The organism is Rhodococcus sp. K11/5 (genome assembly GCF_055193735.1).
Genome location: NZ_JBUXET010000001.1, coordinates 1 through 56,198, shown reverse-complemented (window position 1 = coordinate 56,198; position 56,198 = coordinate 1). Strand labels below are relative to the sequence as shown.

Below are 56,198 nucleotides of genomic sequence, written 5' to 3'. Positions count from 1 at the left end.
GGCGAATGGGTCGCTGGTGTGGCCGACGGGGGCGACGATCATCGCCGCCGCGGTCGGGATCACCGGTCTGCTGGTGGTCGTTGCCGGCGCGGTGTGGGCGATGACGCGGCGGCGGCGGGTGACCCGCGTCGACGACGCCGGCCGGTTCCTCGGCCGCCCCCGGGAGGTGGCGCGGCTGGGGGAGAAGGCCCTACGGGCGGAGATCGCCCGGCTGGGTGACCCCGTCGCCGCCGATCAGCCCGTGGCGGCCCCGCTGGGTCGGGTGGTGCTGGGTCCGAACAAGTTCGGGATCACCCTGTACGCCGGGCCGGAGGACGTCGCCACCCACATCTGGGGACCGCGGATGGGCAAGACGAGCTGCGTGATCATCCCTCAGCTCCTCGCCGCCCGCGGCGCCGTGCTGACCACCTCCAACAAGCGCGATGTCGTCGACACCACCCGCGCGTACCGGGCCGAGAAGGGCCCGGTGTGGGTGTTCGACCCGCAAGGAGTGGCGCAGGAGCTGCCGCGGTGGTTCTACGACCCGCTGACCTGGGTGCGCTCCGCGCGGCCGTCGACCACGCAGGGCATCACCGACACCGACGAATCCGACAGTCGCCGTGCGGAGCTGGCGGAACTGCTGGGCGAGGATGTGGTCGCCACGATGGGTCGGTCGGCGCAGGAGACGAAAGCGGCGACCCTCGCCGGCATCTTCGCGTCGTCGTTGACGGGGGAGAACACGAAGCGCGAGCCGTTCTTCGACCCCATGGGGCAGCGGCTCGTGACCGGGTTCCTCCTCGCCGCCGCGCTGGAGGGTCTGCCGTTGCCGATCGTCTACACCTGGGCGACGACGCCGGAGAACCAGGAACCGGTGCGTCTGCTCCGGGCTCACGGGTTCTCCCGGTGGGCGGAGTCGATGATCGCCCAGTACAACGCCCCCGACAAGCAACGCGGGGGAGTGTTCGCCACCGCCGCGAACATGCTCGGCGCCCTCGCCTACGCCGAGATCCACCCGTGGATCAGCAGGATGGGGGAGCGCGACACCCGCCCGGAGTTCGACCCCGCGGCGTTCGCCGCCGAGGACGCACCGACCTTGTTCTGCTTGTCGATGGAGGACGCCGCCAACGAGTGCGGCGCCCTGGTCACCGCGCTGACCGTCGCCGTGACCGACGCCCTGGTGGACCGGGCCACCGCCACCCCAGCGGAACGGCACATACCCGCCGGGCGGCTCCGGGTGCCGGCGACCTATGCGCTCGACGAGGCGGCGAACGTGGTGCGGTGGCGGCAGCTGCCGAACCTGTACAGCCACTTCGGCTCCCGCGGCATCACCGTCACCACCATCCTGCAGTCCTGGTCCCAAGGGGAGGAGTGCTTCGGCCAGGGCGGGATGAAGAAACTGTGGGGCGCCTCGACGATCCGCGTGTACGGCGGCGGCGGATCCACCGACGACGGCCGGTTCCTCGAGAACACCTCCGCCGCCCTCGGCGATCACTGGGAGATGAGCCAGACCGTCTCCACCAACTCCTCCGGGCGATCGAGCTCGCAGCAACGGCAGAAGATCCGCACCCTCCCCGCCGACGCCCTCGAAGCGATCCCCGCGGGGCGAGCGATTTTGCGCGCCGCGAAATGCCCACCGGCGCTGATCGAGACGATGCCCTGGTACACCGGGCCGTTCGCCGGCGCCGTCGCCGACGCCCTGGTCCGCGCCGGCCAGGACCCCGCCGTGTATCCCAGCGCCGACGACCCCGATCCGGCGGACGCCACGTCGCTCCTCCCACCGCCGACGAAGCACTCGGTCGCAGTTCCCCGGCCGGGAACGGTGGTCAACTCGTGAGCGACGAGTTCGACCCGGACACCGACACGAACGGCTCCTGGCCGGGTGATGCAGCACCAGCCGACGACGATCGAGACGACCTGCAGGAGAGTCATTCTGGTGACGAGACGGGCACAGCGGGGGAGCAAGCCGACCCCGAGACTCGGGGCCCGTACTACCCGAACGCGTACCGCTTCTTCGCCGACTTCCTCGCCCCCGCGTACCGGCGCAAGACCATCGACCACCCGGCGCTGCGGTGGTGCCCGAGCTGGTTCCTGCACCCCGAAGCCCGCGCCCGCGTCGACGCACTGTGGCGGGCGTGGGAGTACCTGCGGCTGGATCCGGCCACCGGGATGAGTGTGTGGTGGAAGGACCACGCCGATCACCACATGTCGAGGATGCTGTCCCCGGACGGCACCTTCAAGGACTGCACTCCCGAGCATCGGCAGGTGCACCCGCTTCCGAGCATCGCCATTCCTGACGAGCTGCTGGCGCTCCACACTGCCGATTCACCTGTGTCCCCTGCCTGACGGCACCTTCACCTTCCAGAAAAACCCGTAAACCCCCTGAACCGAGGAGCACTCATGGCCGACGACGAACACGAACAGCTCTCCCGCCAGACTGGCATGGTCCTGCGCACCGCGGTCCAGGTCGCAATGCAGGTCGCTGAAGCCCTCGCCCGCCGCCGCGAGCAAACCCTGCGCACCGCGGCCGCCGCGTCGGAAGCACGATCACGAGCCCTGGCCGGGCGGCTGAACGCCGAACAACGCTCGGCAGAAGCGCTCCTGCGCAACACCATTAACCGGCAGTGGTGGGCCACCGCCGCCGATGCGCAGATCGTCGACGCCGTCCGAGTCGCGCACACCTGGAAGGACGCCTCCCCCGTCGCCGAACGGGCCGCTGTCAGCATCGAGGACCGGCTGCGCACCGACAAAGGCGTCGACCTCACCGCGCTACGCGACACCGTGAACACCGCAGTCGTCGCAGCTTGCGTGGAACGTGAGCTCGCGGACCGTGCCGAGCGCGACCACCAGGCCGATGAGAACGCCAACCGATCAATTCTCAATGACCCGGAATCGCGGACAACGCCGCCCGCACAACACCTCTCGTCGACCACACTCGGATGGGACACCACGCAACGCCGCGAACAGCACAGAGCCCAACTGACCATCGCAGGCCTCTACACCGAAGCGATCGATGCGCACATGGTCACTGACACTTCCAATGCCGCTGTGCTCTACAGCACCTCGATGCAAGCGCCCATCAAAGCGCCGTCGGCGACACCTGGAGACCGTAGTCAGAGCTACGACTTCACTACCGATCGCGGTGGACGTTAAGACGGGCCGGAGGTCAACACGTCGATCGTCCCGACCTGAGGAGGTATTCGCGGGTAGATCGAAGAGCGGCTCGCACCGAGCTAAGCCGAACGTGGGGCTTTGCCGTAAACACGAGAATGAATAACAATAACATCGACAGCGCCGTCCAGCACAGGGCGACTTGAACATCGACACCCAGGTGATGATCGTCCCAACGATCTCTGCGCCAGTGCGGCACGCTCTCGTTGCGCGGGCTACCACACCGGGCGCACCCTGCTCCCCGAGTGCCGAGTAGCTCAACGGTGAGAGGCGGCCTGACCGATGTCCGGACATTCGATGCAGCGACGTTGACCGGCTCGAACGGTCGTGCGCCGGTCGACGTCGTTTCGCAGAGGAGTTCGTGGTGGTTCGTAGGGTAGATGTGACAGTGCTCGATGATATCGACGGGAGTGTCGCACACGAGACCATTGTGTTCGGTTATGACGGGACGTGGTTCGAGATCGACCTATCCGAGGACAATGCAGCTCGGGTGCATGGCCTGCTCACCGAGTGGAGTGGGCGCGGACGACCGGCTGCGAAGCAGTCGAGCGGGCGGCGACGCACGGCCGCAGATCGCGCGAACTCGGCAGCGATACGCACCTGGGCACGCGGACAGGGGTTTGAAGTGTCCGACAGGGGGCGTCTAGCCGATCACGTCGTCGCCGCATACCAAACACGGACACATTCGCCGACGCGGGAAGTCTTGCTGACGTCAGACTGATCGTTGCGGGCAAAAAAACCGAACTGATCAACCGCTGGCTCGAAAATCAGCTAAGGTGTCAGGTGATTTGCGCCGCATCCACGATGAGGGCTGTCTCGGCTGTCGGGACGTGGGTAGGGCAGCGCCCGCCGATTCGATTGTGATTACGAGCACGGCATCCGATTAGGCGAAGCATTCGAATTATCGGTATGGTTCACCGCTCTCATCAGACTCCGCGTTCCTGCGATTTTCTCGACCTCGTGCACCCGTACGACGGCGTCGGCTCGGGGTCCGGTTCCGATGTCGGGCCGGGGCCGTTTCTGGTGTGGTTGATCGACGACCGGGACACCGTGATCATTCGATCGGCGGCATCGTTGGCGGCTGCCGTAGAGGTGGCGCGCGCCTACCGTGACGCGTGGGGCGGGCGCGTCCGGTACATCGAGCACCCGGACGGGGGAGTGGTCGCGCCCGACGAATGGGAACCGCTCCTGGCGACGCCGGATCCGCTGCCGTACGTCTATACCGTCGAGCTACGGACTCCGCGGTCCGCCGGGTGCGACGAGTTGGTCTCCGCGTTGTGGACGAGCACCGATCTCGACGAAGCGGTGCGGTGGCGGGCGATGTTGCCGGCAGTTCTTCGTGGACGCACGTTGATCGTCAGCAACGCACCCGACGGGCACTATCCACGCGCGGCGTCCGTCCCCGGTCAGGCGGACGTCCGTTCCTGACGACATCGGTACGGGCTCGAAGATCCGGTCGGCGCCGGGACGTCATCAGCCGGGAGGTTTCTGCGGGCGCGCGACGGACTCGATCAGGTCGTCGGCGAGGTCGCGGACCTTGCGGTTGACCGCTTGTGATCGTTCGACCAGCACCCGGAAGGCTTCGTCGGCGGTGACGCCGTGCACCGCCATCAGGATGCCCTTGGCCTGCTCGATCGGCCCGCGATGCTCGAGTGCGTCCCGCAGACCCTGCACCTCGGTGCGGAGGGTGTCGAACCGGTCGTAGTCACCAAGGACCTCCGCCAGCACCCGGGTCAACCCGACGGCGGTGTCGACGTCGGCGTCGGTGAATGCCGATGATGCTTCGCCGTAGAGATTGAGGGATCCGAACCTGACGCGTTCGGTGGCCAGCGGCACCGCGAGGAACGAGCGGATGTTCTCCTCGCGGGCGACGTCGGCGAATCGTGGCCACCGCTTCTCGGCCTCGCCGCGGTCGACCCGCACGACGTCCCCGGTGCGGGCCGCGTGCAGGCACGGGCCCGACCCGATCTCGTACTGATCGGCATCGACCCGCAGGGTCCGGGCATCACTGTGCACGGCGGTGAACACTCGGTTCGCCACCTGCACGGTGACGCCGCAACTGGCGGCGCCGTCGATGGCCTTCGACGACAACGCCACCAGCGACCGCAGAGCCCGGTCGAGCCCGGCGTCGGTGTCGACAGAGGTGCCGAGTGCGGTGCGCACATCGGCGTCCTGCTCCGGGTGTCCCCACCGAACGGGGGGCGGGTCGTTCGCCCGCACCGAGCCCTTTGTGGCGCGGTGCGCGTTGTGCGCGTCCATGTCCACCAGTATGGGCGACCCTGTCGACCACTTCCGGCCGAATGACACCATCGCGGAGCAGGGAGGTTGATGTCGGTGGGTCGATGCTCCATGACGGTCATGCGTGTCCGCACACTCGCCGGCCCACCGCTTCGAGTGAGGTGCTCAGTAGTGGTAGGGATTTCGGAATTCTCTGGGAGACCGTCCTGTCCACCGCTTGAAGGCGTGCGAGAAATTGGCCGCATCGCTGTACCCAAGTTCCGCAGCGACCTCACTCACGGACATCGTGCGATCGAGTAGGAGAAGTACTGCGCGTTCGTGCAGCATCGACTGCTGCAATCCCCGGTATGTGGTCCCTTCTGCCGCAAGATGCCGCTTGAGAGTGCTGGTGGAGATCGCCATCTGACGTGCTATCCAATGGTGGGATGGCTGGCCGGGGTCTTTCTGCAGAATCTGACGCACTCTCTCCGAGAATGACGCCGTTCCGGTGCGCTCTGCGAAGGTTCGTTGAAGATCGGCGATGGCGAGTCGGTACGAGAGAGGGTCCGAGAATCGGCAAGCCATTGTCAGGGTGTCTTCGGGGACTTCGACGAACGAGACCGGAGCGTCGAAGGACAGTCGTTCCGCTGAGACGGACGGGTGACCAGCCATCACGGTCGGCGCGGGCCAGCTCAAGTGCAGTTTCACCGAGGACATGTCCCCTGCCAACATGTCGAGCAGTCGCAGCAGCGCACACCCGCCGTAGGTCACCACAAGGCAGTCGAGTGCCGGGTCACCGGTGTTCGCGGTGAGCCCGACCGAGAGGCCGTTGCCACTGGAGTTGAACTGCGACCTCAGCGCCGTCGAGATCAACGGCAGATAGGTGAGCAGCTCGACGATCTCGGCCACCGAGCCGGCACTGATCAAGGGAGCGCTCAGCGGACCGAAGGACGTCAGCTGCGCCTCTTCGGCGAACGCGATGCCGAACACGATGGCCTGGTCGATATCGAGCTCGGGGTAGACCTCCCGGAACCAACGTATCGGGACTTGGATGTCGTGCCGGATCAGGGTGGCTTCATCGGTGCCCTCGCGACGCATGATGGCACGCAGGCGTGAGGCGGCATCCGAATCGAGCGCGCGTTGCTCGAGGAGCTGCACGAACGCAAGCGGCGGGATCCCCTCGTCTCCGAGACTCATCTGGACCCCCTGAGCTGAATTCACATGTTTTCGACTCCGCTCAACATAGCCCTATCGCTGATGGGCGACGAAACTTCGGGCAAGGGCTTGCGACCGGGCTCTCACCCGTGCATGTCGCATCCGTACACACGAGGAGTTGTCATGGCAGTTGTCAAATTTGTTTCCCACGACGGCACAGAGCACGAGGCGTCGCTGGTCACAGGGCAATCGTTAATGCAGACCGCGACCGAAAACGCGATCCCCGGAATCGACGGAGACTGTGGTGGGGAGACTGCGTGCGGCACCTGCCACGTCATCGTCGATCCGCGATGGTCTGCGATGGTCGGACTATCCGGCGCGGACGAGGAAGAGATGCTCGCGATGAATCCGGAACGTCAATCGACCTCTCGGCTCTCCTGCCAGATGGTGTGCTCGGAAGAATGGGACGGCCTGGTCGTTCGAACACCCGAGTTTCAGCTGTGACCACGATGAAGGTAGGTAGAACGGCGATGAAGGTTTCCGGGATGATCGGTGACAAGATTCAGTCGGCCATCCCTATGGATCTGCAGATCCGGGGCGCACACGCTTATGACAAGGCGCGGCGCCGGGTGACGGGAACAAACGGTACCAAGTTGTTCGTCGAGAGCCCCCTCCCACCTGTCGAAGAGGTCGAACTAGCCGCTATCGATCTGAGCAACCCCTTCCTGTATCGACAGGGGCGGTGGCAGTCGTATTTCGAGCGCATCCGCAACGAGGCGCCCGTGCATTATCAACCCAACAGCCCATTCGGCCCGTTCTGGTCCGTCACGCGCCACGCCGATATCGTGGCGGTCGACAAGAATCATGCGGCGTTCTCCGCCGAGCCATTCATCGTCATCGGTGTGCCACCGCGCTTTCTGGATATCGAGATGTTTATAGCGATGGACCCACCGCGTCATGACAGGCAGCGGGCGGCGGTTCAGGGTGTGGTCGCCCCGAAGAACCTGCGGGACATGGAGAGTCTGATCCGATCGCGCGTCAGGGAGGTGCTCGACGACCTCCCTCTCTACGAACCGTTCGACTGGGTTCAGAACGTGTCGATCGAGCTGACCGCCCGGATGCTCGCCACCCTGTTGGACTTCCCCTACGAGCAACGCCGCAAGCTCGTCGAATGGTCAGATCTTGCCACCTCGATGGAACAAGCCAACGGCGGCCCCTCGGACCTCGACGAGGTGTTTGACGGCATGCGGGAGATGGCACGCGGTCTCAGCGAGCTCTGGCACGACAAGGCGGCGAGGAGGTCGGAACAGGAGGAACCGGGCTTCGATCTGATCACCATGTTGCAGAGCAACGACGACACCAGAGATCTGATCAAGCGTCCGATGGAATTCATGGGCAACCTCGTGCTGCTGATCGTCGGTGGTAATGACACGACGCGAAACTCGATGAGCGGTGGAGTTCTCGCGCTGAATCAATTCCCGGAACAGTTCGAGAAGTTGAAGGCCAACCCCGATCTGATCCCCAATATGGTGTCCGAAATCATCAGGTGGCAGACACCGTTGGCTTACATGCGCCGAATCGCCAAGGTGGACACCGTGTTGAACGGGCAGTTCATCCGAAAAGGCGACAAGGTGGTGATGTGGTACGCCTCCGGTAACCGGGACGAGCGCGTGTTCGAACGACCCGACGATTTCGTTATCGATCGGCGCAACGCTCGCAACCACATCGCCTTCGGATTCGGGGTACATCGGTGCATGGGCAACCGGCTGGCTGAAATGCAGTTGCGGATTCTCTGGGAAGAGTTGCTTTCGCGATTTGAGAACATCGAGGTTGTCGGCGACCCGGAATACGTACAGTCCAACTTCGTGAGGGGTATCAGCAAGATGACGGTGCGTCTGACACCCAAGCCCGGCGCATGACACAGCGAGCCCTGGTCATCGGCGCCAGCCATGCCGGAGCACAACTCTGCGCGAGTCTGCGCCAAGAAGGCTGGAGCGGAGAGATCGTCCTCATCGGGGACGAAGCAGCGACTCCATATCAACGCCCACCGTTGTCGAAAGCGTACTTGGCCGGCAGATGTGGACTGGGTGAGATTTCGATCCGCAGTGCGGACTTCTACTCCAAGCAGTGTATCGAGCTCGTGAATGCTCGTGTGGAGGCGATCGACCGCCCCGCTGGCCACATCGTTCTCGGTTCCGGGGATGTCATGGCGTACGACAAGCTCGCGTTGTGCACGGGTGCCCGCCCTCGTCGGCTCCACGTCCCGGGTGCCGATCTCGGTGGCGTCCATTACCTACGAACCGCAGCAGACGTCGACAACATCCGCGCGGCCGCCACGCGCGGACGGCGGGTGGTGATCGTCGGCGGCGGGTACATAGGACTGGAGACTGCCGCCTCGCTGCGCGCGCTCGGCCTGCACGTCACCGTCCTCGAGGCGACCACTCGTGTCCTCGAGCGTGTCACTGCACCCGATGTGTCGTCTTTCTTCGAGCGGATCCACCGAGAGAAGGGTGTCGACATCCGGACCAACGCAAGGGTCGAAGGCCTTTCCGGCAACAGGACGGTAAGGGAAGTGACCTTGACCAGCGGTGACACGATCCCCGCTGACCTCGTCATCGTGGGCATCGGTGTCGAACCGAACACCGACCTCGCGGACGGCGCCGGCCTCCTCGTCGACAACGGCATCGTGATAGACGACCATGCACTGACCGACGACCCCGACATCACGGCAGCCGGGGACTGCGCGAGCCACCGCATGGCCCGTTATGGCCGGCGTATACGGATGGAGTCCGTGTCGAGCGCAGGGGAGCAGGCCAAGGTCGCCGCCTCGACCATTTGTGGGAACACCAGGAGTATCGAGGCGCTCCCGTGGTTCTGGTCCGATCAGTACGACGTCAAGCTGCAGATCGCCGGACTCAACACCGGATACGACGAGGTCGTACTCAGTGGCGACCCCACCCGAGACCGCGACTTCAGCTGCTACTACCTCAACTCCGGCGAACTGATCGCGGCCGACTGCATCAGACGCCCTCGCGACTTCATGTTCAGCAAGCGGATCATCGCGAACCACCTTCCCGTTGTGAAGGCCGACCTGGTCGTCGGTGGTTCCGCGCGCAGTTGAGAACACGACAGCGAATCCGGCAGAAGCTACGCATTGTTCGGGAAGGCACCTCAGATGACCACCGTCCAACGCCACCTCTCGGCGGACGTTCGCGAACACGACGGTTCCGCCAGTCCTCGCAACTTGCCCGGCCGGCCTCCCTCGACACGGCGCCGACGAGTACCTGCGACGGGGACCCGTACGTCGACATTCGTGAGCGGCGCCGCGGGGGCCGGGACGGACGAAGCGGGAACGGTCCGGACTCCGACGTCAATATGCTTCCCGCAGCTGTACCAGAGAGACAGGCTCCGTCGAGATATCACCTCGCCGGCACTCTCGTTCAGCAGGTCTGCATGAACGAGGCGTCGACATCGTACTTGGGGGCAACCAAGTTTCTCGACATCGACCACGAGTCCGTCCAGGCGTTCGCCGCCGCCGCAGTTGGGGAGGCGCGCACCGACCGGGACAAAGTGAAGCGGCTCTTCGCGGCCGTCCGCGACCAGATCTGGTACGACCCCTATGCCATCTCGGACGATCCGGCCCACTATCGCGCAAGCTTCGTCCTTGAGACGGGTCGCGCCTACTGCGTTCCGAAAGCAGTACTGCTGACCGCAGTGTGCCGCGCGGTAGGAATTCCGGCGTTGGTGGGCTTCGCCGACGTGCGAAATCATCTGCAGACCGACGCGTTGCGCACTTCAACGGGCACGGACCTGTACGTCTACCACGGTTATAGTCGCCTCTACATAGAGGGCAGGTGGCTCAAGGCCACGCCCGCGTTCAACAGCGAGTTGTGCGATCGATTCGGGGTCCCGGCAATGGAATTCGACGGCAGGCATGATGCCCTGCTGCACCCCTTCACCGCCGACGGTGCTCGACACATGGAGTATGTGCGCGAACGCGGCGTCTTCGATGACCTGCCTTTGAGCGCGGTTCTGACCGTGCTTCGGCACACCTACGGACCGCTGATCTTCACATGCGCTCGCGGCGTCTCTGATTCCGCCGCGGACCCGGGCGGCGGCCCCCAGCCCGACGTCCCGGCACCGTCGGTTACATCGGACGAACCGTGCCGGCGTCCACCATCTGCATCGACCGATGTCGACCCGAAGAGGAACTGACATGTCACACGGACTGATCGAAAACTACCCCCACCAGATCGGTGGACACTGTGGTTCTGGTGCCATGCGCGACCTCTTGCACTGGCACGGCTTGGGGTGGGGCAGACCACCCGCTGAAGGGCTGGTGTTCGCGCTCGGTGGAGATCTGGGATTGTCTTACCTGCGATCGGATGGCCTTGTTCCGCCTGTGTACCTGGTGGGCAGAGGTGCCGATTTCGAGATCGACCTGCCACGCAGGCTGGGAGGACAAGTCGAAGTTCTCACCACGGACGATCCTCGTCAGGGGTGGTCGTGGGTTCGAGACGAGATCGACGCAGGTAGACCCACCTTGGTGTGGGGTGACATCGCGGAACTGCCCTACCTGAAAGTTCAGCTACAGATGAGCCGGCACGACATCGTGGTGATCGGTTATGACGAATCCGAGGGAACGGTGACGGTCGTCGACAACGACCGAGCCGACGTGCAGGAGATCCCGTTCGAAGCCCTGGCGCGAGCACGCTCATCCACGTCTTTTCCACAACCGACTCGTCACTGCACCTTCCGCATCACCTGGCCGGACAGACTGCCTGACATCGCGACCGTTGCGGCCGAGGCTTTCGCTCAGTCCGCTGTCAGTATGCGCCACCCGACGAGACCGGGAATTGCGGATCTGGCAGAGGCCCAGGAGCAAGGATTGGTCGCGGTCGACCGATTGGTACAGGACGTGAGGGGCTGGGTTGATCTCCCGGTGTACGACCTCGAGATCCTGCTGTTCAGCCTCAGTATGTTCATTGAGAAAGCCGGTACCGGGGGCGGTCTGTTTCGCCGGCTACTAGCCGACGGATGCGAGGAGGTAGCACGCCTGACCGGAAACGAGGCGACCGCGAATCTCGCTGCCGCGGCCGGTCGGTGCGCTCAAGTATGGACCGAGACTGCCTGTGCATGCAGGGACCGTGGTGTCGACGCACAGGTCCGCGCTGCGAGGGTGGCCACAACGGTAAGCCAATTGCCCGCACTCGAATCCGCGCTCGTGGACGCCCTGGAGGCTGCCTCACGGTCACTAGTTGCCACGGACCACGCGGGAGGCTCGATGTGGACGGAGCAACACAGCGCGCGACGGACACCGAGCGAATGACAGACCGCTGGCGGGCACCACGATCAGGGGTCTCGTCCACCGAGACCTGTGAACCGATCGTCGCGAAGCTGTCACTTCCGTTAGAGGCCGTTGTCGCGACTGCGTCGCTGCGGGCACCTGTGAGTCGTCGACCGGTTACTGCGTGAAGCGCGGGACGCGCCCCGGCCGAGACGCACGCCTGACTCGACACGCTGTCGGGGCAGACAGTTCGGACACCGCCGGTGCACGTCTTCTCCGACGGCAGGTAGACCGACGACTTGGGCTGCACGACATAGTGTCATCAACAGAGAGGCATGAACATGGACAATCTCGGGGACCCGGTCGCCGGGTCGGCAGGTCCCGACATCGAGAGCTGGGTCAGCGCGTTTCGGGTCCCGAGAGCCGACACGATGGAGTTGCCGCCTCACCACCCCCACTGCCTCGGTTGCGGTCCGGCGAACCCGCACGGACATCAGTTGGCGGTGCAGCGTGAGCAGAACGGCGTCATCGCTCACCACCGTTTCGACGAGCGTCACGTGGGAGCTCCCGGGATAGCTCACGGAGGGGCTGTCGCGACCGTTCTCGACGATCTTTTCGGTTTCCTGCTCTACACCGTTGGTGAACTCGCCGTAACGCGCCGCCTGGAGATCGACTACCGTGCACCAGTACTTCTCGCCAACCCGTACGTCCTGCGCGCAGGGGTAAGAGGCCGAGTCGGCCGCAAGCTGGATCTCACGGCCACGATGAACGATTCCGAGGGTCGCTCTGTGGCCACCGCCACGGCCCTGTTCATCGTGGTCGAACTCGACCACTTTGTGCGGTCGCAGGCCGATCTCAGGGGTGAGCATTGTTCGGACGGACAATGATCCGGCCCGGTTTCGCTTCATCGGAGGCACTCCCGCTCCGTCACACACATGCTCGAGGCCTCGAGTGTTCGGCCCCGGATGACACCTCGGGCATGTGCTGAAATTTCATTCACGATGACCCCGGGGGCGCGGTTTGCATCAATCGCGCGGGCTGCTTCTCAGTCTCGCTGCCTACTCCTGCATGCCAGGCCGCTAAACGGGGCTGCTGGGGCCGGGGGCGAAGAATGCCAGTACGACGGCCGCAGTGGCCGTGATGAGCGCCAGTGCGAGCGTGGCTTGTCCGCTGCCGTGTACGAACGCAGTTCGTGCGAAGTCGACCAGCGGCTCAGCCACCGGCCCTGCACGATCAGCAACCTGCAGGGCCGTGGCAAGGGAATCCTCGACTGGACCGCGAGCAGCTTCAGGCAGCTGGGGCAGAGCCGGCTGGATGCGGTCGCTGTACCCAGCGGCGAGCACGCTGCCGGCTACGGCAATTCCGATAGCAGCACCGATCTCGCGGGCAGCGTCGTTGACGGCGGCCGCGACCCCGTGCTTGGCCTCGGGGGTGTCGGCGACAATAGCGAAAGTCGCCGGGGCAGTGCACAACCCCAGCCCAGCGCTCATGATCAACAGAGGCCACAGCAGATCCATGTACTGCGCCGCGACAGTCAACCGACTCACCATCACCAGTCCCGTGGCGATCGCGCCCAGGCCGACCACAGTCATGATCCGAAGTCCGACGATGCCCGACAGCCATGGCGCGATCACCGAGATCACGATCAGCGGCACCACCATCGGCGTCAGCGCCACGGCGGAAATGAGTGGCCCGTACCCGAGAATCAATTGCAGATACTGCACCAGGAGCAAGAACACCCCGAAAGTCACCAGAAACTGAACCGACACCGATAGAGCGCCGGCACCGAAGCCACGGCGAGCAAACAATCGAACATCGAGTAGCGGTGCTGCCGAACGCAATTCGATCACCACGAATACCACCACCGCGACGGTGCCTAACACGGCACTGACGGCGACAACAGGGTCCAACCAGCCACGAGCCGGCACCTCGATCACGGCGAAGACGATCGCGGCGACCGCAACTGCCACAGTCACCGCACCGATCCAGTCCACCGGAGGATGTTCATCCTGGCGAGACTCGGCGATCGTGCACGCCAATCCAGCCAGCACCACCCCCGCTGCGGTCAGCCCGACAAACACTGAGGTCCACGACCATCGCTCCAGCAGAATCCCGGCGCCGAGGATTCCGAGAACTGCACCGGACCCAGCGACTCCGGCCCACACCCCCACAGCACGGCCACGGTGCGCAAACGGGAACCCCGCAGTCAGTATCGACAAGGTCGAGGGCATGACGAGCGCTGCCCCCGCTCCCGCGAACGCACGAGCAACGATCAGCCACACAGGGTCGTCGAGAAACAGTGGTAGCGCCGACGCTGACGCGAACAGTGCCAGCCCGGCAATCAGGACCCCACGACGGCCGTAGCGGTCACCAATGGCTCCTGCTGGCAGCACCAAACAAGCCAGCACCAACGTGTAGCCATCGACGATCCAGGTCAGTTGGGCTTGTGTCGCTCCTGTCGTGACAGCGATCTCGGGCAGCGCCGAGTACAGGGCCGCCATCGCGGCCACCACCAGGGCCACTGCCATACAGGACACAATCAGCATCCACCACTGAGCTCGAGTCCATCGCGTCGCTCCGATATGAGTCGATCCACATTCGCCCACCGGAGCGCCTCCTGTAATGGAACTAGCAGTATCGGTACAAGACCATTGGTATCACACCGCCGGGGGTGTGACAGGATACGCAGGTCGTCGACGACCGGAACGTGGTGAGAGGAGAATGCCGCACATGGCCGATCCTCTCGATCCCGTCGATCCCCGGCTAGAGCGCTCACGCATGCGGTTGCTCGATGCCGCCAGTCAACTGCTGACCACGGGCGGCGTGGAGGCCGTCACGGTCGAAGCGGTCACCCGGATGTCGAAGGTCGCCCGTGCCACCCTGTACCGCCACTTCGGAAGTACCACACAGTTGCTGGCCGCCACCTTCGAGCGTCTACTTCCTCCCGTGGATTCGCCTACCGAAGACGGATCGGTGCGCGACCGCCTGATATCGCTGCTCACCGCCCAGGCAGACCTCATCGAACAGGCGCCGGTTCAGATGACCACACTGGCGTGGCTGGCCATGGGATCGATCAGGGGCAGCGATGCCAGGCACCATGAACTCGACCCCGGAGCGGTCAAATCACTCCGCGCCCGTGTCATAGAGCAATACCGGCAATCGCTCGATCAAATCCTCACGACCCCCGACGCCCGCGCCGCGCTCGGCGAACTCGACACCACCTTCGCGCTCTTGCAACTACTCGGCCCGATAGTGTTCTCACGCCTCACGGGTCTGCGCCCCATCGATGCCGACGACTGCAGACGCCTCGTCGACAATTTTCTCGCCGCACATGGAACAGGCTGCGAAGGGAGTCGCTGATCATCCGTGCACGCATTGACACCGGGCCTGCATTCAAAGCCTTCCACCGATTCGTGGGGCGGTGTCAGTTTCTACGGGAGAATTCTGCGCAGCGACATGAACTGGGACTGAAAGTGGCACCGTCGACATGTACAGGCACGAGTGTTGCCGATGTCGTGCGCGAGTTGCAGGAACCCGGTGGGGACACCGAACGGCTCCGGAGCCGGTCCCACGCCGAGGTGGCGTACTCGGTGTAGGCGCTGGTACCGGCGGTGCCGGTGAACCAGTACAGCGACACGTGATCGAGCACCCGATCGGCACCCAGCACGTCCTCCGGCAGTGCGCTGATCGGCCACGTCCACGCCGCGAACTTGTCCACCATCCACGCCAGTTGCCCCACCGGGGAGTCGGTCAACCCGTACGCGAGGGTCTGCGGGCGCGTCGACTGCACCGCGATGTAGCCGTACTCGGTGCGCATGAACTTCCCGACTCGGGCCAGCCGGTCCCTCTCGAGATCGGTCAGTGCGCTCAGCGTGGCGTCGTCGACGGACTCCGGCGCCGTGAAGGTCTGCGAGCCAATGATGTGCACGCCCACCACCCGGTCGGGTGCGTGCCGTGCGACCGCGGGGGCGACCGCGGCGCCGATGTCGCCGCCCTGCACCGCGAACTTCTCGTACCCCAGCTCGGTCATCAAGCTCACCCATGCTGCTGCTGCGATGCGGTCGGTGTCCCACGGCTCGGGTGTCGGGCCGGAGAGGGTGAAACCGGGCAGTGAGGGAACGACGACGTCGAAGGCGTCTGCGGGGTCGACCGGGTCGGTGAGCGCGTCGATGATGTCGAGGAACTTGAACACCGACCCGGGCCACCCGTGCGTGAGGATCAGCGGCAGGGCGCCGGGCTGCGGGGATCGGACGTGGATGCGTGTGCCGTCAATGCTGGTGGTGAACTGCGGGAACGCGTTCAGGCGTGCTTCGCGGGCCCGCTAGTCGTAGTCGGTTCGCCACAGTCCGGCGAGATGCCCTAGTGCACCGGCACACCGGTGCCCCAGGAGTCACCGGGAAGCGGCGCCGGCCACCGCGTGTGCTCCAACCGACTGTGGAGGAGGTCGATCTCGTGCTAGGGAACGTGGAGTACGAACGGTTCGATGCTCACACCTGCGAGCCCCTGCGATCGAGGACAGTCGCAGTCCGCAACCGACAGAGCCCTGATCCGGCATCATCTGTTCATCTCCCCGTAGGCCGGGAAGGACCAGCCGACCCGCCTCCGTTGCGGTACCCGCGCAGGTTGGCGATGAATGACCGCTCGTTCGCACCTGACTGAGAGTCAATGATGGCCGTCACGTCGTCGCAGCCATGGCAGTTGCCGAACGAACTGCGTTCCCTGTTCGCCGAATGAGGCATCTTCCACTCGGAAACCTCCCGCGAGTCGACACGTGTCGGATCGTCGGCTGCGCCGCCGCGTCACCGCGGCAACCTAGCGAGGACAGCGCCGCCTACCAAGAGGCCATACGCGATTCGCTCGGCCCGCGCTCGGCCTGCGTCAAGGCGCCGGCCGCGGCAGGGCAGGGTGGACGTCGATGACCGAGATCCGTCCCACCCCGCTGCCACCGGACTGGGTCCACGCCGCTGAAATGTCGACTGGTCGGTACGGTCGGACGATGCGCCGGTGGGGTCGGTCGATCGCGTCGGCCATCGTGATCGTCGGTGTCATGGGCGTGATCGGCTGGCCCGCTCCTCGCCCGCCTGCGGCGCCGCTCTCCGAGCCCACCTGCGTCGGATACCTGCATGGGGTGCCTGCGGGCGCGATCCTCGATCCCCAGCACGACACGGGCAGTCGCCCACCCGGCTTCGACACCGTCGCCGTCGTGCGCTGCGAACCGGCGGAGGCGTTGATCGTCGACCAGGAGGTGACGCGGGTGCGGATGACCACCTTCACCGGCGACGTCGCGGCCGTGCAGGCGGCGTTCGACCGACGGTCCCCCAAGGTCACCTTCGACCGGTTCTTCTTCTGCTCGGGGGACTACCCGGTTCCGGTGGTCGCCGTGTGGTTGGTGAACGACGACGGTCTCGGGTACCGGCCGGCGTTGCCGCGCACCCGCTGCGGCAGAACCGACTTCACCGCCCTCGACACGACCGAGGGACTGACTGTCGTCGACGCTGTCGTCATCACGGCGCAGCCGCACGAATGACTCGACCGCACGGCTCCGGTGGACTGCAGTGCCCGTGAGTGTCGCTACGGTTCATCTCGGCCGGGATTCGGCAGCGTCGACGGTCGCGCAGGGCGCACCAGTGAATCGAAGCGGAGCTACAGGTGGCGGAAGATCCGGACGTGGCGCAGGCACGGGTGTTTCTTCAGGCGTTGATCGAGGAGACGACGGCCGTGGCCGCGCAGCTCGATGATGCGCGCCGGCTCGCCGCCGAAGCTCGGGCCCGGGGCAACACAGCACTCGGTCTGTGGCACGAGCAGCAGCTCAAGGCCCACAAGCGGACGCTGCGGGAGCTGTCCCGCCAGTCGGAGAATCTGCGCGCCAGGTTCTCGCTGGCCGCGGAGTGACCATTACCTGTGCGAACAATATAACCGGAACATTGACTCAGTGGTGACATGGGTCGACTCTGAACAGATGACAACCACCAATAAATCGGAGCATCTCGCGGCGGTGCAGGATCGACTCACCGCCGCCCTGCCCGGGGTGAGTCGACACGACATCGAACAGACCGTGGCCGCGGAGTACGCCCGCTTCGAGGGGCGTGCGGTTCGAGACTTCGTTCCGCTGTTCGTCGAGCGCAATGCTCGTCAGGCGCTTCGCTCCGCTGTGTACTGACGCCGCACCGACACAGAGCAGTGCACGGTCACCCAGGTCAGGGGGACCGTGCACTGTGGTCGTTTCAGGGACCTGATCGTGCCCGATGTCGGGTGGTCAGGTCCGCCGAATCAGCTGAAGAAGCTGAGTCCGTCGAGGAAGTCGCCGGCGCCGCCGAAGATGTCGGACAGGGCGCCGAGGAAGTCGACGAAGCTGGCGAGGTCGGTGATCATGGGAGCTCCCGTGGTGGTCGAGTGGTCGAGGCAGGAATGCCGTTCATTGGTACCGATCGCCGGTGAACGAACAGTGATGAATGGATGACCGCGACGTATTCGCGTCCGTGAACGGTTCGCGTCAGATCGGGTCGATGACCAATAACTGCGCCCAATATGAGGCGGCGTGCTCGCCGAGGTAGGGGAGCAGGGTGTCGAAGAGAATGTAGGACATCGGAGCACTCCTGAGTGGCGGCGGTTCGAGCTGGCCAGCGGGATGCGGCGAATGCAAGAGTCCCCCCCGCGCACGTGACTCAGGTGGCGCCGCGGTGAACGGACGGTGTCGACTCGCGCACTGACCGGCGCCCTCGGTCGCCGGGCGCGATCATGGTCCGGTGGGCAGCAACCAGACCGAGAACCTGCGCGGGATGATCGAGTACGCACGTCGGTGGTTGCCCTACGGCGACGGTCCCGACGACGAGATCCTCGTGACATTCGGGATTGCGGGACACCAATTCTACGAAAGGCTCGGCCGGATCCTCGACAGTGGGGATCCTGTGCACCGCTGCAGCTACCGATCCGGTCGTCACCCGGATCGACGATGTCCAGTACGCGAGCGGGGAGGGCCCGTGCCCGCAAGCGGCGACTACTCGGCACATCGTGCGCGTCACCGGGGCGCAGGCGAGGGCTCTTTACCCGCGGTTCTGGGCCGGTCAGGCCGACTTCGGGATGCGCAGCTTCTTGTCAGCGCCGTTGACGGTGGACGACACCCACGTCGGAGCGCTCAATCTCTACAGCCGGGGCGATCACGGGTTCGACCGCCTCGATGAGGCGGCACTGCGGATCTATGTGATCGCCGCCGAGAGCACGCTGCATGCCGCCACCAGAGTCGCGACCCTGCAGGGCACAGTCGACGGCTACGTCAAGGCGATGCAGACCCGTGCCGCGATCGAGCAGTGCAAGGGCATTCTCCAACTGCTGCTGGGGGTGTCGGAGGAGAAAGCATTCGACCTGCTCACATGGCGCTCACAGAACACCAACGTCCCGGTGAGACAGTTGTGCGAGCAGTTGCTGCACGACATCGCAGAACAAGAATGGACCGACGAGTCGACCAGGACCGATTCGGAAAGGTCTTCATGAGCGTGCACACCCGCACACCACGCTGACCCGTCGATGGCCGTGTTGCCCTGGGCCGTTCTCACGCGCCCGGCAGCGCACGTCAGTTGATAAAGAGACGACCGAAGCACCACATAGGAACATCGGAAGAGCGAGCACAGTGCGCAGGCCGCTGCTTGACCTACGCACCGTGTACAGGTGCAGCGGGGCACCTGGTGGCAGAGGTGCCACAGACTCCGGGGTACGAAACAGCCATGCGCACATCCAACGAATACGTTCAGTTCTGAACAAACAGTTCAGAAGTTCGCCCGCGCAGTCGTCCGAACTCGCGGAACACCTCGGCAGCTCGAAATCACACGAGACGTCGTCGCGATTGGGTCGTAAAACAGGCTCCCGCGCCTTGCTGAAAGTAACGATATTCATTGCCGATAATTTATATTATGACATATTGTAGATTGGTTATCAGCACTTGGCGCGAATATCTCTGCTTCGTGTAACTGCCCCCGTGCTTCGCCGATACTCGCCTGAGCTGCATCGATACCATCGGCATGCACATCCCAGGTCCACATCTAGGCGCCGCTCCGATGAGACAGTGTCACGACAAGCAGCCCGGTCTGAGCAGGCGTTATGGCAGCCATCGTTGCAGTTTGAGCTCTTCAAGTGCAGAATATGCAGACAGACGAAAGGGTGCTGACGTGGACCGACGTGAAGTTGGTGGTCGATTGATCTACCTTCCGGCCGATAGTTCCGCATCCTCCGAAGCCTTCCTCGACGATGTCCTCGTCGGCTGGCGACGCGCGCAGATCACCCAGAATTTCCGTGCGAGTACCGCCGACCGCCGAATCAAACTGATCCATCGCATGGTCGACTTCGTGGGATCCCCACCGTGGCAATGGTCCCCGCACGATGCCGACGAGTTCTTCGCTCATCTGCGTGGGGTACGCAATCTCTCTCACGCCACGATTCGGGCGTATCAGTCCGACGTCCGACTGTTCTTGGAGTACGCGACCAACCCCGTCTACGAGTGGAACGAGAACTGCGGGCGGCTGTTCGGGACCGTGTTCTCGCAGGTGATCACCGAATTCAACCGAGCCACTCATGTGCAGACCAACGACACCCAGGACAAGCGGCGCCCGTTCACCAGGGCGGAGCTACAGCAGTTCTTCGACCTCGCCGATCTCGAGCCGGAACGAATCCTCAACTCGGGACGCAAAGGCGCACTTGCTGCGTGGCGCGATGCGGTGGCGTTCAAGGTCTTGTACGGGTGGGGCCTGCGGGCCGGCGAAGGGCGACAGCTGCAACTGGTCGACTGTTCACGAAACGCCCGTGCCCCTGGTTTCGGTGAATGGGGACTGCTGCGTATCAGGCACGGAAAAGCGATGCGCGGTTCACCCGCCAAACAACGCACAGTCCTGGCCGTATTCGACTGGGCTGCAGAGGCACTCGAGCACTGGGTCAACTACGGCCTACCCCGTTACGGACAGCCGCTCGTCGATCTGTTCCCCACCGACCGCGGAGGTGTTGTCGCCGGCAGAGACCTGTGGAAGCGGATGCGAAACCTGGTGGACGAGCTCGGCTTCCCGCCGGGCTTGGACCTGCACTCGCTCCGACGCGCGTATGCAACTCATCTACAGACCGAGTACGGATACGACTTGAGCTTCGTGCAAATGCAGCTCGGCCACGAACACGCAGCAACGACCTCGATCTATACGATCGCCTCCCCCGACTACCGGGCACGCCATCTGGAACAAGTGTTGTCGAACACGCTGCGTCGCAGCGTCGGTGGACGAGATGGTGCGAGAGGAAAGGCAGACGATGAAACGTGAAATACAGTATCGCTGGCGTGTGCGTGAACACATGGCACGCGTTGGAATGAAGAACAGTCGTGACCTCGTGGAACCGTTGCGGGACAGAGGAATTACCCTGTCCGAATCACAGATCTACAGGATCGTCGGACAGGAACCCGAACGCATCGCGTTCAGTGTTCTCGTTGCCCTCTGCGACATCTTCGGCATCGAAGCCGGCGACCTCGTGACCTACACCGCGACAGACGCGAGTCGTCGACGAGACAAGCGTGCAGTGAACTCACCCAAGGACGTTCCGCTGCTGGACGCTTACCGGCCCGTCAGGGCGCGAATCACCGACGACGATGCCTGACCGTCCCAGAGGCCGACCGCGTACGGTCGGCGGATCGAAGGTGTGCGATCGCTGCACTATCGCTGTTTCCCGGCACCGAGTCCGATGGCCCACCGAATCGCTCTGCGGTGCGTGCTTCACCGCTGCAGTGCGCACCTACGGCCGCTGCGCACTGTGCGGCATCGAACGAATGACACCCGGGCTATCACCCGCCCGGCAGTCGATCTGCCGGGAATGCGCAGGCATCACCACTGCCCTCGACTGCACGAACTGCGGCCGCGAGGCCGAGCGCCTACGTGGTGGACATTGCGCACGATGCGTCGTCACCGCAGACCTCACCGCGGCTCTACGACCGCACGATCCCCCAGACCTCCGACTCAAACGGCTCGTCGCAGAACTGGCGAAGGTGTCACGTCCGGAGAGCATCGTTACCTGGATGCGAGGCAAATCGGCTGCCGAGCTGCTGCAGAAGATCGGTGACCGTGAGCTGATGCTCTCGCACAGTGCCTTCGACGAGCTACCCCCTGGCCGACACGTCGAACACCTTCGAGAAATGCTGGTGGACCTTCACATCCTGCCCGACCGCGGTAATCCTCGACTCGCCCGGTTCCAGACGTGGCTCGAGAACCGGCTCGACACACTCGCAGACCGACCAGATGTTCGCACCGCTCTCGAACAATTTGCCCGATGGCATCACCTTCGCCGCATCCACGGAAACCGAATCCGCAACATGGACAACGCAACTCGAACCGCGAAGCAAGAGATCACCGAAGCCGGGAAGTTCCTGATCTGGCTGAGCGAGAACCATCACGTCACTGTCGACGCACTGACTCAGGCCCACGTCGACGAGTACTTCTCCACTGGGACCACCACCCGAATGGCAGCACGCAACTTTCTCCAATGGCGAGCCAAAACAGGGATCGGCAAGCGCTACCACCTGAAATACCCGCGAGGCTCGGCAAACACCACTCGCCTCATCCCACGAACGCTTTACACTGATTCGAACAGTCCTCGAGTCGGAGGCAGTGGTGCTCAACAACCGGATCGCTGCACTGATGCTTCTTCTGTATGCGCTGCCGGTCCGCCGGATCGCCGAAATGCGCACGGAGCAAGTAGAAGTCACACCAACGGGAATCAGCCTCCACCTCGGTGAACATCCTGCGCCAGTGCCCGAACCGCTACTCCCCCTCTTCCACGAATACTTGACCTCACGCGCCAACCAGCGCACCACCAACAATCAATCCCCGTGGCTGTTCCCAGGAACACGGGCCGGGCATCACATCACCGAGCAGACCCTTCTGAATACACTCAGACAGGTCTTCGGCATCAAAATCCTCGCGATTCGCAACGCAGCGCTGCACGACCTGACCAAAGAACTCGACGCCGCAACGCTCGCCGACCTACTCGGATACAGCAACAAGGTGATGAACATTCACGCCGCTCGCTCGGGCGTCCCGATGGGCAGCTATCCGGCGATTGGATCACGCACGACGTGACTACCCGCCCTTTTTGAGGTCATTCAAGACTTCTATCCACGCAGTCGGCCCCGAAGCCTATCCACGGCATTCGCACTACCTCTGAGATTGCGTACGCCCTATGCAGACTTCATACGATGCATTGGCGGGACTCGGCTGCGAGATCGTCGTCGTGCCGTTGTCAGAGCCATTCCTGCAGCAACCTGGGGTCACAGGAGCGGATCGCGCCGTCAACCGGAATTGACAAGCGGCCGATGTCAATTTACATTGACACCATGACCGAAGCCACAACACTCGCCGCAGCCGCCAGCAGCCCTGATCCTGCCGAAGGGCTTCGCGCAGTGCTAGCACTGCGTCGACTGCTCGAGCGTCTCGAAGCAGTCCAAGTTCGCAATGCCCGCAACCAGGGTTGGCCCTGGCAATTGATTGCGGACTCGCTCGAAGTCAGCAGACAGGCCGTGCACAAGAAGCACGGCGGACAAGGGAGGTAGATGATGTTCGAGAAGTTCACCGCAGCAGCTCGACTCACCGTGATCGGTGCGCAGGATGTCGCCCGCGAACTGCAATCGTCGCGTATCGGCGTCGAGCACCTGATGATTGCTGCGCTCGACGGTGCCGACGAGTCGCTAAGGACTCGAATGACCACGCTTGGAGTCACTTCCGAAGCAGTTCGCTCGGTGGTACAGGTCAGCGCTGGGCTGGGGCCCGCAGATGCTCACGCGCTGAAGTCGATTGGAATCGATCTCGATGCCGTTGTCTCGCAGGTCGACGCCGCATTCGGTGCCGGAGCCCTCGATCGCAAGCGCGAACGGGCACGGCGGCATTTACCCTTCGACAAAGCTGCCAAAAAGGCACTCCGGCAGTCGATGAAAGAAGCAGTTGCACTCCGAGACCGCGATATCGGTGTAGCTCACGTTCTGCTCGGGGTTCTTGCGCAGGATGACTCCACGGTGCGCACTCTCCTGCCGGCCGGCGTGACGGTGGCTCGTGCACGCGGCGCGATCTCACCACTGACTACCTAGCGTTTCTCGTCAACGGAGCCCATGAACACCGCGTTTATCAGTCGTATCCCGCCATCGGCACGGACCTGGCATTGTCGACCTTCCCAATTGGGGATTCGTCTGCTGTTCTTGTCGGCGGGGGCCGTATCCGGTCTGCCGTTCGCCGGGACGATCATCCAGCGCGTCGGGGGCAAGACGCGTGATCGCTCCGGGCGTCGTCGTCTCAGCAGTGGGACTGGGTGCGCTCTCCGTCGGGCCGGAATCAGGTTGGTCGGTCTTCGCGGGTGACGCGCTCTATCTGATCGGAATGGGGATGGGTATCTGGGAAGTGAGCATGGATGTCGTGGGCGCTCGCGTGGCACATCTTCTCGGCAATAACGCCATACTTCCTCGACTTCACGCCACGCTCAGTATCGGAACGGTCGTCGGATTGGAGGGTCAGCGAATACCTCGAGATCAGATAAGAGACTTACCCAGTGGCACGCGAAAGCCCAGCTCAGGCGTCCGCGCGGACGTTCCCGGCTACGCCCTCCCGGTAACGACTTTCATTGCCGATAATTGAGATTATGACATGCATGCAGTTCAGAAGGTTTATAGCCGAGTTTAACTTGGTCCGCGACTCCAAACCCGCGTAGTTCTAGTCGAACAGGTCGAGCAGGTTGCCGGCGTCTGCTGTAGTGGCAGGAGTTAGATAGGAGGTGCGGGTTTCGATCTGGACGGCGAGTTGGATCGGGGTGGTGCCATGGGTGAATTCGGCATCGACAATGCGGTCGATGCCGGCGCCTATGAGCGGGGTTAGGCGCTCGGAAACGGCGTGCAGGGCATGTTCACGTGTCTGTCCGGCGTGAACAATGAGGTTGCGTTTCCGGTACAGGCGCGCGAACTCACGGCGCAGTACGGTGCGAAGCTTGCTGATCTCACCACTGGGGTCGGCAAGCGCCGGCCGCACTCGGTCGAGAGCGAGTCGGTCTCGGTCGTTATCGAACTGCACCGGTGCAGTGGCGTCGACGGCGCGCTGCTGGAACAGTTTCGCCCGCGCAAGGTTCGTCAGCTGTGGTTCTGCGATGTCGGTGGCGAGGGCGTCAGTGTTGTCCCGGGCGTATGCCCATGCGAGGTCTGTAAACTCGGCGCGCAGTGCGCTGGCTGCGATGATGGCGGCGATGCGGCCGGCGGCGACGTTGTCGGTGTCGCCCGGCCCTACGAGCAGCGATTCGATCGCCGACCATCCACTCATCACCGCGATGTGCGGTGGGCTGGTGCGTAGCGGCTGAAGCAGCGCGAGGGCGTTGACGATGCGGTCTGGGGGTGCGGTGAGGTCGCTGATCCTGCCGTGCCGTTCAAATGCCCTGATCTCGATGCTTCGGTCGGTGTCGGAGGTGCCGTATGCCTGCTTCTTCTCCCGCGACCACATCCGCGAACAGATCGTCACCGGTGTCGCGGTGGCGCGAGTGCCCAGAACGAACTTTGTTTGCAGGTCGAATACCGCCGCCCGCGCCCGGTCGACGGCGGTGTTGATCTCCCGCGCGTCCACCGTAAGCAGAAATGATCCCTGATTGCGGATCGTGTCGGCATCAGGGGCGTAGGCGTCTTTCCATGCGGAGGTCTCGGTGGCGTCGAACCACCCCGGCGCGGCGCCGGCGCTGACGTCGAACGGTGGTGTGGTCACTACCGGAACACAGAAGATGAAAGTCTTTTCCGGGCGCGCGAGCCGCTCCTGCCCGTCGCGTAGAAACTCTGCCACCGATGCCGCACGTGGTGACCTCGCGTACTGAGCGAGCCAGGTGTAGATGCTGGACTTGTGATAGCCGTGATCGAGCAGATGCGCCCCGATGCGGCGGGCCGCGTCCTGCGTCCCGATCGGCTTGTCGGACTCGAACACCGTCGCCCACTGTTCGAGGTAGTCGGTGCGCGCGCGGTCGACTTCCGCGCGCAGAGTCAGCCAGGCGTGTCCTGTGTCCGCGCTGCCCGCTTTGACCTTGTCGATCGCTGCGAGCAGTTGTTTGCGGTTGACGATTCCACGATCGTCACGCGTGACGGCGAGCAGATCGGCCTTCATGTCTTTCAGCGCGGGCTCGGGAAACTCGGGGTTGATGCACGAGTCGAGCAGTTCGTCACCCAAGCGTAGGGTTCCGCTCTGCCACAACCGGCGCTGCCAATGGGTGTGGGTCGAGGTCAGCTCGCTCAACCGAGATACGAACCCCGCCTGTCCCGGCTTTTCTTCGATCGGCACGCGTGCTAGTCTGTCAGACGTAAATGGGTCCAGTCGTTCGACTTCGGTCTGCCATTGGCCCATTCCTTCTTAGAAGGCGGCAGGGTCCTGGATTTGTCCAGGACCCTGCTTTGGTATGCGGCCCCTTGGCTGGGCACTGCTCTAGGCCGGGGCTATCGACACGCCGCTCACCGCGTCGTGGCTGTTCACCAGTTACGAGGTGCGTGCCGATCAGGTCTACGACGTCGTCGGTCACGGTGACGCCCCGGTCAGCGACAACGGCGGGTGGATGCTGGAGTCGGTGGTGAACCTGCCGTCCTCCCCCCGACGACGGAAACTAGGACACCTTGCTCGAGGAGTCGGATCGGACCGCTGCTGCTGGTTCACCCCGTTCTCCCCGGACCGAGTACGAGACCCGGCGCGCCCGTTCCGCCGATGACAGTGCGCCGAGCAACACCCACACCAGACAGTGTCAGCGAGGAACGGAGTGAACGTCGTCGGAGGCGCGGAGGCCGACGGACGGTGACCTTTTCGCGGATACCGAGCTTGACCGAAACTATAGGTTTTCCTGGAGCCACTCGTTGACTTCAGAGGAGATCCTGATAGATGCCCACGACGAGTTTGTGACTGTGACGACGACAACGGCGTCGTTGGCGTCGATGTGCTCCATGATTCCTTCGAGGAGCTCCATGGACGTCAGAGTCGTCTTCACGAAGAAACTGCTCTTGAGGGGCTTGGCCCAGCTCTGGTGCGACTTCAGATAGGCAATGAGTTTGGCGTAGTCCTGGCCTGTTTTGTTGAGGTCGTAGTTGACCCAGTGAACTGACACGTCATCTTCTCCTGTACTCGGTTCGGTCATCCTTCGTGCCTGCCGCGGCAACTAAAGGCCGGCGGCACCGGAGCGCCGCCGGCCTCCGGATTACTTCTCGTTGCGTACGCCCTTGTGCTGGTTGGGGCTTCCGTTGAGAATTCGGCCAGTGCTGGTGTCCCGCTTGAACCATGTGGCACCGCGCTTGAACTCGCTGCGGCTCGTCACGGCACCGACGCGGTGTCCCTTTCCGGTGTTCTTGGCCATCTCTCTTCACCTCCATCCCGAGAGCCCAGATCCGTGTCTTCGGGGGCTCTTACTGAGTAGTCGAGATAGGGCTTCGCGGAGTTAGGGTCAAGATCGGCAGTCCGAGCAAATGCCGTCGATGACGAGATGCGGCGGGAGTTGCAGGAAGCAAGCGGTGCAGGTCAGTGCGCGCTTGGAGTCCCGCTGGCAGCGGCAGTCACCGCAACGAGGACAGAACGGCTGTCCACAGTCTGAGCAGGGATATCCTCGTCGCTCGAAGCTGGTCCCGCAGCATGACCCAGTGGCCGTCGGACGCGTGTCGAAATCACGCTGGATGGGCGCATGAAACCGCTCGACCTCCCAGAGGTCTTGGTCGCAAAACACGGCTATGACGCGCCTGTTGTCGCCGACTGCATCGATGTAATAGTCGGTTTGGGCACCCCAGGGCGTTTGCCAGGACAGGCGCCGAGCCGAAGCTGCCCCCCGGGGCCACACCGAGCAAGGGGTGGCCTCGAGTGAGCTTTTGGCCGCGCCAGGGGAATACGGTGGGCCAGCCGTGCGCGGGGTCGGGCTTGACGCTGGCGTGCGCGACGGTGCCGTTGTGGCGATCGATGATGGCGATGGCTCCCAACCCGGGTAGGTGCTTGGCGAGAGCGATCGCACACACCGGCCGGCTGGCCTGAGAGGCGTTGTAGAGGTCGATCAGGTGCTGAGCTCTGACCGGCCTGTCTGCGATAACACCCGTTGCTAAAGACTCGGGCATGAGCAGTCGTTGGGCTATCCGATCGCAAACGGTTTCGAGTAAGCGGCCGGGCTCGTCTTGATCCGCCACCCAGTCGTAGACGTCGGTGGCATTTTCGCACAGCCAATGTCCGAGTTCGTGGGCCAGCGTGAAGTTCTCGCGCCGACTGGCCGGCGTGGGCGCGTACAGGATCACCCCATCCTTGAGGAACGAGACGCCATCACACGCACCCCCGTCGTCACGCGAACTGGCTAGATGTTCGACGGCCGTGACAGTCAAGTGGAGGTTGTCTCGAAGAATGCTCATCGGGCTCCCGGCGAAACGGGCTCGAACGGAATCCGACAGCAAAGACAGCGCTTGCTCGACGCAACCGTCCAGGTTCATACGAGTCCTACTCTCGACCGGCCTGCTCGACAGAGGCGACCAGGGCATCCAGCGAGCGCAACAGTTGCTCCGCGTTGGGATGCTCCCCGCGGTGCACCGTCGCAAGCATCCGGCTTTCGAGGGTTGCAGCTGCCACCGCGGGTGACACCTGTCGGGCGTGCGCCCAGCGCGCGACGAGTTGCTCGAACCGGGGATCCGTACGGACGGCGCCAGCGTCATCGGGTAGCGAAGCGGATCCGGTGGTCGAGATCAGACCATCCACCGGAGCTTGGACGATGTCGGCAATTGCTTGGACTATGGCGGGAGCCACGTCGGCTGCAGTACGAGTCTCCCACCGAAAGACGTCGCTTTTGTCGAACTGCCACCCCCGCTCGTGCAACCGCTCGGCGACATCACTCACACTCAATCGCGCGCGCCTTCGCGCGCGGGATAGCGCTGCGGAATCAAGACGACATTGGCTGTCAGGAAGTAAACCCAGCATTGCAGCCACAGGGTCGTCTGCAAGTTCAGGCGCGCCTTGAGCAGCGAGCCAGAGCGCGTCCGCAGTCTCGATGAGATCGGTGATCTCCGCGCGTTCGCGATCGTTCAGCTCAGAACCGCGCAAGATAAGCGCGCGATCTTGTCGCCGATCCAGCAGTTCTTCGACAAGCTTGTCGCGTTCGTCGTCATTCATGGTCTTCTTCCTCCCTTCTGCACACTTCCTGTCGAAGAAGCTTTAAAGCTCGTGTCGCCATCTGACTGACCCGCGCCGGGCTTACACCCAGTTCGTCAGCCACCTGTGCTCGTGGCCGCTCTAACGCCACGGTTTCCCATACGGCGTACCGGTGGCGGTCGTCCAGGATCGAGAGACAGTCCCACACCTGACCAGCCCTGTTTCTACGATCAAGAGCATCCGAGACATCCTCCGCGAGATCGGCTTCGTCTGCACCATCGTGGTCGGCCTCAACCAACTCGGGCCCGGCGTGCCGTACCTCCGCTGATCGGACCCGATCCAATGCCTTCCGCTTCACGGCGGTCACGAGGAACGCTTCCCAATTCCTGACGTCCTTGGGCGGCGAAGTCATGATGGAGACCATGGCATCCTGCACAACATCAGCCGCTTCAGAAGCACGACCAACCTCGCGCAGCACTGACGCGGCAATTTTGTACATCACGTCCCGATGCTGGAGATAGAGAGCACTGAGGTCGGGCGTGCTGTTCATCGCAGCCACCTTGTCGCCTCGGCCCAACGCCGACACCGGCGAGGCTGGATTGTCATCGACCTCGTCCTCCTCACCATGTAGTCGACACAGCACCTGTCGCGATTAGCCTATTGCAGCTGGTCGCCCGGCAGCCCCACCGACGATTGTCGCCCGATGGTGTTACGACGACCTGCGAATCCTCACTTCCGCGAGGGTTCCGGTGGAAGTCTGGCGTCCTCTGATGATTACCGGGCATCCAGGCAAAGTGCACGTTCGCTGTATCTGAATGACGATGAGGTGGTCGCATGTCGTAGTTGGACCGGTGGACACGATCACTTCTCCGGTTTTATGATTTCGATGTTCGACCGTCGATGAGGGTCACGGTCGAGCGTCCATCACCAGCACGTACGCGGTGTCGGCCCCTGACGGGTGCCGCGCTGTGCGCGTGCGTGCTGATTCGACGCTCCTGAAAGGCCCTTGTTTCATGTTCTCTTTCCTGCATTCTCCGGCGCTGTCTGCCGAAACTCAGGTCAGCCCCAGTGCCTCGATGCGTGGAGCGCGGTCGTGACCGGGCGGGTGTCGTTCGTCGACGACGCTGTCCTGGACCATGCGTTACCGCCGGGTCTGGCCGATCAGGTCCGTGCGGCCGTGCAACCGCACGGTGACTGCGCGATCTGCGGTACGGCGCTGGGACCGGTGCCGGTGCGATTCGGCGTGCACCCGATGCCCGGGGCGACCCATGTCGATGTCCGTCACGCCACGTGCGGCCCGTCCGACCCGGAATCGTCGATCCACGTGATGAGGTCGACGACCTACCGCCTCGCACCGATGCGGGTGCCGCTGACCATCGGCGGCGAACCCCGGACCGTGTCGGCAGTGCTGGTCAATCCGTCGGTCGACGGGTGGGTGATCGCCGACACCGCAGCCTCGCTGCTGGACGGCTTCCTCCGCCGCGGGTTCGCCTCGATCGACCAAGCCGTGCCGTCGGTGTCCGCCGACGAGGTCCCGTGCCGCGTCGACGAGGCCGGCACCGTCGTCGTCGACGACCGGATGGGCAGCGGATACCAGCTCACCGACCCGCCGAGTTCCTTCGTCGAGCGCATCACGAGCAAGGGTGGGTTGCTGCTGGTGGTCTCGCATGTGGTCGCTGTGGACCGGACAGGCGACGACGGCCCGATACGGCTCGGTGACCTGCTGTCGAACCCGGACAGCGTGGTGCAGGCATGGGTACCCGCCCCACCCACGGGTGGCGACCACGACGAAGTCGTAGCCAGCTCGGAGAAGGCCAGGGTCGGCAAGACCGTGCCGCCCGGCGACCCGTCCACCGGGAAGGAGACGCTGCTCGGTCGCGCGAACTGGACCGCGGTCGTGGCCTGCCTGATGCTGATCGGCGCAGTGGCGTCGGCGGTGGCCGTCGACTTCGGGGCCTGGTGGGTCGGCGACGTACCGCCGGAGCGCGCCGCTGCGGTCGACGCGATCTTGACCGCCGGGAAAATCACGGTGATCGTTCTGGTGTCGTACGTCGCCGCCGCAGCGGTGGTGACCGTCGCATGGGATCGGTGGCGCCACGGCCACCTCAACGCGAACCTGTTCAGATCGCAAGCATCGTCGGTGCTGTTCACGCTGCTGATCGGGTGGATCATGTGGGCAGTCTGCGCGGCCGCCGCGTCTTTCGGGGGTCTGTGATGGCTGTCCGCACGACGAGAACGAACAACTCCCAGATCGGCGAGAACATTGTTCTCGCCGTAGTCGGCCTCGCCGCGTTGTGCGCGGTGATCGCGGCGGTGTCCTGGTGGGTGGGGTCCTGGGCCGCCGGCCTCGACACATCGGTCGATCCGTTCACCGGACTGTTCGACGCGCTGCGCGGCCGCAGGCCGTGGCCCGTTCAGGCCACGGTCCTCACGGCGATGGGCGCGGCGGCGGCGCTCGCGGTGACCGGGGTCGGTGTGTGGCGGTGGGCGCGAGGCCGCACCGCCGTCGACAGTGCGGCCAAGACGATGGTGCATCCACGCAAGCTGTCGGGGATCTCCCGGTCGGCGTCGCAGGATCTGGTGCCGCAGTTCGACAAGAAGGACCCCCGCTCGTGGGGATTCCTCATCGGCTACACCGTCCGCGGAAACGTGCCCGTGCACTTGTCGTGGGAGACCGTCATGGTGGCCATCGCCGGCATGCGCATGGGTAAGACCGCTGCGCTGGCCATCCGCGCCGTTCTCGCAGCTCCAGGTCCGGTCATCGTCAACACCATCAAACCCGACCTGCACGCCGCCACCAGGCTGAGCCGCGAACGGTGCGGACGGGTGGACATGCTCGACTTGCAAGAGGTCAGCGGCGCCCGCGTGGTGACCTTCTGGTGGAACCCGCTCAAGCGCGTCCGCGAGATGAGCGATGCACGGCGGGTGGCATCGTTCTTCGTCTCCGGCTCCTCCATCAAGGGAGCAACGACCAGCAGCTACTTCGACGGTGGATCCGCCGATCTGTTGGCGTTCTACCTCCTCGCCGCCGCCGCCGCCGGGGGCGGGGACATGCTGCACGCGATGCACTGGCTCAATCGCGATCAGGACTCGACCCCCGCGCTCGTCCTCGATGCGACCGGTCACCCCGAAGCCGCGAACGCCATCCGAACCGCGCTCCGCATCAACCCTCGTCAGCGAGACGGCCTGTACGACATGGCCCGCAGATGCCTGAGCGTGTTCATCGACAAGGACTACGCCGACGTGATCACACCGCCTCGCCGCGTGATCATCGAAGCTCGGACGAACCCCGACACGGGAGTTGCGGAGATCCGTAGGCTCCCCGGATCGGTGCATCACGACCGACCAGAGTTCGACCCCCACGAGTTCGTCACCAGCACCGACACGATCTACACCCACTCACGGAAGGGTCCGGGACCGGCACGATCGCTGATCACCGCGTTGATCGGCCAGATCTTCGACGCCGGAATCGACGTCGCTGTACGGAACCCTTCTCGTCGCTACCCGAAGCAGATGCCGTCCTGGTGGCCCCAGTCGTGGTGGCGTCCGTCGACCCGCTCGCGTGAGGGTCGACTCGAGGTGCCGCTCGTGGCGGTTCTCGACGAGGTGACCAACACCGTCCTGCTCGACGATCTCCCCGACCAGTACTCCTACTTCGGCTCGCACGGCATCATTCCGATCTCCATCCTTCAGAACCCCCAACAGGGCCACAAAGCGTGGGGCACGGACGAGTTCGACGGGATGCTGTCGAACTCGGTGCACTTCTACGGCGGCGGGGTCAACAACAGGGACTACACCGCCGAGCTCTCCGACATCGTCGGCACCCACGAGGTGCTGACCACGACGCGCAGTCGCGGGAAATCCGGGGACAGCAGCAGCCAGAGCTGGCAGGAACGCCCGATCATGCCGCAGCACAAGATCGCTCAGATGCCCAAGAGTCGGGCGTTGCTGGTCATCCCCGGTAGTCCGCCGGTCCTGATCAAGAAAGTGCACTGGTGGGAGACCGACGACAAGGCCATCGTCGAGGAGTCGGTGGACCGCTACGCGGGGACGGAGAAACTCAGGGCGTCGATCCTGGCCGGGATCGAGGACGACGACGAGTACTCCGCCGACGAGGACGACGAGACGCCCTATCCGCCACTGTCGTTCGACAAGGACGGCGATGAGGACGAAGGAGAGCGCTGGTGACCGACGACTACGACCCGGCCGTCGACGGCGACGCGATCGACATCACCGGGCAGTGGGACGACCCGGAGGCAGCGGAGGAAATCGAACCCGAACGGCGGTTCCCCGACCTCGAAACGTTCGTCACCGACTTCTTCGCCCGGGTGGTCAATCGGCATGTGTCGGATCGGCCCGGTGATGGGTTGACCTGGGACTCACGGTGGTGGCGCCACCGAGAAGTGCGGGAGCGGCTGCGAGCTCTGTGGGACGCCTACGAGGGCGCTCTCGCCGCGAGCACCGAGGACCCGTCGGCGATGTCGCGGTGGTGGCTCACCGACCTCGACGGGCACTTGAAAGTGTTGCTCGACGGGCGACACGGGCCGATGAGTCACACCGACCCCGACGGATCCTGGACCGGTCATCCGGCTCTGCGCACCGTGCCGGTGCCGGACGGCGTCGACCTCGACGACGAATAATCGGGGTCACGCTGCCTTGCTGTGAAGCTCGGCCAACGCCAACATCAATCCCGTTGCCACCATGACGGCGATGATGGCGTTGGCCGGCGTGTAGTGATCCCGATGTGCCCCATGGATGGTGACGTGCCTGGACAGTGCTGCCGGCCGGGGCTTGCCGGTCTTGGGATGCCACTCGGTCAGGAGATTCACCACCGGAGCCACGCCCAACTCGATCCGTAGCCAATCGATACGGAATGCCTCGTCGAGATCACCCAGACCACACTTGCTCTTCGCCGTGGGGTACTTCCCCGCGATGTGAGCGGTGATGAGGGTGTCGCACACGTTGACCGCGAGGGCTTGCGCTGCCTCACTGTGGCCGCCGCGCAAGGCCGACACCGCACGTTGCAGGAGTCCCCGCTGCCCTTCGACCTCGCTACGTAGAGCAACGTCCAGTGTGTTGTCACAGTCGTCGAGGATCGTCGGGGTGCGTTCGAGCAGCACCTCCAGACGTGCATCACGGTCAGCCGCGGCCACCAGCTCGACCACCACCTCCGCGCGCGGAACGTAAGCGAGCGGAATGCCGTCGTTCTCGACGATCTGGGCGACCACCTCGAGGTCGGGGCGGTCGTCGGGCCAGTTCGCTGGAAAGCGGCGCGCGATGCCTTCGAGGAACTTCTCGATGCCGGGCACACGGACGGTCGGCGGCAAGGTGAGACGGGGAACGGTCAGCGGAGGATGCAAGGTCTTCCACGCAGTGATGATCGAGGGCGTTGCGGGCGGTGTGATCAACGCGAATCGGCGCGCGGCGTCGACGATCGGCGGCATCGACGCAGCATGGGCACGATTCCTGGCTTGCAGGTCGCGCACGAGCTGTGCGGCTGGGCTGTTCGCCAGAGCCCACCCGGGCGCGATCGGCGGCGTGGGCATCGTTTTCGCGAACGCAGCGGCGGCCGAGACTCCGGCCGCGTCCGCTGCCATTCGCCGGAAAGCTTCGGAGAGTCGTATCGGCGGCGGCGAGGTCACCTCTTCACGGTAGACACTGCTCCCGACAGTCCAGGGGGTCTCGACGGTCGCTACAGGCCCGGTCCGACGTCGCGGCTCCTGTCGGTGTCGAGGCCGGTCGTGCGGTCCCGCAGGTGTTGTTCGGTCTCCTGCTTGCGGGCGGTGACGGTCCGCGCTCGGTCCTCGGCGGCCCGGTCGGCCGGCGACAGGGCGTTGCGGCGGTCGAGCTCGTCCCGGTAGGTCTGCTGGGTGCGTTCACTGCGCGCGGCGGCTGCGCCGCTGACGGGCGTGCGGGCGACGGCGGCGACGCGGAGACGGCGTTGAAGTTCGGCGGTGGGTATCTGTTCGACCGCGGCACCCGTCGTCCGAGCGGTGACGGCCGTGGCCTTGCGGTGCTGGGTTCGCAGTGTGTTCTCGACACTCACCTCGTCGGGTGAGAGTGCGCTGCGGCGCTGCCGTTCCGCAGTGATCGCAGCCGAGCGCGAACGGAGACGGTCTCGTTCTGCGCCGGCCGCGGTGAGGGTGTCGTCGGCGGTGGTGGCGGCACGCTGATCCGCTGCCCGCGCCGCGGTGAGGGTGGCGTCGTGATCTTCCTCGGCGCGGTGAGCATCGGCGACGACCCGGTCCCACGTCTGACGCGGCGGTGCGGCGTCGAGGGCGGCGTCGGCGGCCGCGGCGGCGGACCGGGCACGATCGGACCACAGCGCGGTCTCTGCCGTGGCGGTGGCAAGGCGGTCCTGATCGACGGTGCGTCGACCGAAGCGGCCCACCTGCGGCTCCCGTGCAGCGCGTTCGTTCTCTCGGGCTGCCGCGAGGCGGGTCTGAGCCCGCTCGGCCCTGGCTTGCGCATCGACAGCGGCCTGGACGGCCTTCGCCGCCGCCGTGGTCTGCGCGATGTCGTCGCGTGCGGCTGCGACGGCCTTTCCTCCCAGTGCGGCGGTCTTGGCGGCGGTGGCGAGGCGGACGTCGCGGTCCAGTGCGGCCAGTCGCGTGCGGGTCTGCGCGGCGGCGGCGTCGAGTCGGTCGTCGTCCAGCGCGCGGATCGGGTTGCGTCGCATCTGCTCGGCAACTGCGGCGACGTCGGTGTCTGCGTGCGCGGGTGTGCTCACCAGCTCGGGTCGCTCACCGAGGGTGGACCGCGGCGCCGCGGCGGCCGGATCGGTCGCGGCCCCCTGTTGTTCGCGGCCGTCGGTCAGGCCGAGGTAGGTGCGCAGCTCATCGGTGTAGGCGGTGAGATCCTGGTCGGTTCCGGTGACGGTTTCTGCGACGTCGGTGACGACTGCGCGGATCGCGTCGCGTTCGGCGTCGTCGAAGCGGGTCAGGGGCAGATCGAGGGTGTCGGGGTCGGCGCCCAGTGCGGTGTCGACGACACGGCGGGCGAGGTCGGCCCATTCTCGGTCGGTGAGCGCGGCCGCGACGCGCTCGGGAACGGCGCGGCGCACCGCGGTGAGGGCGTCGGCGTCGACGAGTGCGTGCATCGCGTTCCGGTACGCCTGCTGCTGCGGGTGGGTGTAGTCGAGGTCGGTCACCCACAGGGTGTCCGAGCCGCGGGGGTCGACGATCGCGGCGACGGTGTTCTCGGCGAACGCGCGCAGTTCGGTGTCGGCGCCGGGGTGCTCGGGCGGCAGCACCGGCAGCGTCGACCCGTTCTCGGGTACCTCGACGGTCTTGAGGCGGGCGAGGATCGCGACGGGGACGTTGTGGGCGGTGTGCAGGTCGGGGTCACCGAGCAGGTCGATCACCACGGTGCGGTCGGCGCCGCGCGCGAGGACGTCGCGGACACCGGCCACGGCGGCGTCCCACCCGCGCTGCGCCGTCGCGGTGGTGTGGATCGCGGCCGGGAGCACCGTGTCCAACATGTGGCGGGCGTGGGCGTCGCCGAGTTTCGCGGCGGCGGTGTCGTAGTACTCGCGGAACCGGTGCGGGTCCGATGCGCGGGCCAACCCGGCGCGTAGGTGCTCCACGGCGGCACGTTCTTCGCCGTCGCGCGCGAGGATGCCGGCGAACACCGTCGTCGGTGTCGCTTCCGGCCCCGGGGCGTGGTCGAGGTCGGGCTCGGCGAGGGTGTCGGTGACGAGGTAGGCGTAGTTGCCGGTCTTGCCTCGGGTCATCGCCACGTAGGCGGCCTGCCTGTCCACGGCGTCGGAGAGCAGGGCGCGGCCGACGTCGACGGTGAGTCCTTGGGCGCGGTGGATGGTGTGGGCGTAGCCGAGCTCGGTGTGCCCGGCGACGTACCAGGTGGGCAGGACGGTGTGCGCGCCGTGTCGGTTGCCGGTGACGGCGAGGCTGCCGTCCTCCCCGACGCCGGTGACGGTCCACAGGTCACCGTTCTGCACCGAGAAGCGTGCGCCGTTCACCCCGACTGCGCGCAGCTCCGCGCGGTTGCGGCGGCTGACGATCGTGTCGCCGACGTAGGCGCGAGCGGTGTCCGACAGCGCCGCCGACGGCCCGCGGCCGGTGCCGGTGTCGGCGTGGTGGATCGCTTGGGCGGCGACGTTGAGGTGGTGCACCTGGTCGTTGGTGGGGGCGAGCATCACCGACGACAACCCGCTTCGGGTGTCGGCGAGGTGGTCGTTGAGCAGGCGCACCAGCAGCTCGTCGTCCGTGCCGCCGACCATGCGGCCGCGGGCGCGGTAGAACTCGAGCGCGGCACCTTCACCCGCGCGGACACCGAGCGAGGCGGCGGCCTCTGCCGGGTCGCGGAAGCGCACCACCTCCACCAGCTCCGGTGCGTCGGTCTCGCGGGCGAGCATCCCCAATGCGCCGCCGGCGTCGACGGCGCCGAGCTGTGCGGAGTCGCCGATCATGCGCACCACCGCGCCGTGTTCGGCGGCCAGGGCCACGAGCTGGTCGAGGTCGCGGGTCGAGGCCATGCCCGCTTCGTCGACGAGGATCAGGGTGCCGCGGTCGATACCGGTGTCGGTGCCCACGGCGTGCCGATGCAGCACGGAGGCGATGGTGCGGCCGGGCACCCCGACGTCCTCGCCGAGCACCGTCGCGGCGGCGGCGGACGGTCCCAGCGCGAGGACGGTGCGGCCTTGTTCGTGCCAGGCGTCGACGAGCAGTTTCATCGACGCGGTCTTGCCGGTGCCGGCCGGGCCGATGCCCACCGACACCAGAGTTTCCGCGGTCGCGAGGCGGCGTGCCATCTCGAGCTGTCCGTCGTTGAACACGAACTCGCCGCCCGTGCGGGCGGATTCGAGTGCTTCGCGGCGGGCGCGGGCACCGTCGAACGCGTCCGCCGAGACGGTGAACACCGTCTGGGTGTGGGCGGCGTCGATGAGGCGCTGTTCGGCGTCGAGGACCGCCGCGCAGGAGTAGCGGGATGCGCCGTGGTCGGTGAACACCGACTCCCCCGACGCGCGCGTCAGCGCGGACGGGAGGTCGTCGAGGGTGATGTCGAGCAGCAGTGAGTCGCGGTGCAGGGCCGCGTGGGTGACCTGTTCGACGGCGCGGCGGCCCTGCGCCGGGTCGGCGAACCGGATGCGGGAGAGTTCGTCCTCGACGACGGTGCGCACGTTCGCCTCCGTCCACGTCGACCGGGCGGTGGACACGCGGTCGATGACGCGCTCCGCCCACTGCTGCGCGTCGACGTCGGTGACCACGTCGAACGTGGCGGTCGGCGATTGCACCGAGGCGAGGAGTGCGTCCACCCCGCCGTCGATGCCGCGCTCGGCGAGGAAGGTCTCGGCGCGCTCGCGCCACTGACCGCGCATCACCGACAGCGACACCGGTGGCGCTTTGCCCGACCGGGTGTCGAGCGTCGCCTGCTGCACGAGTCGGATCTGCTGCGCCTTCGACGGGGTGCGTCCGTGCTCGGCGCGGTACTGCTCGGTGAGCTCGCGCGCGCGGTCCATGATCGCGTCGCGGCGCGAGAACTCCGACAACAGTTCCTGATCGAACCCGACGATCTCGCGCACCGGACGCTTGCCGTCGGCGCGGGCGCGGTCCTCGAACTGCACCCCGGCGTAGCGGGCGGTCTTGTCCGCGACGAGAGAGTTGTAGCGGGCCGCCGCGGCGACCGCGGCGCGGTGCAGTGGACGCGCATCGAGGGCGCGCCACTTGCCGTCGGCGGTGGTACGGACCTTGTTCGACACCGCGCAGTGCGTATGCAGGTTCGGATCCCCCGTGCGGTTGTCGTAGTGCACGAACTGGGCGATGACCAACCCGTCCGTCTCGACCTGCTCGGTCGATCCCTTACCGCGGCGGGTGAACCCGGCCTCGGCCTGGATCCACTCCAACGTCTCGTTCACCGCTTCGGTGTGGGCACGCTCGACCGCTTCCTTGGCGGCGGCGTCGCCGAGTCCCCACAGGGCGCTGATCGACTTCTGCGGGGTGAACACCAGGTCGTATCCCGCGACGGGGTGACGCACCTTCGACTCCTGGGCGCGGATGAACTCCGTGAGCTCCTTCGGCAAACCGCCCCGTCCGTGCGCGTCGCGGAAGAACGACTGCGCGACGTCCAGGCGGACACGCTGACGCTCCCCCGCCGACAACGCCTTACCGGCGTCCTTCGCCGCGGCGGCCGTCGCGTCCTTGACGGCGCCGAGGTAGGGCACCTTGTTCTCGAAGCTGGGGAACGGACGACCGAGCTGCTGCGCGGCGGCGGTGCGGTCGACGTTCTCCCCCGACACTGCGGCGCGGGCGATGTTCGCCTCCGCGTCCGGGTGCAACCCTTCACCGAACAGTGCCTTCATCTGCGTCTCGGACACCACACCGTCGACACCGAGTGCGGCCGCGCCGCGGCCGGCCCACAGTCCGGGAGGGGCGCCCTCGGCGGCGTAGTAGTCGGCGATGTTCTGCCCGCGCGTGACGGTGTGATCGCACGCCGCGACCTGCTTCGTGAGGTAGGTGTATCCGTCGCCCGCGTGCAGGCGGTGCAGCGTCATCACCGCACACCACCGCCCCTGACACCCATATTTAGTGCCCCCGCCGGGCGTCCTGCCGTGGCGCTAACTGGCCGCTCAGCGGCCCATTCAGGGCGCGTCAGACCCCCCTTGTGGGGGTCGAGCGACCGGAGATACACAGTCCGATAGTGCCGCAGGCGCTCTGCAAGAGCAAATGGTGTGTGCGTTACGGGTCGGGCGAGGAACGAGTTGGTTGGTGACGACGAAGGAGGAATGCGGGTCGATGGGTGTGCAGCGGAGCGGAACGGCGATCCGGGGTCGGGTTGTGTTAGGAATCGGCGGGCACGTGGCGATTGCAGCTAGGGTGACCGGCATGGCGTCCACCTCGGCCCGCGTCGCGGCGCGCACCCGCGCACGCGACGCACAGCGCAAAGTCCTCGCCGCCCGCGCCGAACGCGACAAGGCGAACATGGACTCGCTCACCGAGTTCTTCACCGCAGCCGAAGAGATCGAGGCTGCCCGCCGCCGCCAGGCCGGCGCCCTCGCCGCGATCCGTCAGCGGGAGGGAACGCTCACCGCGGCCGCCGCGCTGGCCGGCCTCACCCTCGGCGAAGCGCGCACGCTGCTCGCCGTGCTCACCGCGCCGGACCCGGCGCCCGACGACGACGCCGCGGCGACGTCGACCACGAATCCCGTCTTGCACACCGCCGACGCTTCCGACTCGTCCAAGTCGGCGGTCTAGCACCACTGCGGGTGCAAATGCCTCCCCCCTCTCCGGCGTTGCACGACCCGGTGCCCGGTCAACTCGCCCTACCCGGTCTGCCACCGGTCGACGGTCAACTCGTTCTGCCCGGCTTCGCCGGTGTCGCTGCGCCGCCGGCGCGCAGCTCTCACCGCGGTACCCCGCTGGCCGCTCCCCCGTCGGCGGCGACGATCGAGCGGTTCCGCTCCAAAGTGGTCGTCACTCCGGGGTGCCACTTCTTCGTCGGGGCGGTGTCCAACCCCGACGGGTACGGGCGCATCAACTTCCTCGACGGCGGCGTCCAGCGCACCATCGGTGCGCACCGGTTCGCGCTGATCCTCGTGCACGGCGACCTCGGACCCGACGTCGTCGGGGAACACGAGTGCAACGAGACGTTGTGCGTGCGCGTCGGAGACGGGCACCTCAAGCTCGGCACGCAAGCGGGCAACCTCGCCTACGCCGTCGCCACCGGCCGGCACCTCGGACCCACCCCCGCCTACGCCGATCCGCGCGGGCGTTACGGTCGCGCGCTCGCCATCCGCGACGCACTCGCACACGGGTACGACGCGGAGCGGCTACACGCCGCCCTCATCGGGACCGACGCGAACACCATCGCCGCACCGACACTGTTCTGATGTCGCTGGACGCTCACCCCTCGCGACGGGTGCGCGTAACCCGGACCCCCGCCAGAGCGAGGGCCGTTGCGACGACGGCACCCGTTGCCGCACCGATCAGCGGAAAGCTCCACCACGGCAACCACAGCTGGGTCCACCAGTTCGATGCGTCGCGGAAGAACGGGTTCAATTCGATGAAGCTCGGGCCGGTTGCCCCCTCTTCCAACTCGGCCACCGAGCCCTCGTAGACGACAGAGTCGTTCCGGTTCGTGGCGTAGAACGTCACTCCTAAGGCGCCGAGTAGTACCGCTCCGACGACCGCACCGGACAGCGTCGCCCAACCGATCAGTGTTCTCACATCCGCAACACACTCACGCCCGCCGTGTCGGCGCGCGAACCTGATTGTCGGACCCGTCGGGTAGGAACCGGGGCACACACCTCGTGCGCCGCACCGACAGACCAGCGGTGCACTCCCCGTCGTCGTTGGGAGACCGCTCGTGCTCACCCCGTTCGCCATCGCCGGCGCAGGACTGCTGATCCTCGCCGTGCGTCACGTCGCCGTCCACGGCCGCGGCCGGTGGGCCACCGCCGCCGGATGGTCGGTCATCCTCGGCAGCATCGCCGCCAGCGTCACGATCGCCGTCGCCACGATCGCGTTCCTGGCCACGTTCTTCGCAGCGTTCGGTCTCGTACTGATGGTGTTGGCGTTCATGATCCCGCTCGCCTACCTCGGCGGGTCGGTGGGCAACGGCAGCCGTGGGGTCTACCCGCGCCGCTACTACTGACTCCCGAACATGCGCGCGGCGCGGCCGTGCACATGTCGGGGCCATGATTTAGAGTCGTCCGTGTTCGACCGTCGATGAGGGTCACGGTCGAGCGTCCATCACCACCGGCACCACCACCGCACGACAGCTCCACCAGTCGTGTGTGTTCGGTTGCGTATGCCGGTCGACGCTCCCATCTCGAAAGGCCCTCATGTCTGCCATCACCACGCTCGACAAGTCCGCTGTCCTCGCCCGCGCACGCGAGGCGATCGACACCCGCACCCGGTTCGTCGAGACGCTGTTCGACGCCGCCACCGACGCCGCCGCCGCGCACTCCGCGGTCGCCGACGCACGCGACGCCGCCGCGACCGCGGACACCGCGTTCGAAAAGGCGTACCGCGACGCGCTCGCCGCCGGATGGACCGCCGCCGAACTCAAGGCCGCCGGCCTCCCCACCCCGGCCGCGCCACGCCGGTCCGGTCGCCGCAGCACCCCCCGCCGCACCAAGGCGTCGACCCCGGTGTCGGCACCGGTGGACACCGCACCGAGCGACGGCGCGGCCGTCGACGAGCAGGCGACCGCATGACCGCCGCGACCACGGCGGTCGAGGCGACGGTGTGGCGACGCACCCCTGCTGGGGAACCCGGCCGCACACCGTTGGCGCACGGGGTGTTCGTCGACGACGCCGGCGCCCACGACTTCGTCCGCCACCAGGTGCAGACGCTCCCCGACCGTGGGGTCGACGACGTGATGATCCAACTCGTCACCGTCAACGGTGACGGTCGGGCACGACCGACCCGCAACATCGTCGGGTCCACCGAATCGGTGCTCGCGGATCTCGACCATCTCGACCAGGCGGCGCACGCGATCTCCTCCGTCCTCACCCGCATCGCGCAGACCCGCAGCGTGGACGTCGCCGCGGTGCTGGAGCACGCGGCCGCGTCGGCGGCGGCGAACGTCGGCGGCACCGACACGTTGTTGGCGGCGTCGCCGCAGTCCGAGTCGGCGCAGCACGTCGCCGCACTGGCGGCGTTCGGAACCGACCCGCAGTTGCCGTTGGCGAAGCGGACGGCCCCGGTGGTGCTCTACCTCGAGACCCGCGACCAACAGCTCTCCGACTACGGGTTCCAGGAACTGTGGCACCGAGACCGCACCACCATCCAGGCAGCGATGCGCCCCGCCGATCAACCTTCCTCGGCGGTGACAGAGCTGGGCGCGGAGCTGGTCGCCGTCGACCGGTTGTACGCCGCGGATACCGACGCCTACCTCGCCGCGTGGACCGTTGCGGCGACGGAGAAGGCGCGGCGGATGGGCCTGCGGGAGTCGGTGCCGGTGGTGGTGTCGACGGAGGAGACGGAGTTCTTCGACGACGGGGATCTCGAACCGATCTACGACCACGCGTTCGCCCTCACACCGCTGCCCGGGTGCGGGTACATCCCGGAGACGTTCCCGCACCGGTCGCCGGACGGCGGTGTCGACGTCGAGGCGTTCATCGCCGCAGAACATGCCGCCCGCCGCGGCTACCGCGACCGTCTAGCCGCCACGCCGGGACGCCGTGACGCCGTGACGCCGTGACGCCGTGACGCCGTGACGCCGTGACGCCGTGACGCCGTGAGAAGCCTGCGCCGCTAACTCTTGCCCGGCCTGACAAGCGCGACTGCGACCTCCCTCGCTTTCGCCGATAGGACGGGATGGGTCGGTGGGCCGGGTGTGCCGTTGTCGAACCGTGGGGTTTGATAGTGCGAGGTGCGACTGCGGCGAGAGGCGTTCGGTTGATGAGCAGCGAAACGAAGTCCCGTGCCGTATCGACCTTGAACGTGCCCGGGTACATCTTGGCCGCGCTGTCGTCGTTCGCCGTGGTGGTCGCGGCGTTGGGGCCGTGGGTGACGACGATCTTTGTCTCGGCCGCGGGGACGAACACTCCGGACGGCAAGGTGGTGCTCGGGTTGGGCGGTACTGCACTGCTGTTGGTGTTCCTGCGCGCTGTCATCGCGTCCAGGACGGTGATGGTGCTCGCGGCGTTGTGCGGCGCCGTAGGCGTCACGATTGGAATTGTCGACATCGTCGCGTTCAACCAACGGCTGACCGAGCAGACCGACACGGACACCGACACCATCGTCCCCCTTCAGATCGGGTGGGGTCTGTGGCTGACACCTATTGCCTCTGCCGCCCTCGCGCTGGCCTCCGTCATCGTGGCTGTCACTACGCGGCGCACCACTGCCCGCGCACCCCGCAGCCGGCAGACGCCTCGTTCCGCACCCGCACCCGCACCCGCACCCGCACCCGCACCCGCACCCGCACCGACGAGCACATCACCCACTCCTGTTGCTCCTTCCGTTACGCCGGGTCCTGCCGCTCCGCCGACGACGCGGTCCGCTGCGTCGGCCATCGAACCTCACCGGGTGCCGCCGCGGAGGAGTCGTCCTGATCGGACGGTGATGTACGGGGTGCTCACGGTGTCCATGCTCGTGGTGGCGGTCGGACTCATGATTGCGGTAGTCGTCATCGGTCTGAGCTGACCCGGCGGCACTGACCCATGGTGGGACTCCTGCAGCCAGATCCGGATCAATTGGAGGGTGGTGAATGCTGCCGCGTCTGGTTCAATGCTGCTCGTGACCGATGATGCTGGACGTGACACGAATTTCGCCCCCGTCGTGGGTGCTGAGGTCACAGTCGACGTGTCCGGGCTCGACCACCCGGAAGCCGGTCGCATAGTCGACGACTTCGGAGATGAACTGCTCGATGCCGCCGGTACGGGTCGTGACTGGGCGCCTGCTCGCCGGTGGGCGATAGCGCTGACTTCGGGGCGGTTGGTGTTCGCCGATACCGGAGATCTCGCACCCGTCCGGCCGTGACCGCGTGGGCCGTTCTGGTCACCGGGGCGGTGCTGTTCTATGCAGCCGCTGCAACCCTGCTGAGCATCAATCTGTTTCTTCGTCACCGGGTGGCATCTGACCGCTCCGCATCCGACGACGCCGGCCCGAGACAGTCCGAGCACACCCGGGTCAGAGAATTCTCACCCGACCGTCACTACGACACACGAGACCGTCTTGATGTAGCCATCATCTGTGTGGTGTTGGCGACCGTGTTCGCGGCGGCAGCCGCCGGGCTGTAGGTATATCCGACCGCCTACCGGAGACGAGTTGTACGGTCCGAACGGCCGCCCGCAGCTACGTGCGAACTGGGTGGTGCGTTTTTCCGGGCCGGGCAAGGCCCAGGAGCTGACTTTCGAGCCGTCCTGCCGGAGACCGTCAGCTCATTCCGAAGCCGACACGAATCCTTTGCTCGCCACGTCGACAGCGGACTTCGTCACCGGGTCGCGACCAGCAACGACCATTGAGTAGAACGGGCTGCCCGGTGTCAGCTCGGCGGTCGCCGGGAAGGAGCAGTGACCGGAACCGTCGAGGTAACCCGCACCGAGGGTGGTGGCCCCGGCCGTGGTGCCGGCGGCGTCGGTGAACGACACGAACGCGTTTGCCTGTAGATCGGTAAACGGGAATTTGGTGGTGCAGCTACTGCCCTGTGGGTTTGTGAACCGGGCGTCGACCTGGACGAGGACACGCGCGTTGAGTGTGGGCGGGGGTGCCGACGTCGTGGTGCTGGGCGCCGCAACGGGCGTGCCGCCGCTTGCGCCACATCCGGCGGCGAACATCAAGGCGCAAATGACAAGTGCGACACGCATGGCGTGATGTTATGGGACCAGACGGTATGAGAAGGGCCTTTGAGTCGCGTCAGTGCGCGAATCAGATGGTTCTAGCAGGTCGAGCAATGCCGGTCGATTCGGCGGTGAGACACCGATCCGGACCCACAGCCGAGACGTCGTCGCCGTTCATGCGTGACTTCCCCCGGCCCGGAAGACGTTGAGCCGCTTCCACGCTGCCCGCTGGGCGGTGCCGAGCTGCACCATGTAGTCGAACAGCTCGTCCTCGGGGCCTTGTTCGGCGGCCTGGACGATCCGCTGCCCGGTGATGTGAAAGCTGCGCCGGTAGGACTGGGAGAGCACGATGTCGGCGTAGTGGACGGCGGCGGAGGATCCGGTGGTGTCGGCGGTGACGACGTCCGCCAGTGCTCGGCGCAGCGGCGCGTCCTTCTGCCCTCCCCCGGCACGGTGCAGGACAGCCGCGACGGAGGCGGGATCGTGCGGTTGTCCGGTGGTGACGAGATCGGCGATGACGGTGAACAGTTCCGCGTACGCGGGCTCACTGAAGTCGGCCGGCACCAGGGCGTCGGTGACACGCCTGGCGGCGGCGGTGTCGACGGACCACATGAGCGCGCAGAGGGTCAACGATTCCGGGTCGGTCCGCGGGTCGAGGCCGGCGTCGGTGTCGACGCCGGGGTCTGCGACGTCGGGTGCGAGGTCGAGGACCGGGTCGCTCGGGTTCTGCTCGGGTTCGGGGACTGCCCGTAGTGCGCTCATGACGTCCTGGCCTTACCGGGCGTCGATGGAATCGAAGGCCGGCTGGGCGGTCCAGGGGCCGGGGATGACGACGGCACTGGTGATTTCGGCGGCGAGGTCCGCTTCGATCTGGGCGGCGATGAAGTCGTGGTCGGGCTGGTAGTCGAACGCGAGGTGCGCCATGACGGGGTCTCCTTCGGTCGGTGGTGGGTTGCGGTGCGCGGTCAGGCGGCGGACGCGGCGACGAGCTCGGCGAGGCGGTCGTCCCGGTAGCCGCTCCAGTGGGTGTCGGCGTCGACGACGACGACGGGCGCGGCGAGGTAGCCGAGAGCCATCACGTAGTCGCGGGCTTCGGTGTCGGCGCTGATGTCGACGGCGGTGTAGTCGAGGCCGGCCTTGTCGAGCGCCCGGAACGTCGCCCGGCACTGCTGGCAGTGGGGCGTGGTGTAGACGGTGATTCCGGACATGGCTCACGCCTTTCGACTATTCGGTGGAGTGGTTTCATTCTATTTCGCAACCGGGTTTATTTCAACCGCTGTACGGTATTTGTTCGGTAACGATGAACCGGGCTTTTCTATTGCGCTGCAACCGATATGACAATGTTCGGGAATATCATTCGATCCCGTTTCGACGGGTCCTTGAATTACGCTTTTCTCGTCACGTGCGGGTTTGTTCGCGGCGAGAGTCTAGGATCGCGGTATGACGTATTCGCGTGTGGAATCGGATTTGGTGGCGATGGCGTTGAATCGGAGCGCACCGTCGGATCTGGCGGTCGAAGCAATGGTGTCGGGGGTGCCGGCCCTGGAGACGCTGACCCGTGCCGCTGCCCCGGGCGCTGTGGATGTGGTGTGGGTGCCGGAGGACATGCCCGACCTGTGATCGCGGTGGCCGGCCCCGGTTGGTAGCGACAGGTTCGCTCGGTGGTGGGTGCGTCGAGGTCGGTGTGAGGGCTCGATGCCCGATCGCCGGCTACCCCCGCCGGTGGCCGGGCGTCCCCCGCTCGCTGCGGGAGCCGCCCGGCCCGTGTCTCATTCCCGGTCGGGTGCCCCGGGGAGGTGTGCCCCGGTGGTGGCGCGGACCGTCTCGGCGTCGACGTCGAGGGTTCGGATCTCGTCGGGGTTCATGGCGGCGTCTTGTGCCTGACGGAGTAGGCGGAGCATGTGCGGGGTGGCGATGCCTGCGCTGGTCGCTTCGTCTTCTGCCGCGTCGTAGGCGATGTTGGCGGCCGCTCCGTCTCCGGCGCGGTGGCAGAGCCACCCGGCGATGCTGAGGGCCTGGACGCGGGCCTCTGCGCGGGTGTGGCGGGCGATGGTGGCCATGACGGTGTGCGCGGATGTGCTGCCGTAGAGCGGGAGCCGGAACATCGCGTCGCGGACGGGCAGTGCGGTGATGACGACGGCGGTGCGGGCGATGAGGCCACTGTCGGGCAGCTCGTCGGCGTAGACGACTGCGGCCAGGTCTTCGAGTACCTGCGCGGCGTCGGCGTGCTCGGCCGGGTGCACCTGCGTGGCGTGGGCGTAGCGGTTGCCGATCGCGGTGCGGCTGCCCTCGATGGCCGTTCCGGCTTCGACGGTGCTGGCGGCCAGTTCGGACGCGATGGGGTCGACGTCGAACGTGTCGAGGGTGTCGAGGTCCTGGGCGGTGGCCGGTCCGGCGAGGGTGGGGACCCAGTAGGTGCCGATCACGTCGACGGCGGTGGCGAGGATTCCGGCGATGACCAGGTTCTCGACGGCGGCCGCTTTCTTGCCGGGTCGGTCTGCGATGGTGACGAGGACGACCGACTCGACGCCGTGGCGACGCAGGACGTCGTTCATCTTGTGTGCCTGGGTGACGACGTCGACGCGGTCGAACCGGGCGGCGAAGGTGAGGATCTCGCCGGTGAACGCGAGCACGACGATGGACTCGGTGGGGACGTGCCGCAGGGCGGCGGGGATGGCGGCGATGACCTGGGCTGCGCTGGTGAGGGTGATGCGGGGTTGCGTCATGAGGTGAACCTTTCGAGTGGTGTGGCTGGGGGACGGTCAGGATCGGAGTGCGCGGCGTGCGCTGCGGCGGTCGTAGCGGGCGCTGGCTCGTTTGACGGTGCGGCGGATCTTGGGTGCGCCGCGGCTGTGGACGAGGATGTCGATCTCGTCTGCGGTGGACGGGTGCTGTGCGCGCATGACTGGTGCTTCCTTCCGGGACTCGTGTGGCTCGGCCTAAGTCCCTCACCACGTTCTTTCGCCGTCATCTGGCGTGGCGCAGAGGAGGCGGCGCACGGGAACGGCGTCCTGCACCCGATACGAAAAGTTCTCAGCCGAAGGCGTTCTGAGAAGTTTTCGGACCCCGCAGGGGCCGGAGCGCAGCGGAGGTCGGGTGTTGGTAAGACGGGCACGGGTGACGCAGCATCGGAGTAGCCAGATGTGTCGAAAGAACGAATGCTCTTTTCGCGGTGCGTAGCGCAGCGGAGCTCCGCTAGGCGGACGCCCGCAGGGTGGCCCACGCCCGGCCGCGCCCGGCCGGCCCGCCACCGAGAACCGCCGGTCACTCCCCCGAGCTGCCACCTCCCACCCGGACACGCCGGTGGCCGGCTGTGCAGGAGCGACGGAGATCGACCACCTCAAGCAAGTCGCGGCAGCTCCAGCCCATCTCGCGTGGACCTACATGCACTCGCCGATCCGCCGACTACGATTCACTCCCGTTCACCAACGGGTGAACTGACAACGACGGAGTGCGAAACATTGAATGTGTACGGCGCGAACGTCGTCGAAAAGAGCTACTCGGCGAAGTACGACACGGGTTGGACCTTGAGGTACCGAAACCCGGACCTGTTGAGCCCGACCGTCGCCGCGAAGTTGAGCAGACAGCGAAAGGCGTTGGCAGCGGACCCGTCTGTCGAGTGGCCTACCGACAACTCCAAGGACCTCGAGGCGATGATCCTCATGCCGATGCCGATCGGGGTGTTCGCCGGCGCACTTATCTGGTCTTTGTCTCGCACCGCCACCGTGGGTGTGATCGTCGGTGTTGTCGTGTGTCTTGGTCTGTGGATCCTTTTCACAGTCGGCGCGGTCAAGGGGCATCTCGGGGAGATGCCTGTGCGACAAGCCGCACGGGCGGAGCTGAAAGCCCGGACCTTCAACTCTGCGGAGGGTTTCGAGCTTCGCGGATCCATTGTCGAGGTGCCGATCCCGAATCCAACCATCGGCCGGCTAGGGAAGAAGTTCGAACCTGTCAGGGCGGCGACGAAGGAGGCGCCGCCGCATCGCAGGGTCGACCCGTTGGAGTTGCTCGAACGCCTTGCAGCGGAGGCCCATCAACTCTCACGTGACATCGAGGCGGCCGACTCGTGGCGCGATCCCCAGCTACTTGCAGCTCATCACGTCCAGTTCGACCCGGCTGCGGAAGAACAGGAGATTCTCGATCACATCGCGGGCCTGCACCGTGCGTTCGTCAAGTTGGGCGACAATCCACGCGGCTCGACCGCGGGGGCAGTGATTGCGTCATCGGCCTACACCAGAGCTGTGGCGCCGCTGGAGAGTGTGCTCGACACCGTGATCGCGCGCGTGACAGCCCTGCACCGGTACGACCAGGATCTCAGGCTGCTCGATATCGAACTGGGGCATGCTCGCGTGGCCACGCGTGCGTTGGAGTTGGACGAGGACACTGCCGAGTTGTTCGCGAGCGCGGTGGGGAACGAATTCGCAATACGTCATCTGGATTCGCTCAGTGAACACACCCGTGTGGTGAGCGCCGCGATCAACGAGCTGGTGAAGTCGTTGAACGGCGATCTTCGGACTCTGTCCGCTTTCTCCGGATCGAAGGACCCATCGTCTAGGCGCCACTGATGCCGTCCCGCCGGGCTAGATCGGCCGGTCACTGGATGGCTTCACCCAGACTTTTTGCCCACTCCGAGGTGATGCGTTGCATTGGCGATAAACGGTCCGGGAAGTCCTTGTGCCTCGTCAGCGTCGCAGTCTTGTGGTAGCGAAACTGCCACTGCCCGGTCGGTGAGTACACACAAGCAGCCACTACATCGAACTGATCCGCGCGGTAGTAGCGGCTTGCCGGGTCGTTCTGGGAAGCCCTGGTTTTCTGCACTTCGACCTTCATGTCGCCGTTGGCGTACTTCGTCGGACTGGCGTTTTTGCACTCCACTCTCCAGCTGACGCCGCCGACCATCGCGACGTCAAAATCGTGCAACGCATCTTGATCGAGCCTGGTCGCTTGCACAACCTGCGGATTAGCGTCGAGCGCGCGTTGGAGGTGGTGCTCGGCAACTCCCCCGCGCACGGCCACCTGCAACCTGTTGCGCGTGGCAATGATGTGCAGTATTTCGGCGCTGGTGAGGTCGAACTCCGACTCCAACGCGTGGAGACCCTCGACGGTGGTGTCTCCCGCGGCGGCGGCTGCCAGCTTCGCAGCATTGAACCTCAAAGCGTGATCCAGACCGAGGTCGGTGGCGCGTCGTTCGAAGCGGGCGAAGTCGAGCAGTCGATCGGGGGTGAAGGCGATCATCGTTTCGAGACCGGAGGGGCCGCGGGGTACGTCGCGTTTGCGGCCGGGCTTGTTCTCCTTCTCCCAGACATGCCAACCGCTTCCGGCGGCGGCCTTCATCTCCGCTGCCTTCGCGTAGAAGGAGATGCCCATCGGAAGCGGGTCGTATAGAGACGGTTGTAGACCGATAAGTACGCCCGCACCGAGATCGACACCGACCACCAGGGTGATGTCGACACCGGCGATATCCGTGCCGAGGGGGTGGTCGACCTTCCAGGTGTCTTCACCCCCGTAGCGGATCTGACCACGCACCTCGTCAGCTGGCCGGTTGACGGTCGCTTTCCTGGTCATCCGGAAGGGGTAGATCAGTAACCCGAGTCGATCCCCTCGACTGTCTTGAACGCCGAGATACACAGGTGTCCTCGCCGGGGCGCTGGCATACAGAACGCGCCCGCCGGCAGCTTCGACCGCCGCCACGAGGAACCGATGGATGTCTTTTTTGCCCAAGACGGAGTACACCCGGGCGTAGGACCGGCCGGCGAAGTCCGCCGCTGTCGGTTCGGTCATCGCTGTCCTCCCCACCCCGCTCACGTGATGCTCCACTCGGCTGTCGGCGGTTTGCGAACAAGTGCGCCACACCGCCACCACCTGCTCACACTGCTGCTCGTCGGCATGGGAAGCTTACGGGTATGGCAAGTACCCACGGCGTCGCGATCTCGCTGTTCTCCGGCGCGGGCGGTCTCGACCTGGGCGCCGAACAGGCCGGCTTCGATGTCCGTGCGGCAGTCGAACGCGATCGTGACGCCGCGCTCACCATGGAGAAGAACTTCCCGAAGCTCGCCTCCCCTGTGATCCAGAAGGACATCCTCGACACCAGCACCACAGAGATCATGCAGGCGGCGGGACTCGCACGCGGACAGCGGCCGGATGTGTTGATCGGTGGACCGCCGTGCACCCCGTTCTCCAAAAGTGGGTTCTGGCTGGAGTGGAAGCGCTCGGGGCTCGACCCCGACGCGACGCTGCTCCAGGAGTACACGCGGGTGTTGCGGGAGTCGAAGCCTCGCGCGTTCGTGCTCGAGAACGTTTACGCCCTGACCTACAACAACAAGGCCAGCAGACCCGCGCTCGAACGGCTTCTTCGCGAGATCGACGAAGCCGGCTACGACCACCGCATGGAAGTACTCAACGCCGCCGACTACGGCGTACCGCAGGCGCGGCCACGCCTGTTCATCATCGGCGTACCTAAAGGCAAACCACTTCCGCCACACCCTCTCCCGACGCACGGTGGCCGGTGGGAGCGCCGCGCGAGCGGGAATGCCGCCACTGGTTACGTCACCGCCGGCGATGCCCTCGCCGGACTGATCAGCGACCCGGAACCCGAGGAGACTGTCGGAGGCCAGTACGGCGCTCTGCTCGCCGACATCCCGCCCGGCGGCAACTATCTGCATTACACGGCAGAGAAAGGCCATCCGGACCCTCGGTTCGAGTGGCGCAGCAGGTACTGGTCGTTCCTGCTCAAACTTTCACCCGATAAGCCCTCTCCCACCATCCAGGCCCAACCCGGACCGAATGTCGGGCCGTTCCACTGGGACAATCGTCGACTTCGTACCAGTGAGGTCAAGCGGTTGTTCACCTATCCGGACGAGTTCGAACTTGTCGGCAGCCGCGCGAGCGTGCAGGCACAGCTCGGCAACTCGGTACCGCCCCTACTGGCACGTCGCGTCCTCGAGTCGGTCCGCACACACATGCGCAGATAGCGCCGACACGCCGCGATGATTGTGGCGTAGGTAGGCGTGTGGTCGGTCTTGTAGGTGGGTGTGGTCGGTCTTTCGAGGGGCAGTTCACTCCGGTCGGTCCGCGCCGTGCTCGGAGGCGCTGTGGGTGGTTCAGGCTGTTGCAATACGGCGAATTTCGTCGAGGGTGAGGAGCCCCTTGCTTCGGCCGGCGCGCAGAGCAGCCTGGTATATCGGCCGGAACACATCGAGCATGGTGATGTACCGCGGGAGCTGGCGGGAGTGGGAGTTACCTCGGTCTCCGACTTCTTGGATGCGCTCAGCGACATCGGTCCATCGCTCGGTTCTGATCAGGAACTCCAGGTACCCGAGCATCGGACCCTCGATGGGATCGGCAAGATCGAACCCACTGAATCTCGTGCGATCGATGAATGCTTCCAGTCGATCGATATCGTCTTCGTCCAACTCGTTACAGCTGACTTTCAGGACGCGGAACATGTCGAGAATGTCCCAGACCAGGCGGTTCTGTGAAACATCCATCTCGTCTCGGAGGTCACCGAACACCGTGGGGTACTCGGCTGTCCAGCCGTTCTGCAGGATCTCCGCGTTCCGCTGGTACATCTCGATCACGTCGGGATCGGTCGCCGTCACCGCTAGAAGTAGCGCGTTCTGCGACAGCAGAAGCCGGTCCGTGGGGGACAGCGAGGTCGGCGCATCTCCTTCACGCCAGTGCGCTGCTCGTCCGAGTGCTTGATCGATGAGGCGCCGAACGAGTTCGCTTACACCGAGACCGGATGATGCTGCTGTGGTGTCGAGTTCCGTTCGCGTTTGAGCGTCGAGCCTGATCGTGATCGTTGGCATGGCACTTCCATTCGTAGTGTCGTAAGCGTCGTACAGTAGTACGAACACTGTAACACTCTGGTAGCTACGCCTCCCTTGTCATGCTTGACGTGTCTGCTTCCGTGCTGACGCCCTCGACCAGGCGGCTGCAGACGGCTTGAGTTCGGGTTCGATGCCGAGTTCGCGGCCGATGGCACGGAGGATTGACCTCCTCGTCCGGTGAGGATCGCAGTAGTTGGCTGCCATCTGTGCCCAGACAACCGATGCCGACGCGAGAAAAATCCAGGCGTCCCCAATGTCGTTCGCGCGTGCACCGATGCGAAGGATGCCGTCCACGGACTCTAGATATCGGTCTGCGACGAGGACCGAGGGATGCGTCAAGCTGCTGGCGACGCGGTAGTAGATGTAGGCGTCGACGCCGCCGACCTCCAGGTCGAGGCATCGCTGCTTGAAGGCACGGGCCTGGGCCTCAGAACTTGTCGTCAGCTTCGGCACAATCTGCCGACGGATAACATCGACCGACTCGCGGAACGTCCGACCTCGCGCATGGGGCAGATCTTTTGCCAACGCTTCGCGGCTTCTGGCGTCCTCGTTGATGAATGCCATTGCCGCATCGGGCAGTTGAGCAATCCACTGCCCGGTGATGGCCGACTCGTACATCGCTCTCACCAGGGGCATCACGGTAAGGCCGCTCGATCCGCCGCGCACGAGTGCAGCGACAGCGATTCCTAGCTCTGTGACATGAGAAGCGAGTGCCATGACGAGCGGTGCGGTCAACAGTCTGTTTGTGTCGCGGGGTGAGATGAATTCCCGGCCCGATCCGGCCAGAAAGTCCTGCCAACCCGCACAAAGCTGGTCGATGATCTCGAGCAGCCTATCGGCCGCGGGGGGTTCGTAGTCGTCAGCGGTCATGCTGGATTCCGCGCACCGATGATCGCTGAAAGTGTCGATAAAGAGTGCGTCTGCTGACGCCGAGGACTTCTGCGATATCACCGACGGTGCTGCCTGCGTGCCGCATTCGCGTGGCCTCCCGCTTCTTGGAGGGCGTGAGCGCCGGTGGGCGGCCTCCGACCTTGCCTCGCTCGCGAGCGGCGGCGAGGCCGGCGTGGGTTCGTTCGCGCAGAAGTTGTCGTTCGAAGGAAGCGAGGGCGCCGAATATGTGGAAAATCAGCTCACCGTTGGCGGTGGTGGTGTCGATCTGCTCCGTGACCGAGGCGAACAGCACTCCCCTGGCCCGCAGACTGGTGACGAGTTCGATCAGGTGCGGGAGGTTGCGGCCGAGTCGGTCGAGCCTCCAGACGCACAAGGTGTCGCCGGGTAGCAGTGTGGCGAGGAGTTCGGTCAGCGCCGGGCGTGCGGTTGTTGATCCGCTGGCGGTGTCCGTGAAGATGCGTTCGCAGCCGTAGGCGGTGAGTGCGTCGCTCTGGAGTGCGGGGGTCTGTTCGGTGGTCGAGACCCTGGCGTACCCGTATTTGTGTCCCACAGCGACGAACCCTGCCACAACCCACCGACATGTAAAGTTTTGACACGAATCGGTTGGCATACGTTTCTGGCACCCTGTTGCGGCTGGTAGTCCTCCACCGGCAGTCAGCCCCGTGGCCCGGTGCCACAATCGTTCGTTTATGTCACCTGAACCGACACGCGACATCCCAACCGGATCCTTGAGCTTCGGCGGATGCAGCAGAGCTAGCACAGCTAGCCTTGCTACTGAGCTGCAGGAGGTGGGTCGACGTTCATCCGATCCATGAGCTCGCGCAAGGCCTGATCAGTTAGAGAGGCGAGGGTGATCGAGCGGTCCCCGGTTCTATATCTGATTTGATCGACGCCACTCATCAGCCGACGCCTCGTGCTGGGCCGTATCCGAACATTGTGCTGCTCTGTCAGGCGTTCCGACTGCCAGTCGTGGACGATTGCAGCGTCAGATGCCCCTTCTGTCGTGTCCGCAGCCGGTGGTGGTGTGGCCGCCTTCTCCGACGCCACTACGGGGCGCGGACGTTCAGGCAGATTTTCCGCCGGATGCGCTCGCCTGATTGCTGGTTCCCTCTTCACATTCACACCGCTGCTCCCGTCTTTTCAAAGGTCAACTCTTGGAGCAGGTCCGAGTACGCGACACGTAGTGCCGTCGCCTTACCACCCGTGAAGAGGTGAATAGGCGTGCGGCTGCTATGCGCGTCCTGCCTTGCTGCCAGCTCGGGAATACCGGTTCGAGCCACCACGTCGCCGTAGGTATCGCGCAGTTCATTCTCGCGAAAAATATGCTCGCCGGTGCGCCGCTTGCGGGACAGCACGATCTTGTCTAGTTCCAGTCGAGGGTTGGGCCGTTTTTTCACATTCTGGATGGTCTCGCGAAGATTCTCGACACCATCCACACTGTCGATGGTTGGCTCTGTGACCGCGATGACCCCGTCGCAGGCGCACAAGACAGCGAACAGAATCTTCCCCAAAGACGGAGGGCAGTCGAAGAGCACGGCACTGTATGGAGAGAGGTCGACTCCCTCGAAGGCGACGTCAAGTCTGAAAATCAAGTCGTTGGCACCGTCAGACTCGATGTTGGCAAGTGTCTGGTGCGCCGGTATTAGGTCGACCTTGTCCCACTCAGTTGCCACGATTGCGTCCGCCGCTCGTCCCTCCGCCATGGCAGTCATGAGGTCGTAAGTGGTGCGCATTTCAGAGTCGACTGACACACCAAGGCCCTTGGTGGCGTTGCACTGGGGATCCATATCCACTACGAGGGTGTGTCGGCCCGCGTCTGCGAGCGCACTCGCCAGGCCGAGGGTGGTCGCTGTCTTACCTACTCCCCCCTTCTGATTACAGATGGCGATCTTTCTGGGCTGAGCACTCATCGTGGGACCAACCTTCCATTCATCTCGGGTGTACCGATGCCGCTGCGGCGTACCTGGGCACCTTTGGATTGTCGGCCGACATAGCTATGACGAATGCTCCCTAGGTGGTGCGACATTCTCAGCGGTGGTAGCGGCGGCTGGCGCTACGGCCGCTTCTACCAGCCTTGCTACGAAAGCTTTGCTAGCGCGTTTATCGCATGTAGCGAACCTTACTACACTTGCAACGCTAGTTAGCGTTGATACGCGGAACACCTTAGCTTGTGTTGCAAGCGTTGGTTGTCTAGCAACGATAGCTAACACACCTACGCTAGCTCTGCTAGCACGGACAGCTACCACACCTGAATGCACGGTAGTTGGTCAATTGACTTAACCATCAACATCAACAGGTACTGAGCGGCC

59 protein-coding genes and 1 pseudogene (1 of these 60 running past the window's edge) are annotated in these 56,198 nt (G+C 65.3%); 35 read left to right on the top strand and 25 right to left on the bottom strand.

The window, feature by feature from the left end:
* From ACY466_RS20585 to ACY466_RS20565, 5 genes are all read left to right on the top strand, one after another.
* Positions 1–1,813 carry the 3' portion of a type IV secretory system conjugative DNA transfer family protein gene (locus tag ACY466_RS20585; RefSeq protein WP_463252417.1) on the top strand. The gene continues 188 nt to the left of window position 1, outside the view, so only the last 1,813 of its 2,001 coding nucleotides appear in the window; the start codon falls outside the window, past its left edge; the stop codon is at positions 1,811–1,813.
* Positions 1,810–2,322 (top strand): DUF4913 domain-containing protein, encoded by a 513-nt coding sequence (locus tag ACY466_RS20580; protein WP_463252416.1) that lies wholly within the window; start codon positions 1,810–1,812, stop codon positions 2,320–2,322. The genes ACY466_RS20585 and ACY466_RS20580 overlap by 4 nt, the downstream gene beginning before the upstream one ends.
* 54 nt (positions 2,323–2,376) lie before the next feature.
* Positions 2,377–3,129 (top strand): hypothetical protein, encoded by a 753-nt coding sequence (locus ACY466_RS20575; RefSeq protein ID WP_463252415.1) that lies wholly within the window; start codon positions 2,377–2,379, stop codon positions 3,127–3,129.
* Positions 3,130–3,508: 379 nt separating this feature from the next.
* Positions 3,509–3,868 (top strand): histone-like nucleoid-structuring protein Lsr2, encoded by a 360-nt coding sequence (locus ACY466_RS20570; RefSeq protein WP_463252414.1) that lies wholly within the window; start codon positions 3,509–3,511, stop codon positions 3,866–3,868.
* 188 nt (positions 3,869–4,056) lie between these two features.
* A complete protein-coding gene (locus ACY466_RS20565; protein WP_463252413.1) occupies positions 4,057–4,575 on the top strand; it encodes a hypothetical protein in 519 nt (172 codons plus the stop codon).
* Between the two features lie 45 nt (positions 4,576–4,620).
* Here the strand turns inward: ACY466_RS20565 and ACY466_RS20560 are convergent, their stop codons facing one another.
* Both ACY466_RS20560 and ACY466_RS20555 read right to left on the bottom strand, forming a co-directional pair.
* Positions 4,621–5,406 carry an ANTAR domain-containing protein gene (locus ACY466_RS20560; RefSeq protein WP_463252412.1) on the bottom strand — a complete coding sequence of 262 codons (786 nt, stop codon included), beginning with the start codon at positions 5,404–5,406 and terminating at the stop codon, positions 4,621–4,623.
* A gap of 144 nt (positions 5,407–5,550) precedes the next feature.
* On the bottom strand, positions 5,551–6,561 hold the full coding sequence (locus ACY466_RS20555) for an AraC family transcriptional regulator (protein WP_222647628.1): 1,011 nt from the start codon (positions 6,559–6,561) through the stop codon (positions 5,551–5,553).
* 141 nt (positions 6,562–6,702) lie between these two features.
* Here ACY466_RS20555 and ACY466_RS20550 point away from each other — a divergent pair, with 141 nt between their 5' ends.
* The 6 genes from ACY466_RS20550 to ACY466_RS20525 all read left to right on the top strand — a co-directional run bounded on the left by ACY466_RS20550 (position 6,703) and on the right by ACY466_RS20525 (position 12,693).
* Positions 6,703–7,023 (top strand): 2Fe-2S iron-sulfur cluster-binding protein, encoded by a 321-nt coding sequence (locus ACY466_RS20550; protein WP_222647627.1) that lies wholly within the window; start codon positions 6,703–6,705, stop codon positions 7,021–7,023.
* Positions 7,024–7,049: 26 nt separating this feature from the next.
* Entirely contained in the window at positions 7,050–8,438 is a 1,389-nt protein-coding gene (locus ACY466_RS20545) for a cytochrome P450 (RefSeq protein WP_463252478.1), read from the top strand.
* The gene (locus ACY466_RS20540) at positions 8,435–9,640 is read left to right on the top strand and encodes an NAD(P)/FAD-dependent oxidoreductase (protein ID WP_463252411.1); all 1,206 of its coding nucleotides are present in this window, start codon (positions 8,435–8,437) and stop codon (positions 9,638–9,640) included. The genes ACY466_RS20545 and ACY466_RS20540 overlap by 4 nt, the downstream gene beginning before the upstream one ends.
* Before the next feature lie 332 nt (positions 9,641–9,972).
* On the top strand, positions 9,973–10,734 hold the full coding sequence (locus ACY466_RS20535) for a transglutaminase-like domain-containing protein (protein WP_463252410.1): 762 nt from the start codon (positions 9,973–9,975) through the stop codon (positions 10,732–10,734).
* Position 10,735: 1 nt separating this feature from the next.
* A complete protein-coding gene (locus tag ACY466_RS20530; protein WP_222647624.1) occupies positions 10,736–11,848 on the top strand; it encodes a BtrH N-terminal domain-containing protein in 1,113 nt (370 codons plus the stop codon).
* A 299-nt stretch (positions 11,849–12,147) separates the two neighbouring features.
* Positions 12,148–12,693 (top strand): PaaI family thioesterase, encoded by a 546-nt coding sequence (locus tag ACY466_RS20525; protein WP_222647708.1) that lies wholly within the window; start codon positions 12,148–12,150, stop codon positions 12,691–12,693.
* A gap of 192 nt (positions 12,694–12,885) precedes the next feature.
* Here ACY466_RS20525 and ACY466_RS20520 read toward each other — a convergent pair whose 3' ends face one another.
* Positions 12,886–14,334 carry an MFS transporter gene (locus tag ACY466_RS20520; RefSeq protein WP_261776381.1) on the bottom strand — a complete coding sequence of 483 codons (1,449 nt, stop codon included), beginning with the start codon at positions 14,332–14,334 and terminating at the stop codon, positions 12,886–12,888.
* 202 nt (positions 14,335–14,536) lie between these two features.
* Between ACY466_RS20520 and ACY466_RS20515 the strand changes: the two genes are divergently transcribed.
* A complete protein-coding gene (locus ACY466_RS20515; protein ID WP_222647622.1) occupies positions 14,537–15,166 on the top strand; it encodes a TetR/AcrR family transcriptional regulator in 630 nt (209 codons plus the stop codon).
* Positions 15,167–15,230: 64 nt separating this feature from the next.
* Here the strand turns inward: ACY466_RS20515 and ACY466_RS20510 are convergent.
* Positions 15,231–16,115: pseudogene (locus ACY466_RS20510) on the bottom strand (alpha/beta fold hydrolase); the annotation flags it as partial.
* Positions 16,116–16,802: 687 nt separating this feature from the next.
* Between ACY466_RS20510 and ACY466_RS20505 the strand changes: the two are divergent.
* From ACY466_RS20505 to ACY466_RS20480, 6 genes are all read left to right on the top strand, one after another.
* A complete protein-coding gene (locus ACY466_RS20505) occupies positions 16,803–17,333 on the top strand; it encodes a hypothetical protein (protein ID WP_222647621.1) in 531 nt (176 codons plus the stop codon).
* A 122-nt stretch (positions 17,334–17,455) separates the two neighbouring features.
* Complete coding sequence (locus ACY466_RS20500; protein ID WP_463252475.1) at positions 17,456–17,698, top strand: hypothetical protein; 243 nt, start codon at positions 17,456–17,458, stop codon at positions 17,696–17,698.
* 67 nt (positions 17,699–17,765) lie between these two features.
* Complete coding sequence (locus ACY466_RS20495) at positions 17,766–17,966, top strand: three-helix bundle dimerization domain-containing protein (protein ID WP_463252474.1); 201 nt, start codon at positions 17,766–17,768, stop codon at positions 17,964–17,966.
* 737 nt (positions 17,967–18,703) lie between these two features.
* On the top strand, positions 18,704–19,297 hold the full coding sequence (locus ACY466_RS20490) for a GAF and ANTAR domain-containing protein (protein ID WP_463252473.1): 594 nt from the start codon (positions 18,704–18,706) through the stop codon (positions 19,295–19,297).
* Positions 19,298–19,920: 623 nt separating this feature from the next.
* A complete protein-coding gene (locus ACY466_RS20485) occupies positions 19,921–21,099 on the top strand; it encodes a tyrosine-type recombinase/integrase (RefSeq protein WP_463252472.1) in 1,179 nt (392 codons plus the stop codon).
* Positions 21,065–21,430 carry a helix-turn-helix domain-containing protein gene (locus ACY466_RS20480; protein WP_463252477.1) on the top strand — a complete coding sequence of 122 codons (366 nt, stop codon included), beginning with the start codon at positions 21,065–21,067 and terminating at the stop codon, positions 21,428–21,430. Before ACY466_RS20485 ends, ACY466_RS20480 begins: the two co-directional genes overlap by 35 nt.
* A gap of 496 nt (positions 21,431–21,926) precedes the next feature.
* Here ACY466_RS20480 and ACY466_RS20475 read toward each other — a convergent pair whose 3' ends face one another.
* Positions 21,927–22,217 (bottom strand): hypothetical protein, encoded by a 291-nt coding sequence (locus ACY466_RS20475; protein WP_463252471.1) that lies wholly within the window; start codon positions 22,215–22,217, stop codon positions 21,927–21,929.
* Positions 22,218–22,434: 217 nt separating this feature from the next.
* Between ACY466_RS20475 and ACY466_RS20470 the strand changes: the two genes are divergently transcribed.
* The 3 genes from ACY466_RS20470 to ACY466_RS20460 all read left to right on the top strand — a co-directional run bounded on the left by ACY466_RS20470 (position 22,435) and on the right by ACY466_RS20460 (position 23,906).
* Positions 22,435–22,905 carry a hypothetical protein gene (locus ACY466_RS20470; RefSeq protein ID WP_463252470.1) on the top strand — a complete coding sequence of 157 codons (471 nt, stop codon included), beginning with the start codon at positions 22,435–22,437 and terminating at the stop codon, positions 22,903–22,905.
* Between the two features lie 254 nt (positions 22,906–23,159).
* The gene (locus ACY466_RS20465) at positions 23,160–23,375 is read left to right on the top strand and encodes a hypothetical protein (RefSeq protein WP_068051821.1); all 216 of its coding nucleotides are present in this window, start codon (positions 23,160–23,162) and stop codon (positions 23,373–23,375) included.
* Positions 23,376–23,906 (top strand): Clp protease N-terminal domain-containing protein, encoded by a 531-nt coding sequence (locus tag ACY466_RS20460; RefSeq protein WP_082898905.1) that lies wholly within the window; start codon positions 23,376–23,378, stop codon positions 23,904–23,906.
* Positions 23,907–24,522: 616 nt separating this feature from the next.
* Here ACY466_RS20460 and ACY466_RS20455 read toward each other — a convergent pair.
* The 6 genes from ACY466_RS20455 to ACY466_RS20430 all read right to left on the bottom strand — a co-directional run bounded on the left by ACY466_RS20455 (position 24,523) and on the right by ACY466_RS20430 (position 29,476).
* The gene (locus ACY466_RS20455; RefSeq protein ID WP_463252469.1) at positions 24,523–26,115 is read right to left on the bottom strand and encodes an integrase; all 1,593 of its coding nucleotides are present in this window, start codon (positions 26,113–26,115) and stop codon (positions 24,523–24,525) included.
* Positions 26,116–26,650: 535 nt separating this feature from the next.
* On the bottom strand, positions 26,651–26,953 hold the full coding sequence (locus tag ACY466_RS20450) for a hypothetical protein (RefSeq protein WP_463252468.1): 303 nt from the start codon (positions 26,951–26,953) through the stop codon (positions 26,651–26,653).
* Positions 26,954–27,013: 60 nt separating this feature from the next.
* Positions 27,014–27,169 (bottom strand): hypothetical protein, encoded by a 156-nt coding sequence (locus ACY466_RS20445; protein ID WP_463252467.1) that lies wholly within the window; start codon positions 27,167–27,169, stop codon positions 27,014–27,016.
* Positions 27,170–27,473: 304 nt separating this feature from the next.
* Positions 27,474–28,196, bottom strand: coding sequence for an ImmA/IrrE family metallo-endopeptidase (locus ACY466_RS20440; RefSeq protein ID WP_463252476.1), 723 nt, complete (start codon positions 28,194–28,196; stop codon positions 27,474–27,476).
* Between the two features lie 85 nt (positions 28,197–28,281).
* Entirely contained in the window at positions 28,282–28,947 is a 666-nt protein-coding gene (locus ACY466_RS20435; RefSeq protein ID WP_463252466.1) for a hypothetical protein, read from the bottom strand.
* Complete coding sequence (locus tag ACY466_RS20430; RefSeq protein ID WP_463252465.1) at positions 28,940–29,476, bottom strand: sigma-70 family RNA polymerase sigma factor; 537 nt, start codon at positions 29,474–29,476, stop codon at positions 28,940–28,942. Before ACY466_RS20430 ends, ACY466_RS20435 begins: the two co-directional genes overlap by 8 nt.
* Positions 29,477–30,019: 543 nt before the next feature.
* Here ACY466_RS20430 and ACY466_RS20425 point away from each other — a divergent pair.
* Genes ACY466_RS20425 through ACY466_RS20415 form a run of 3 tightly spaced genes read left to right on the top strand, consistent with a single transcriptional unit; the run spans position 30,020 to position 33,566 of the window.
* Complete coding sequence (locus ACY466_RS20425; protein ID WP_463252464.1) at positions 30,020–31,141, top strand: hypothetical protein; 1,122 nt, start codon at positions 30,020–30,022, stop codon at positions 31,139–31,141.
* The gene (locus ACY466_RS20420; protein ID WP_463252463.1) at positions 31,141–33,114 is read left to right on the top strand and encodes a type IV secretory system conjugative DNA transfer family protein; all 1,974 of its coding nucleotides are present in this window, start codon (positions 31,141–31,143) and stop codon (positions 33,112–33,114) included. The genes ACY466_RS20425 and ACY466_RS20420 overlap by 1 nt, the downstream gene beginning before the upstream one ends.
* Positions 33,111–33,566 (top strand): DUF4913 domain-containing protein, encoded by a 456-nt coding sequence (locus tag ACY466_RS20415; RefSeq protein ID WP_463252462.1) that lies wholly within the window; start codon positions 33,111–33,113, stop codon positions 33,564–33,566. The genes ACY466_RS20420 and ACY466_RS20415 overlap by 4 nt, the downstream gene beginning before the upstream one ends.
* 6 nt (positions 33,567–33,572) lie before the next feature.
* Here ACY466_RS20415 and ACY466_RS20410 read toward each other — a convergent pair whose 3' ends face one another.
* On the bottom strand, positions 33,573–34,568 hold the full coding sequence (locus tag ACY466_RS20410) for a hypothetical protein (protein WP_463252461.1): 996 nt from the start codon (positions 34,566–34,568) through the stop codon (positions 33,573–33,575).
* A gap of 50 nt (positions 34,569–34,618) precedes the next feature.
* Positions 34,619–39,436, bottom strand: a complete 4,818-nt coding sequence (gene mobF, locus ACY466_RS20405; protein WP_463252460.1) for a MobF family relaxase — start codon at positions 39,434–39,436, stop codon at positions 34,619–34,621.
* A gap of 331 nt (positions 39,437–39,767) precedes the next feature.
* Between mobF and ACY466_RS20400 the strand changes: the two genes are divergently transcribed.
* Positions 39,768–40,136 (top strand): hypothetical protein, encoded by a 369-nt coding sequence (locus ACY466_RS20400; RefSeq protein ID WP_463252459.1) that lies wholly within the window; start codon positions 39,768–39,770, stop codon positions 40,134–40,136.
* Positions 40,137–40,153: 17 nt separating this feature from the next.
* On the top strand, positions 40,154–40,771 hold the full coding sequence (locus ACY466_RS20395; RefSeq protein WP_463252458.1) for an HNH endonuclease: 618 nt from the start codon (positions 40,154–40,156) through the stop codon (positions 40,769–40,771).
* 13 nt (positions 40,772–40,784) lie between these two features.
* Here the strand turns inward: ACY466_RS20395 and ACY466_RS20390 are convergent, their stop codons facing one another.
* Entirely contained in the window at positions 40,785–41,108 is a 324-nt protein-coding gene (locus tag ACY466_RS20390) for a hypothetical protein (RefSeq protein WP_463252457.1), read from the bottom strand.
* 139 nt (positions 41,109–41,247) lie between these two features.
* Between ACY466_RS20390 and ACY466_RS20385 the strand changes: the two genes are divergently transcribed.
* From ACY466_RS20385 to ACY466_RS20360, 6 genes are all read left to right on the top strand, one after another.
* A complete protein-coding gene (locus ACY466_RS20385; RefSeq protein WP_328810590.1) occupies positions 41,248–41,535 on the top strand; it encodes a hypothetical protein in 288 nt (95 codons plus the stop codon).
* 190 nt (positions 41,536–41,725) lie between these two features.
* Complete coding sequence (locus tag ACY466_RS20380) at positions 41,726–42,100, top strand: hypothetical protein (protein WP_463252456.1); 375 nt, start codon at positions 41,726–41,728, stop codon at positions 42,098–42,100.
* Positions 42,097–43,089: a hypothetical protein gene (locus ACY466_RS20375; RefSeq protein WP_463252455.1), complete on the top strand. Its 993-nt coding sequence runs from the start codon at positions 42,097–42,099 to the stop codon at positions 43,087–43,089. Before ACY466_RS20380 ends, ACY466_RS20375 begins: the two co-directional genes overlap by 4 nt.
* Positions 43,090–43,331: 242 nt before the next feature.
* Positions 43,332–44,033: a hypothetical protein gene (locus ACY466_RS20370; protein WP_463252454.1), complete on the top strand. Its 702-nt coding sequence runs from the start codon at positions 43,332–43,334 to the stop codon at positions 44,031–44,033.
* Positions 44,034–44,126: 93 nt separating this feature from the next.
* On the top strand, positions 44,127–44,369 hold the full coding sequence (locus ACY466_RS20365) for a hypothetical protein (RefSeq protein ID WP_463252453.1): 243 nt from the start codon (positions 44,127–44,129) through the stop codon (positions 44,367–44,369).
* Positions 44,366–44,629 carry a hypothetical protein gene (locus tag ACY466_RS20360; RefSeq protein ID WP_463252452.1) on the top strand — a complete coding sequence of 88 codons (264 nt, stop codon included), beginning with the start codon at positions 44,366–44,368 and terminating at the stop codon, positions 44,627–44,629. The genes ACY466_RS20365 and ACY466_RS20360 overlap by 4 nt, the downstream gene beginning before the upstream one ends.
* Positions 44,630–44,770: 141 nt before the next feature.
* Here ACY466_RS20360 and ACY466_RS20355 read toward each other — a convergent pair whose 3' ends face one another.
* The 4 genes from ACY466_RS20355 to nrdH all read right to left on the bottom strand — a co-directional run bounded on the left by ACY466_RS20355 (position 44,771) and on the right by nrdH (position 46,377).
* Positions 44,771–45,196 carry a hypothetical protein gene (locus ACY466_RS20355; protein ID WP_463252451.1) on the bottom strand — a complete coding sequence of 142 codons (426 nt, stop codon included), beginning with the start codon at positions 45,194–45,196 and terminating at the stop codon, positions 44,771–44,773.
* A 147-nt stretch (positions 45,197–45,343) separates the two neighbouring features.
* Positions 45,344–45,931 (bottom strand): DnaB-like helicase N-terminal domain-containing protein, encoded by a 588-nt coding sequence (locus ACY466_RS20350; RefSeq protein WP_463252450.1) that lies wholly within the window; start codon positions 45,929–45,931, stop codon positions 45,344–45,346.
* Positions 45,932–45,943: 12 nt separating this feature from the next.
* Positions 45,944–46,093, bottom strand: coding sequence for a hypothetical protein (locus ACY466_RS20345; protein WP_463252449.1), 150 nt, complete (start codon positions 46,091–46,093; stop codon positions 45,944–45,946).
* A gap of 41 nt (positions 46,094–46,134) precedes the next feature.
* Positions 46,135–46,377 carry a glutaredoxin-like protein NrdH gene (gene nrdH, locus ACY466_RS20340; protein WP_463252448.1) on the bottom strand — a complete coding sequence of 81 codons (243 nt, stop codon included), beginning with the start codon at positions 46,375–46,377 and terminating at the stop codon, positions 46,135–46,137.
* A gap of 232 nt (positions 46,378–46,609) precedes the next feature.
* Between nrdH and ACY466_RS20335 the strand changes: the two genes are divergently transcribed.
* On the top strand, positions 46,610–46,789 hold the full coding sequence (locus ACY466_RS20335) for a hypothetical protein (RefSeq protein WP_463252447.1): 180 nt from the start codon (positions 46,610–46,612) through the stop codon (positions 46,787–46,789).
* A gap of 149 nt (positions 46,790–46,938) precedes the next feature.
* Here the strand turns inward: ACY466_RS20335 and ACY466_RS20330 are convergent, their stop codons facing one another.
* The gene (locus ACY466_RS20330; RefSeq protein WP_463252446.1) at positions 46,939–47,895 is read right to left on the bottom strand and encodes a DUF4192 family protein; all 957 of its coding nucleotides are present in this window, start codon (positions 47,893–47,895) and stop codon (positions 46,939–46,941) included.
* Between the two features lie 36 nt (positions 47,896–47,931).
* Positions 47,932–48,072: a hypothetical protein gene (locus ACY466_RS20325; RefSeq protein ID WP_463252445.1), complete on the bottom strand. Its 141-nt coding sequence runs from the start codon at positions 48,070–48,072 to the stop codon at positions 47,932–47,934.
* 471 nt (positions 48,073–48,543) lie between these two features.
* Between ACY466_RS20325 and ACY466_RS20320 the strand changes: the two genes are divergently transcribed.
* Positions 48,544–49,734 carry a hypothetical protein gene (locus ACY466_RS20320; protein ID WP_463252444.1) on the top strand — a complete coding sequence of 397 codons (1,191 nt, stop codon included), beginning with the start codon at positions 48,544–48,546 and terminating at the stop codon, positions 49,732–49,734.
* A 28-nt stretch (positions 49,735–49,762) separates the two neighbouring features.
* Here the strand turns inward: ACY466_RS20320 and ACY466_RS20315 are convergent, their stop codons facing one another.
* Positions 49,763–50,950, bottom strand: coding sequence for a hypothetical protein (locus ACY466_RS20315; protein ID WP_463252443.1), 1,188 nt, complete (start codon positions 50,948–50,950; stop codon positions 49,763–49,765).
* A gap of 122 nt (positions 50,951–51,072) precedes the next feature.
* Between ACY466_RS20315 and ACY466_RS20310 the strand changes: the two genes are divergently transcribed.
* Entirely contained in the window at positions 51,073–52,140 is a 1,068-nt protein-coding gene (locus ACY466_RS20310) for a DNA cytosine methyltransferase (protein ID WP_222633354.1), read from the top strand.
* Between the two features lie 129 nt (positions 52,141–52,269).
* On the opposite strand, the gene ACY466_RS20305 is transcribed toward ACY466_RS20310, so the two are convergent.
* The 4 genes from ACY466_RS20305 to ACY466_RS20290 form a co-directional block, all read right to left on the bottom strand.
* Positions 52,270–53,025 (bottom strand): YfbU family protein, encoded by a 756-nt coding sequence (locus ACY466_RS20305; protein WP_463252442.1) that lies wholly within the window; start codon positions 53,023–53,025, stop codon positions 52,270–52,272.
* A 30-nt stretch (positions 53,026–53,055) separates the two neighbouring features.
* Complete coding sequence (locus ACY466_RS20300; RefSeq protein ID WP_463252441.1) at positions 53,056–53,868, bottom strand: DUF5677 domain-containing protein; 813 nt, start codon at positions 53,866–53,868, stop codon at positions 53,056–53,058.
* Positions 53,858–54,439, bottom strand: coding sequence for a recombinase family protein (locus ACY466_RS20295; RefSeq protein WP_463252440.1), 582 nt, complete (start codon positions 54,437–54,439; stop codon positions 53,858–53,860). Before ACY466_RS20295 ends, ACY466_RS20300 begins: the two co-directional genes overlap by 11 nt.
* A 568-nt stretch (positions 54,440–55,007) precedes the next feature.
* Complete coding sequence (locus ACY466_RS20290) at positions 55,008–55,799, bottom strand: ParA family protein (protein ID WP_463252439.1); 792 nt, start codon at positions 55,797–55,799, stop codon at positions 55,008–55,010.
* Between the last annotated feature and the right edge of the window lie 399 nt (positions 55,800–56,198).

Coding starts and splice junctions, on each gene's coding strand:
- ACY466_RS20575 (WP_463252415.1), top strand. CDS start 2,377: ATGGCCGACGACGAACACGAACAGCTCTCCCGCCAGACTGGCATGGTC.
- ACY466_RS20565 (WP_463252413.1), top strand. CDS start 4,057: ATGGTTCACCGCTCTCATCAGACTCCGCGTTCCTGCGATTTTCTCGAC.
- ACY466_RS20560 (WP_463252412.1), bottom strand. CDS start 5,406: ATGGACGCGCACAACGCGCACCGCGCCACAAAGGGCTCGGTGCGGGCG.
- ACY466_RS20555 (WP_222647628.1), bottom strand. CDS start 6,561: ATGAGTCTCGGAGACGAGGGGATCCCGCCGCTTGCGTTCGTGCAGCTC.
- ACY466_RS20550 (WP_222647627.1), top strand. CDS start 6,703: ATGGCAGTTGTCAAATTTGTTTCCCACGACGGCACAGAGCACGAGGCG.
- ACY466_RS20545 (WP_463252478.1), top strand. CDS start 7,050: ATGAAGGTTTCCGGGATGATCGGTGACAAGATTCAGTCGGCCATCCCT.
- ACY466_RS20540 (WP_463252411.1), top strand. CDS start 8,435: ATGACACAGCGAGCCCTGGTCATCGGCGCCAGCCATGCCGGAGCACAA.
- ACY466_RS20535 (WP_463252410.1), top strand. CDS start 9,973: ATGAACGAGGCGTCGACATCGTACTTGGGGGCAACCAAGTTTCTCGAC.
- ACY466_RS20530 (WP_222647624.1), top strand. CDS start 10,736: ATGTCACACGGACTGATCGAAAACTACCCCCACCAGATCGGTGGACAC.
- ACY466_RS20525 (WP_222647708.1), top strand. CDS start 12,148: ATGGACAATCTCGGGGACCCGGTCGCCGGGTCGGCAGGTCCCGACATC.
- ACY466_RS20520 (WP_261776381.1), bottom strand. CDS start 14,334: ATGGCAGTGGCCCTGGTGGTGGCCGCGATGGCGGCCCTGTACTCGGCG.
- ACY466_RS20515 (WP_222647622.1), top strand. CDS start 14,537: ATGGCCGATCCTCTCGATCCCGTCGATCCCCGGCTAGAGCGCTCACGC.
- ACY466_RS20505 (WP_222647621.1), top strand. CDS start 16,803: ATGCGCCGGTGGGGTCGGTCGATCGCGTCGGCCATCGTGATCGTCGGT.
- ACY466_RS20495 (WP_463252474.1), top strand. CDS start 17,766: ATGACAACCACCAATAAATCGGAGCATCTCGCGGCGGTGCAGGATCGA.
- ACY466_RS20480 (WP_463252477.1), top strand. CDS start 21,065: ATGGTGCGAGAGGAAAGGCAGACGATGAAACGTGAAATACAGTATCGC.
- ACY466_RS20475 (WP_463252471.1), bottom strand. CDS start 22,217: ATGGTTCTCGCTCAGCCAGATCAGGAACTTCCCGGCTTCGGTGATCTC.
- ACY466_RS20465 (WP_068051821.1), top strand. CDS start 23,160: ATGACCGAAGCCACAACACTCGCCGCAGCCGCCAGCAGCCCTGATCCT.
- ACY466_RS20460 (WP_082898905.1), top strand. CDS start 23,376: ATGATGTTCGAGAAGTTCACCGCAGCAGCTCGACTCACCGTGATCGGT.
- ACY466_RS20450 (WP_463252468.1), bottom strand. CDS start 26,953: ATGACCGAACCGAGTACAGGAGAAGATGACGTGTCAGTTCACTGGGTC.
- ACY466_RS20445 (WP_463252467.1), bottom strand. CDS start 27,169: ATGGCCAAGAACACCGGAAAGGGACACCGCGTCGGTGCCGTGACGAGC.
- ACY466_RS20440 (WP_463252476.1), bottom strand. CDS start 28,196: ATGAGCATTCTTCGAGACAACCTCCACTTGACTGTCACGGCCGTCGAA.
- ACY466_RS20435 (WP_463252466.1), bottom strand. CDS start 28,947: ATGAATGACGACGAACGCGACAAGCTTGTCGAAGAACTGCTGGATCGG.
- ACY466_RS20430 (WP_463252465.1), bottom strand. CDS start 29,476: ATGAACAGCACGCCCGACCTCAGTGCTCTCTATCTCCAGCATCGGGAC.
- ACY466_RS20420 (WP_463252463.1), top strand. CDS start 31,141: ATGGCTGTCCGCACGACGAGAACGAACAACTCCCAGATCGGCGAGAAC.
- mobF (WP_463252460.1), bottom strand. CDS start 39,436: ATGACGCTGCACCGCCTGCACGCGGGCGACGGATACACCTACCTCACG.
- ACY466_RS20400 (WP_463252459.1), top strand. CDS start 39,768: ATGGCGTCCACCTCGGCCCGCGTCGCGGCGCGCACCCGCGCACGCGAC.
- ACY466_RS20395 (WP_463252458.1), top strand. CDS start 40,154: ATGCCTCCCCCCTCTCCGGCGTTGCACGACCCGGTGCCCGGTCAACTC.
- ACY466_RS20380 (WP_463252456.1), top strand. CDS start 41,726: ATGTCTGCCATCACCACGCTCGACAAGTCCGCTGTCCTCGCCCGCGCA.
- ACY466_RS20375 (WP_463252455.1), top strand. CDS start 42,097: ATGACCGCCGCGACCACGGCGGTCGAGGCGACGGTGTGGCGACGCACC.
- ACY466_RS20355 (WP_463252451.1), bottom strand. CDS start 45,196: ATGCGTGTCGCACTTGTCATTTGCGCCTTGATGTTCGCCGCCGGATGT.
- ACY466_RS20350 (WP_463252450.1), bottom strand. CDS start 45,931: ATGAGCGCACTACGGGCAGTCCCCGAACCCGAGCAGAACCCGAGCGAC.
- ACY466_RS20345 (WP_463252449.1), bottom strand. CDS start 46,093: ATGGCGCACCTCGCGTTCGACTACCAGCCCGACCACGACTTCATCGCC.
- nrdH (WP_463252448.1), bottom strand. CDS start 46,377: ATGTCCGGAATCACCGTCTACACCACGCCCCACTGCCAGCAGTGCCGG.
- ACY466_RS20335 (WP_463252447.1), top strand. CDS start 46,610: ATGACGTATTCGCGTGTGGAATCGGATTTGGTGGCGATGGCGTTGAAT.
- ACY466_RS20330 (WP_463252446.1), bottom strand. CDS start 47,895: ATGACGCAACCCCGCATCACCCTCACCAGCGCAGCCCAGGTCATCGCC.
- ACY466_RS20325 (WP_463252445.1), bottom strand. CDS start 48,072: ATGCGCGCACAGCACCCGTCCACCGCAGACGAGATCGACATCCTCGTC.
- ACY466_RS20315 (WP_463252443.1), bottom strand. CDS start 50,950: ATGACCGAACCGACAGCGGCGGACTTCGCCGGCCGGTCCTACGCCCGG.
- ACY466_RS20310 (WP_222633354.1), top strand. CDS start 51,073: ATGGCAAGTACCCACGGCGTCGCGATCTCGCTGTTCTCCGGCGCGGGC.
- ACY466_RS20300 (WP_463252441.1), bottom strand. CDS start 53,868: ATGACCGCTGACGACTACGAACCCCCCGCGGCCGATAGGCTGCTCGAG.
- ACY466_RS20290 (WP_463252439.1), bottom strand. CDS start 55,799: ATGAGTGCTCAGCCCAGAAAGATCGCCATCTGTAATCAGAAGGGGGGA.